The organism is Acinetobacter endophylla, from assembly GCF_053543775.1.
Map to the genome: position 1 here is coordinate 66851 of NZ_JBLVOM010000259.1, position 57671 is coordinate 124521.

Consider the following 57671-nt stretch of genomic DNA (forward strand, 5'->3'; position numbering starts at 1 on the left):
CAGGCCGGTATTCTAACCAACTGAACTACCGCTGCAACTATAAGGTCTCAACATGAAAGAGCTTGGTGGGCGCTGACGGGATCGAACCGCCGACATTCTGCTTGTAAGGCAGACGCTCTACCAACTGAGCTAAGCGCCCTTTCTAAACGTCTATCATCGTTTGATGGGTGCATTATAGAGAATCTGCACAGCCTGTCAAACGCTTTTCGGAATGTTTTCCACTTTTTAGGTGTGAGTGATTAAAAAATAGGTTGTTTGTTAAAAAAAACAACACTTTTTGTTTATTTTTTAAGTCTCTACCGAAATTTTTTAATTTTCAAAATGAAAATTGAAGCGAAATTTTGTGTTTTACCCTGCGAAGTTTCAGTCTAACCACACGACATATTGCAATTCTGATTAAGGATTATACAAAGCTTTAAAATACTCGACGTTGTGTTCATGTAATCTTTCAACTGTCATTTATTTTTATTCAGAAAATGCCAGTAAATCTAAGCTTCAAATAATCATTTAACCCATTCCATGCGATAAAAATACCATCTGGATCAGATTAATCAATCTTTTATGCTGTCTCCACCAAGCAGATTCAGTCCATAAAAACAAAACCATTTTCACATAATCTTAAAATCTAACTTTTATTCGCTTTTCGAAACATTCAGCCTGCCCAGATCTAATGCCTGTTCTGAAATATAGACCAGTGCATCTTCACTGATCAGGTCAAATAATTCAGCGACCTCCGGATTACGCATACGGATACAGCCGTGCGACAGCGGCTCTCCCATCTTTTCGGTTTCTGGGGTGCCATGAATATAGATATAACGCTGATAGGTATCGCAGCCCTCGCCTTGATTAAAACCCGCTTCAAGGCCACTCAGCCATAAAATGCGCGTCAGGATCCAGTCCCGCTGCGGGAATTCTGCCGCCAATTGAGGATTATAAATTTCACCCGTCGCCTGACGTGCGACAAATACACTATTTAAGGGAGCATTCTGACCAAACTTTTCAGCAATCTTGTGCCAGCCACGAGGAGTCTTGCCACTATTTTCAGTTTCACCAATGCCATTTTTGCCACTGGAAATCAGATATTGCTTGTTTAGACGGGGCAGATACAGTTTTTGTTGGGCAAGATCAATCAGGATAGCGGCTTGATCCAGATGCAAGGTATTCATGACTTGTTATTCTCAGACTTTATTTTATTTGGCTTTATAGGGTTTAACTGATTATCTTCAGATGGCGCTGTTGGTAGATCTGTCTTTTCTGGGTCAACTGTATTTTGCTGAATAATGATCTGATTCGGTTCAGGGCGTCGCCATAACCAGATCGCGACGATCAGCATCGTAATATTGGTAAAGGCTTTTACGGCCAAGGGTGCAGTAGTAAACAGCATGATGATCCCGCTGATCAGCATCATGATACTGGCCAGCCATTTGGCCTTACGCGGTACAGTACCGTGGGCACGCCAATCTCTTAAGGTCGGACCATATTTGGGATGATTCAATAACCACTCATCCATTTGTGGCCAGCCTTTGGATGAGGCCCAGGCGGCCAGAATCAAAAAGACCGTTGTTGGCATACCCGGCAGGATTGCACCGATAAAGCCCAGGATCACAAACAGCACCACCAGACTTCGCCAAAACAACACTTTCATACATCAACCCTAACCGCAGAATTCAGGTAGTATAAAGCGTTTTCCGATACTGTCCGTTGTATTTCTGCACTTTTCACAGGTTGTACTATGCCCTTTTCCAGTTTAAACCAAAATCTTGTAGAGGCATGGCAACGTTATCAACATCCTCTGGTGCGTCAACTGGCATTCGCTGTCGGCAGTCCGAATATCCTGTCCGGCATTCCGGATGAACTTGAGCTTATACATCACTTTGAACTGCATGAAAGCCAGGCCTGGCAGCACTATCTGAGCCGTTACCATCCACGTTTAGAGTTTCTTGATCAGCATCCAGAAGAATTAATCGAATTTGTGCAGCAACTGAAAAGTACGCGTTTAGGGCTGCGCTTTGAAATGCTGATCTGGTTCTGGTTACTCGATGATGCCTATCATCCGTATCAGCTGCTTGCTCATAGTCTGCAAAAGATTGAAGGCGCCAAAACCCTGGGGGAGCTAGATTTTCTGTTATTAAATACTGATACAGGACAGATTGAACATTGGGAAGTGGCATTGAAATATTATCTGGCCGAAGCAGATTTTAGCCTGCCGCATTGGTATGGCCTAAACCGCACCGATACTTTAATCAGAAAAATGAAACATTTCACACAAAAACAATTCCAGTTTGATGAGGCTTTGCAGCATCCCATTCAAAGACGGTTTTGCGTCCTCAAGGGACAGCTGTATTTGCCTACACATCATGCCGATCAGCCAATTCCCTCATGGATCAATACCGAGCGTCGTCTGGGCTTATGGGGACAGCATATTCCTGCTGCACAGCACGGTTTCTATCGTCTGCAACGACATGAATGGATTTATCCGCAAGCCCGGCCGAGCAGTTCAGCTGCGATCTGGTGGACGGATGGACTTTATAAAAAACTCGATAGTGATGACTTTTATATGTATCGCAATCCGGTGCTGATCCAGCATCCATCGCATAAGCCCCTATAAAGCATTACATTTATTAACCGAAGCACTATGAAAACCACATATTTTTTAGAGCGTATATTTTCTACTCTAAGTCCCACATCATAATAATTTTATTATTGATTATACGGAGATGATGATGAAAAAAATTCTTGCTGCTTCATTAATGATGGCTTTTGTATTGACTGGCTGTAACACCGTAAAAGGCATGGGCAAAGATGTGTCTAAGGCTGGCGATGCGGTAACCAATACTGCTGAAAAAACCTCTGACGAAATCCGTCAAAACTAGTTTTTTCCTAAACGCTCACAGAACCCTATCTCAGATAGGGTTTTTTTATATCAGTCGTTCACATTCACGTCTATATTCGCCTATTATAGAACCGAAAAAATTATCGACTGTTGAATACCGTATGAGCTCTTCCGCTACCCTCGATTTAAGCCTGCAACTATTACGTCAGCCTTCTGTCACACCGATTGATCATGACTGCCAGAACATCATGGCTGAACGTTTAAAGAAGATTGGTTTCAACATTGAATCCATGCGCTTTGAAGATGTAGATAATATCTGGGCACGCAAAGGCACAGAAGGTCCGGTCTTCTGTTTTGCTGGCCATACCGATGTCGTGCCAACCGGTAATCTGGATGCCTGGAACTCAGATCCTTTTTTACCTGAAATCCGTGAAGGCAAACTTTATGGTCGTGGCAGTGCCGACATGAAGACCGCTTTAGCAGCTATGGTAGTTGCCACAGAACGTTTTGTAGAAAAATATCCAGACCATAAAGGCTCGATTGCCTACCTGATCACTTCAGATGAAGAAGGCCCGTCGATTAATGGCACGGTGAAAGTGATTGAAACACTGGAAGCGCGTAATGAGAAAATCACCTGGTGTCTGGTCGGTGAACCGTCTAGTACCAATACATTGGGTGATATTGTCAAAAATGGCCGTCGTGGTTCAATAAATGCCAACCTGACTGTAAAAGGCAAACAGGGTCATGTGGCTTATCCGCATCTGGCCGTCAATCCGATTCATACCGCTTCCAAAGCCATTGCTGAACTGTGCGACACAGTCTGGGATCATGGCAACGAATATTTCCCGGCGACGACCTTCCAGATTTCCAATATCAATTCGGGTACAGGCGCAACTAACGTAGTTCCCGGCACCATGAACCTATTGTGCAACTGGCGTTATTCAACTGAAGTGACCGCTGAAGAACTTAAAGCACGTACTTTAGAAATTCTGGATCGTCATGGTGTGGATTATGACATTTCTTGGACTTTATCTGGCCTGCCTTTCCTGACGCCAGTTGGTGAACTAGTAAATGCAGCTAAAACCGCCATTCTGAATGTGACGGGGACTGAAACTGAACTATCGACTTCGGGCGGTACCTCAGATGGCCGCTTTATTGCCCCTACCGGCGCACAGGTACTGGAACTTGGCGTATTGAATGCCACGATTCATCAGATCAATGAACATGTCGATATTGCAGACTTAGAGCCATTGGCTGAAATCTATGAGCAGATTCTCGTGAATTTACTTGCCAATTAAGTAAATTCATAACGCAATAAAAAAGGAACTCCATGGAGTTCCTTTTTTATATTTTATAGCCTGGATTACAGCCCGATTGTAGCCTGAATATTGGTCATATTCGGAATATGGAACAGCTGTTCGTTCATGCGCACATATTGAAAGATGGCAGGATCATTCACCGGCTGATCGACATCGACCACTTCGGAAATACGAATCCGGATGGTTTTCGGCATTTCATTACACATCAGGGCAAAGCGCTGAGTAATTTCATCCCCCTCAATCACCAGTGCCACCCCATTTTGACGTGACGGATCATTCACTGCATAGACCGGTAACTGTGCCTCATGCCATTCTACAGTTTTGACCTGAGTATTGCTATCCAGTGCTGACAGGACAATGTTTTGTGGCAATAACATCGGATCTTTGCCATGACAGTCAATAATATAGGCATCAATAAATCCGGTCGATACCGTAATCAGATGCTGAAGTTCCTGCTGGCTAATCTGATCAGCCATTTTATTGCTTGAATTGGTCTGACTCATATATTACCTCTGTTTTTCAGCAATCAGTTGCTGGATATTGGCCAACAGTTCCGCTTCCTGGAACGGTTTACCCATATAGTGCGTTACGCCCAAGCTGAATGCACGTTCACGATGCTTCTCACCGGTACGTGAGGTAATCATAATAATCGGCAAGTCACGGTGAATATCATGGTGACGAACCAGATTGGTCACTTCGAAACCGTCCATGCGCGGCATTTCGATATCCAGCAACATCAGATCCGGTCTGACGTTTTCAAGCTGCTCGATCGCATCTACGCCATCTTTGGCAGTGACAATATCATAGCCTTGACGTTCAAGCAGACGCGACGTCACTTTACGTACAGTCACCGAGTCATCGACAATCATCACCAGACGACGTGCATTTGAATTACGCGAACCATCACGCTGATCATTCAGCTGTTTGACACGCTGTGTCGCCTGAATCTGGCGGGCAACATTCTGTCCATCGAGAATCAGACAGACCTGACCATCACCCAGAATCGTGGCACCGGCCACTACCCCGACGTTGGCAAACTGCTGTCCAATCGGTTTTACTACAATCTGCGCTCGTGAACCGACCAACTGATCGACCAGCAAGGCAATGGTTTGACCACTATTACCTTTAATCAACAGCACCGGCAATGAATGACCAACATTATTCAGACGTGGAATCGGCTGGTTGCCAACAAACTCAGACAGATAACGCAGCTTATAGTTTGCGCCATCGATCTTGAAATAGTCATCTTTACTGTTGAAATAGCTTTCCAATGTGGTCGGTGCAATACGCACAATTCGGTCAATCTGCGCCAGAGAAATCGCATATTGCTGATCGCCCACTTTCACCATCAAGGCATCGCTGACCGCTACGGTCGTCGGTACGCGAATCGTAAAGACCGTACCCTTGCCCAGTTCCGAGCTCACTGACACATGGCCGCCCAGTGATTTGATCTCGCTTTGTACCACATCCAGACCGACACCACGACCAGAAATCTGGGTCACTGCTTTCGCGGTACTGAAACCAGGATGGAAGATAAATTGCAGGATTTCTTCCTGATCAATGACTTGATCCGCTTTGATTAGATCCAGACTCAGCGCTTTTTCACGAATCTTCTCCGCATCGATCCCCTTACCATCATCACTAAAGGACACGATTACATCGGTTCCCTGACGGCTGATGTTCAAGACAATAGAACCGACTTCCGGCTTGTTCAGTGCGATACGATCTGCAGTATCTTCCAGACCATGGTCAATCGCGTTACGCAGCATATGCTCAAATGGGGTGACCAGTCGCTCGAGAATGTTACGATCCAGTTCACCTTCGGTATTCTGTACGATCAGTTCTGCAGGACGGTTCAAGGTGGTCGAGGTTTGACGCACGATACGCTGTAAACGCGGCAACATCCGATCAAATGGAACCAGACGGGTACGCATCAGGCTTTCCTGAATCTCGGCCTGAATACGGGATTGTTGCAATAACAGACCTTCAGTTTCGCGAATCTTGTCGGCCAGTGTACTCTTGAAGTCGACCAAATCCGATGCAGATTCTGCCAGTGATTTGGACAGCTGGTTTAGAGAGGAATATTGGTCCATTTCTAGCGGGTCAAAGTCGGCATAACGCGAATTCTCTGAACCATGTTTGGCAATAATCTGTGATTCCAGCTCGCCTTCCATTCGACGTAACTGATCGGCAAGACGCTTGATCGCCAGTTCCATCTCGTTCAAGGTATTGCCCAACTGACCCAGGTCCATCTCGATACGCGAACGGTTAATCGAGTTCTCACCGGACAGGTCAATCATCTTCTCGACCAGATCAGCAGAGATACGGATCATCTCGTTATTACTATCGCTGGTACCGCTATTCGCCCATTCACCCATCATCTGTGGCGGTTCAGTACCATCACCTTCAACAAAGCCGAAGTCGGTGCTGACTACAAGATTATCTGTTTTCGCCAGACGCTCAGGCAACTGTGCAGTAACGTCCACATAAGCAATCTTTTTCAGACTACTGTGCAGCGGCTCAAAACCGCTATAGTCGCGTTGGAAAATCGCCTGTCTTAACCAGACCAGCGTTTTCTGCAGTAAGCCATCATAGGCATTTGAGTTAAATTGATAGACCGCAAACTGTTCGAAAGTCGTTTCCAGCTCATAGGCAATACTGGCCACTTCTTCAACATCTACCATACGTGCGCCACCCTTGATACTGTGGGCAGCACGCTGTAATTGCAGCAATAAACTACGGTCACTACGCTGGTCAAACCATTGACTGAGGAGCTTCTCGGCATTCGCCAGAATCTCTTCGGATTCTTCGAGGAAAGATTCTTCAACAATCGATTTCAGCTCGTCTTCTTCAGAACGTTCTACTGGTGTGTCTTCAATAGGCTTAGGAGATTCCAAGATTTCCAGTAATTCTTCAGCTTCAGCCAGATCAGTCGCAGGCTGTTGAGTCGCTGTGGATTCTTCAAGTTGCGGCTCAGAAATTGATGTCGCTTCGACCTCTGCAACTTCAACTACAGCGCCCATGCTTTGAACAGCAGCAACAGCTTGTCCAAACACCAGCGCCTGAATATTTTGCAAAATCGCAATCGCTTCTGGTGCAGGATAATCAATACCGTCTTCCCGAATCGATTGAATACGATCGGAAATGTTGTCCTGTACCAGACGGACAATCTGGATTAAAGCAGGTGTCACGGCAATTTGCTGACGGATCACACGCTCATAAATACTTTCCAGTTCATGCGCAATCAAACCGATATGCGAAGCTGCAATCATGTTTGCACCACCTTTTAAGGTATGCAAATGACGCATCAGATTGTTCAGTGAAGTCGTATCATCCTGTTTTTTGCTCCAGGTATTCAGATCTTCATCAATGCCTGCGAGCAATTCATCCGCTTCTTCCAGGAAGATACTTAATAATTCTTCATCAAAATCACGGTTGGTTTCAGTACTTTGCTGCTGCTGACGATCCGCAGCGATGCGTTGGCTCAAGCCAGCAAAATCGACACTGCCAGTCGCAACAGTTTCAGCCACCTGTGTGGCCTCTGAGCTTAGCTCAACATTCTGATTGGTATTATCTTCAGCAAATATTTCCAGATCCTGCTGCACAAATGCAGACAGTTCACTGAGTATTTTTTGAATTTCATCATTCAGAATGACGCGCTGTCCTGCGGCCAAGGTATCAAATAAATGAATAAATTCCTGGTGCGCCTGTGCGAACAATTCATAGGCATAATCGCTATTTAGCAGTACTGGCTTTTCAAGCAGCGCATCATAAGCCGATTTCAGATCGGCAGTGAATTCATGAATTCCCTGCGCTGCCCGGCTTTCTGTATGTGCTAGCAATTCTGCAGCCTGCTGGCTAAGTGCCTGAATATATTCCGGATAATCGACTTGGGCGCGTTTATCAAATTCAAACTCGGCATCCAATAACAGATCAATATCCAGCTCAACCAGTTTGGACACCAAGCCTTGCGTCTGAATGCTATTGGTTTCAGTAACTGCAAAGCCATAATCATGCCAGACACGCTCAAAGGTGGCGTATACCGCATCCAGTTTTGCAGTATTGCCCTGACGTAGCAGGTGCAGATAGTCACTCACGAACTCCGCATACTGAATCAGCAAAGCAGTTTCTTTTGAAGTAGAAGCAATTTCATCCTGTAGCAAAGTTTTGAACAGATGTTCCACCTTGGAACTGGCTTCAAAAATCTGGTCAATCTGCGCCATGGATGAACTGCCGCGCAAAGTATGAATCGCACGAATCAGCGCATTATAATCTTGTGATTTTTCATCTTCAGTGCGAAGGAAGGTAGCAATCGTATCCAGATGCTCTTCTGCTTCTTCAATAAAGATCGCCACAGTTTCTTCGATATCACTGCGAACCGGTACTTCTACTGGCGCTATTGTTAGCTCAACTTCACTTGGCTCATTGTCTGCAAGCTCAAGACCTGTCATCTGACCTTCAGCGGTCAAATGATCTGCCAATGCCAGTAATTCTTCCAATGCAGGTTCAGGCGAAATTTGTTGTTGTAATTGTTGTCCCAACAGCACCATTGGACGCAGATCGAGATCCAATTGCTGTACATGTTTGAATTTTGGATATAAAGCATATTGATAGACATTCAGTACCGCTTGGGCAAATTTCTGTACCGTCGGTGTTAGCTGAATCGAACCGGACAAAACCCGGTTTAAGGTATCTTCAACCGCCCAGGCCATTTCCCCTGCCGATTTTGCCCCGACCATGCGGCCTGAACCTTTCAGGGTGTGAAAATGGCGGCGAATGGTCTTCAGATTTTCTTGATGATCTGGATTGCTCAACCATTCTGGAAATAAAGCATTTAACTCAACGAAGATCTCTTCGATTTCCTCAACAAAAATTTCAAGAATTTCTGCATCTTGGTCAAGATAACTATCTTCAGGAAGCGTTGTCGTTTCAACTAAATTTTTTAATATTTCTTTCATAGCTCATGCTTCTTACGTTATGCCGCCAAGAAGGGCGCTCAAACTTAATTGTGACCGTCACGCGATACCTAACGTATGAAGTTAAGTACATCTTGTCGAGGCTTTATCTGTATTTTCTGAATGTGTCTCAACCGCGGTCAAGACACATTTCCCCATCATGTCTGACTTTATTCTGGTAGTTTAAAGTCAGATACAGATTCACGTAATGCATCGGCCATGTTTGCCAGTTCAGATACTGAACGTGCTGTATCGAAGGTTGCACTGGTGGTTTGCGAGGTAATTTCCTGTACGACATTCATCGTGGTCGCAATATGACCTGCAGATGCTGACTGCAGTTTCGCAGCATCAGAAATGTTCGCAATCAGTTTCGCAAGGTTGTTCGATACTGTTTGAATCTCATCTAGTGCTACACCGGCATCTTTAGACAAGTTCGCACCACGTACAACTTCCGATGTAGTTTGTTCCATCGAAATAACGGCTTCGTTCGTATCCGTTTGAATGGTTTTTACCAGGCCTTCAATCTGCTTGGTTGCAGAAGCTGAACGTTCCGCAAGACGCTGTACTTCATCGGCTACGACCGCGAAACCACGACCTGCTTCACCGGCCATCGACGCCTGAATCGCTGCGTTTAATGCCAGAATGTTCGTCTGGTCAGCAATATCGTTAATCAAGGCTACGATGTTACCAATTTCCTGAGAAGATTCACCCAAACGTTTAATACGTTTTGAAGTTTCCTGAATCTGTTCACGAATCGTGTCCATACCCTCAATCGAGCGATGTACGACATCCGCACCGTTTGCAGCAATTTGTACTGAACGCTCTGCTACCACCGCTGATTCATCGGCGTTGGCAGATACCTGGTCAATCGACAGTGCCATTTCGTTAATCGCTGCAGAAGCACCAGCAATTTCTTGTGCCTGATGCTCAGATGCTTCAGCTAACTGGTTGGTAATGCTTTGTGTAGTTGCAGTATATTGCGCAACTTCTTGTGAAGTTTCAGTAATACGCGATACCAGGTCACGTAACTGGTCAATCGCAAAGTTAATCGAGTCGGCAATCGCACCGGTAAAGTCTTCAGATACTGTTGCATATGAACGCAAGTCACCATCTGCAAGATCGGCGATCTCATCCAGTAAACGTAAAATCGCATTCTGGTTACGGTCATATTCTTCTTGTAAACGGCCTACACGCTGCTTATCCGACAAGCCACGCAGAGAAAGCAACTTGAATACACACAGCAAGAAACCGACTAATAATGCGATTAGCAGGACTGCCGGAACAACCGTTTTAAGACCTGAGTTACCCGATAATTTATTCAGGTTATCCAAAAGCACATCAGATTGAGAAAAAATAGATGCGGCTGCCTGACGAACTTTTACGATCTGTGTAGAGTTTTTCAGAATAATCGCTGATGCAGACTCGAGTACGTCATCATATTCAGCCTTGATACCTTCCAGAGATTCACGCAGAGTTGGATCATCAATACGCTGTACACCCAGTTCAGCAGAACCATTTAACTGTGCATTCAGATAAGAACCAAAAGTTTCGGTATCGGCACTGAAGTCATCCGCAGATTCACGTGAACCATCATTACCTGTCAGTACCAAACTGATTGAACGTAAGATACGTTCTGCAATGAATACCTGGTTTTTGGCAATAACCACCTGGTTCGATGGCATATCTTGACGTGCCATCTGGTCGACCATCAAGTTATATTCCGCCTGAATCCCTGGAATCGCTTCACCAATCGCGATGTTGGTGTCGTATAACTGGTTAATAATTTTTTGTTGCGAGGTAATCAGATCAATACTGCTGGATACTTCTGTCCACTGTTTATCAACAGCTTGCAAAGCATCATTGTTAGAGTGAATACTTTTAACTGTCTCAAGGTTTTCAGCAAAAGCTTTTTGCGAGTCAGTCAGGTTCTTCATGGCCTCAGGGGTACCCGAAGCTGTCGCTTCAGTCGCTTGGCGCGAAATCGTTTGCGAGAGGAGACGCAAATCACCCAGACTTTGAGTGAGCTCGTTGGTACGTGGAACACTATAAAAAAGATACAATAAAGTGATCAGTGCGGCTAAAAGACAGCCTGCTGCCCCATAAATCAGCGGTTTTGATTTTTCACTATCACCAAATACACGTGATAACTGATCTACCTGCGTTTGAATCTTAGCTAAAAAAGCATTACCGCCTTTGCGGCCAGTGCTCTCACCTGTATTTTTCTTTTTAAGTTTAAAGCCCATGCAGCCTCTCCCCGGTTGACGCCTTGCTTAGTTTCGAGCGCGACATTTAATTTATAAATTTTATAGATGCGTTCATAAATTTTGGATTTTGCAACAGACGACTGAATAAAAACACATGCCACTGCTGGTTGTGCTGATGGAAAAACCCCTGACAATATTCTTGTAAGTTTTTATCCAATTCAGATTTCTTCGAAAAGAAACTTTTCTTATTGAAATGTTGTATACCCAAAACTTGATCTACGACCAAACCCACATACTGGTCATTATGGTTGATGCATAATACTTTTTGAGTCGGTGAAAATTGACTGCTCTGCCCTGATACGTACTGCGTTAAATCAGAAACCGATAACAGTCTTCCCCGGATATTCGCCAGACCCAACACCCATGCTTGCGTCTTGGGTACCGGCGTATATTCTGGGGGATAAATCACTTCTGACACTTCCCCCAGTGGGGCAACAAAATATTGCCCCATCATCTCAAAAGCAATGCCCGACCATCGGTTAACTTCATTGCCATTGGAAACGTAGTTTTTATTCCCCCGTTTCGCAATGCGAAGCAATTCGATAAATCCATTTGCTGCCATAGAGCTTATCCTGCATTGAGGTGCTGCTTAATTACATCTATTAATTGTTTTTCATCGACTGGTTTTGTTAGATAATCCGCTGCGCCTTGACGCTTGCCCCATACACGGTCAGTGGCCTGATCCTTAGTACTCACAATCACGATTGGAATATGTTTGGTCGTTGCACCACGTGCAATCTGGCGGGTCGCCTGAAAACCATTCACGCCCGGCATAACCACATCCATCAGGACTAGGTCCGGCAATTCTGCCTGTGCCATGGTGACGCCATCTGCGCCATTGGCTGCTTCAATCACCTCAAAGCCGTGTTTAGAAAGAATCTCTCTAAAGCGAAAAGTTTCTGTCGGTGAGTCATCCACAATTAGGATACGTGCCATGCCAATTCCCCAAAAAAATCAAATATTAAGCACTAATATGGTTACGGATTGCATTGAGCAATTCATCTTTACTAAAAGGTTTAGTCAGGTATTCATCTGAACCCACGACACGACCTTTGGCCTGATCAAATAAGCCATCTTTACTCGATAGCATAATCACAGGAATATTCTGGTAATTCTGAGAGTTTTTGATTAAGGCGCAGGTTTGATAACCATCCAGGCGCGGCATCATAATATCTACAAAAACGATATCTGGATTTGCTTCGGCAATTTTTGACAAAGCCTCAAAACCGTCTACTGCAGTAATGACCTCATAACCTTCGCGTTGAAGAAGAGTTTCCGCAGTACGACGAATGGTCTTTGAGTCATCAATAACCATAATTTTTAGATTTTGGAATTTATCGTCCATTTGTTTAACCCTTCCCATTTTAGAAACTATATGCCATAAGGCTCATAGGATTATTTTATTACGATCGATAAACATTTTTAACATAAAGTCACTTGTATTATCAATGAACATTTTCTACACAAGTAGACAAAATCATTTATTTTTAATAACAGCTTCACATTTTCTTATCGTTATTGGTTTTTTTTTGACTAACGGTAGTTTTTTATTGATAAATTTAAGTCTAATATAACAAGATTATTACTTTAAAATAAGTAATTTAGTCAACTTTAAATTCGGGGAGCCAATGATGAGTCAGTTTTTAAGAAAACTTGCTGTCATTGATAAAAATAAAATGACTGGTCAATTCATTGTTGTTGTGCTGCTACTGTTACAGGTGAGCTTAACGTGTGCGAGTAGTAACCAACTCCCGCAAAAAGCCACTTGGTATCGTTATTATGACAGCAAGGGTGTGGCCAATATCAGTACTAATGTCACGCCAAATCATATCCGTTATGGTTATGAAGCACTTGACCAGAATATGCAGGTGATTAAGCGTGCCCGTCCTTATAATGCCGAAGCGGATATCAGGCAAGCGCCACAACGTGCCCAACAGGCGCAGCGAATTGCCGAAGATCATAAACTCAAGCGTGCTTATAACAATAGCCAGACCGCTTTACAGAAAAAGAATGACAGCCTGGTCCAGTTAAAAAAACAGATTGATTTTCAGCAAGAACAAATGAAGCAACTGCAAAAAGATCGGGTCATGTTTGTGCGTCAGGAACGTGAATATTTACGTAAAGGTAAAACCCCACCGGCACAGCTGAAAACAACATTAGACAATAACCAGAAAAATCTCGCTTCCCAGAAAGAAAATATTCAATCTTTACAAAGTCGCTATCGAAATCTGGAAGCAGAATACGACAAAATTATCGCCCGTTTAAAAGCACTTGAATAAATACAAATAGCTAGCCGTGGTTTTGATCCATAGCCAGCTAAAAGGACTCATATGCAAACTGCACCGCATTCTCATGATTTAAATATGCCTTCCCCGCGCTCTATCCTGATCATGAGTGCACTTTGCTTAAATATGTTTTTAGTGGCTTGTGATAAAAATGAACCCGTACAGCAAACCGAAACAGCCAAATCCATTGAAGTCATTCCTCAAGATCTAGTTGCAGTTCAATCTGGCAATTCAGTTCAAAAAACCGCATTCACCGGCACCATTCGTGCAGTCAATCAAAGCAGCATACAGTCACAGGTCTCTGCTACTGCCACCAGCGTAAACGCACAGGTAGGTCAAACAGTTGCCAAGGGACAAGTGCTGGTACGCCTGAATAATCAGGACAATGCAGCTCGTCTGGCACAGGCGCGTGCGAATCTGGCCTCAACTCAAGCGCAAGCCAATCAGGCGCACAACATGATGCAGCGTAAAAAGCGTCTGCTCGATCAGGGGTTTATTTCAAAAGTAGAATATGAACAAAGTCAGGTCGATTATCAGGCCCAGCTTGAAAATGTCCGCGCCCAGCAAGCCAATGTCGATATTGCCCAGAAAGCCGATCGTGATGGCACCATGACCAGTCCGATCAGTGGCGTGATTACGCAACGTCAGGTTGAACCGGGTCAAACCGTTGCCATTGGACAAACCCTGTTTGAAATTGTCGATCCGAAACGGCTGGAAATTCAAGCACGCGTACCTAGTGATCTGCAATCAGGTTTAAGACTGGGCAGTCAGGTCGAATACAACATTCAAGGTAATCCAAATCGGCTCACTGCCGTAATTAGTCGGATTTCCCCCATTGCAGATCAGGCCAGTCGCCAGATCGAATTCTTTGCCACGCCGAATGAAACCATTCCTTCGCTAAGTATCGGCTCCTTCGTTGAAGGCAACATTCTGAGTTCACAACAGATTTCTGGCCAGCTGATTCCATTAGATACTATTCAAGACATTCAGAATAAACCTTATGTCTGGATAATACGCCAGAATAAAATTATCAAAGTCAATGTTCAGGTACTAGAACAGCGTTATAGCGACAACATTGCCGTGGTTCAAGGACTGGAGAGCAGCGATCAGGTCAGCCGGGTTAAGTTTAGCGAAGCCGATCTGCAAAAAACTGTCACCCTTCGCGCCAACTAAAACCATTCATACAGGATCATTGACATGTGGTTTACCCGAATTAGTGTGAAGTATCCGGTTTTCACCATCATGATGATGTTCTGTTTGATGGTACTGGGACTGGCTTCCTGGCAGCGGATGGGCGTTGAAGAATTTCCTGATGTCGATTTCCCTTTTGTGGTGATCTATACCAACTATCCGGGCGCTTCTCCGGAAACGGTTGAATCGGAAATCACCAAGAAACTCGAAGATCAGATCAATACCATTTCCGGTTTGAAACAGGTGATTTCCCAGTCCAGTGAAGGCCTGTCCATCATCACCACTGAATTTAATCTGGATGTGACATCTACCACAGCAGCTCAGGACGTGCGGGATAAAATCGCTTCTGTAACTGCTGAATTTCGTGATGAGATTCAGGAGCCGATTGTAGAACGTTATGACCCGACGGCGAATGCGGTAATGTCGATCGTATTTGAATCCGACAATATGGATGTGAAAGCGCTCAGTTCTTATCTGGATCAGCGGATTGTGCCACAACTGCGCACAGTCCCTGGGGTGGGAACGGTCAATCTGCTTGGTGATGCGCAGCGCCAGATTCGGATTCAGGTGGAACCGCAAAAACTGCAAGCCTTTGGCATTGGTGTAGATAGCGTGATCAATACCTTAAAGGCCGAAAATATTGAAGTCCCGGGGGGGACGCTTAAATCGGGTAATTCGGAACTGGTCATTGAAATCAATTCCAAAGTGCTGCATCCCCTTGCTTTTGGCGATCTGGTCATTGCCAATAAAAACGGCATACCAATTTTCCTCAGACAAGTGGCTAATATTCAAGACAGTCAGGCAGAGCTGGAATCCGCAGCTTTTCTGAATGGCAAAACTGCAGTAGCGATTGATATTTTGCGTAGTTCAGATGCAAACGTCATCGAAGTAGTAGACAAGAGCTACGCAACTTTAGAAAGTATTGAGGCGCAGCTTCCACAAGGCACTACTTTACAAGTAGTGGTAGATTCCTCCAAAAGTATCCGCGGCACCATTGGCGATGTAGCCCGCACCATTATTGAAGGTGCGGTACTGGCCGTGCTGATAGTCCTACTTTTTCTGGGTTCTTTCCGTTCAACTGTGATTACCGGTTTGACTCTGCCCATTGCACTCTTGGGCACGCTGACCTTTATCTGGGCCTTTGGCTTTAGCATCAATATGATGACTTTGCTGGCGCTGTCCTTGAGTATTGGTCTGTTGATCGATGATGCGATTGTGGTGCGTGAAAATATTGTCCGGCATGCCGATATGGGCAAAGATCATGTCACTGCCGCGCTCGATGGCACCAAAGAAATTGGCTTAGCCGTACTGGCCACGACATTGACCATTGTTGCCGTATTCCTGCCTGTTGCCTTTATGGGCGGAATTATTGGCCGTTTCTTCTACCAGTTCGGGGTCACGGTGAGTATGGCCGTTCTGATCTCGATGTTTGTCAGCTTTACCCTGGACCCTATGCTCTCTGCACACTGGGCAGAAAAGAAAAAAGATCCAAACAAAAAACCAGGTCGGGTGAAACGTTTCTTTAGCTGGATCTCTGGCAAGCTGGATAACCTAAGCCATGTCTATGAAAAAGTGCTAAAACTGGCATTGCGCTTCAGATTGATTACCTTAATGATTGCTGTGGCTTCATTAGTTGGTGCTTTGGGTTTATCTAAGCTGATTGGTACCGAATTTGTACCGGTTCCGGATAAAGGCGAAATCCGGATCAAGTTTGAAACACCGGTCGATTCATCGCTTGAATATTCACAAGCCAAACTGCAGCAGGTGGATCAGATTATTCGTCAGCATCCGGATGTCAAAGCCACCTATGGCGTGATTAATGGCGCAACCGACCGCGGTAAAAACCATGTCAGTTTACGGGTAACCGTGACGCCGCGTACCGAACGTGAAAAAACCCTGAATGACCTGAATAATGAGTTCCGCCAGCGTCTGCAATCGGTGGCCGGAATCAGCATTACCTCGGTGGCATCCGCTGATGAAACCGTGTCAGGCGGTCAGAAGCCGATCATGATCTCGATCAAAGGTCCAGATCTGGATGAACTGCAAAAAATTTCTGATCGCTTTATGACGGAAATGGCGAAAATTAATGGCATTGTCGATCTGGAAACTTCATTAAAAGAACCCAAGCCAACTCTTGATGTACAGATTAATCGCGTCTTGGCCAGTGATTTAGGTTTATCAGTCAATCAGATTGCCAATGTAGTGCGTCCGCTGATTGCCGGTGATGATGTCACGACCTGGCAGGATGAAAAAGGTGAAACCTATGATGTGAATCTGCGCCTGACCGAAGACCAGCGCAGCTTGCCTAGCGATTTACAGAATATGTATATCACCTCAAATAAAACCGATGCCAATAATCAACCAATTCTGGTTCCGCTTTCGAGCGTGGCCAAATTTGAAGAAAAACTCGGTGCCTCGCAGATTAATCGACGTGATCTGGCACGTGAAGTGCTAGTCGAGGCCAATACCTCAGGACGTCCTGCAGGCGACATTGGTACGGATATCAGCCGCTTGCAAGAAAATTTTGATATGCCACCGGGTTATAGTTTCGATACTCAAGGCTCCAATGCCGACATGGCAGAATCCGCAGGTTATGCCCTGACTGCGATTACCCTGTCGATTGTCTTTATCTATATTGTGCTCGGTTCGCAGTTCAACAGTTTTATCCATCCTGCGGCAATTATGGCCTCACTACCATTGTCGCTGATTGGCGTATTTCTGGCCTTGTTCCTGTTTAACTCAACCATGAACCTGTTCTCGATTATCGGCATTATCATGCTGATGGGACTGGTGACCAAGAATGCGATTCTGCTGATCGACTTCATCAAGAAGGCCATGGACCGCGGCGAAGACCGTTATGATGCGATTATTGCCGCTGGTAAAACCCGTTTGCGTCCTATTCTGATGACTACCAGCGCGATGGTCATGGGCATGGTGCCACTTTCCCTAGGGCTAGGTGAAGGTGGTGAACAAAGTGCACCGATGGCGCATGCGGTGATTGGTGGGGTAATTACCTCTACCCTGCTGACCCTGGTGGTGGTGCCGGTGATCTTTACTTACCTGGATGACTTTAAGAATTTTATGCTGCGTCAGGCACGTAAAATCATGGCATAATTTAATGCAACACAATGAGGTGACATTCCCAAAAGCTCACCTCATTTTTTATTGTATAATCCCTGCTTTAACGCTTAATTTTTTAGGACAGTTTCCATGCGCGCGAGTCGCTTTTTATTTGCAACGTTAAGAGAAACCCCGAACGATGCTGAGGTTATTTCACATCAGCTCATGCTTCGTGCCGGTATGATTCGTAAGTTGGCTTCAGGTCTATACACCTGGTTGCCGATGGGCGTTCGCGTATTAAATAAAGTTGAAGCGATCGTTCGCGAAGAAATGGACAAAGTCGGTTCACTTCAAGTCTATATGCCGGTGACTCAACCTGCATCTTTATGGGAAGAATCAGGTCGTTATGTACAATACGGTCCTGAGCTTTTACGCTTCAACGACCGCCATGGCAACCCATTTGTTCTCGGTCCGACGCATGAAGAAGTGATCACTGACCTTGCACGTAACGAATTAAAAAGCTACAAGCAATTGCCTGCAAACTTTTACCAAGTACAAACCAAATTCCGTGACGAAATTCGGCCACGTTTTGGCGTAATGCGTTCACGTGAATTCATTATGAAAGATGCCTACTCTTTCCATGCCAACCAGGAATCACTGCAACAAACCTACGACGACATGTATGCAGCCTACTGCAAAATCTTCACCCGTCTTGGTTTAGATTTCCGTCCAGTACAAGCAGATACTGGCTCAATCGGTGGTTCAGGTTCTCACGAATTCCACGTGCTGGCTTCAAGCGGTGAAGATGATATCGCTTTCTCGACTGAATCTGACTATGCAGCCAATATTGAAATGGCAGAAGCAGTACTTGTCGGTGAACGTGCGGCACCTACACAAGAACTCAAACTGGTAGATACACCAAATCAAAAAACCATTGCAGATGTATCAGCATTCTTGGGTACGAACCCTGCTCATTCAGTAAAAGCCTTATTGGTTCAAGGTGTTGTAGCGGAAGAAGGTCAAGATGCACCTGTGGTTGCTTTATTCCTTCGTGGTGATCACGAACTGAATGAAATTAAAGCTGAAAAACATCCTTTAATTGCTGCACCTTTGACATTTGCTACTGAAGAACAACTTCAAGCACTTGGCTTAACTGCTGGCTTTGTCGGCCCTCAAGGTCTGGTCGAAAAAGGTGTCACCGTCATTGTTGATCGTGCAGCATCGGTATTGTCTGATTTTGTTGCGGGTGCAAATGCAGCAGATCAACACGCAACAGGTGTAAACTGGGAACGTGATGCGCAGTTCACTGAAGTTTATGACCTACGTAACGTGGTTGAAGGCGATCCATCTCCAGATGGTAAAGGTACGCTTCAAATCAAACGTGGTATCGAAGTGGGGCATATCTTCCAGTTGGGTCAAAAATACTCTGAAGCTTTAGGTTGTAAAGTCTTGGGTGAAGATGGCAAGCCATTCACTGTAACAATGGGTTGTTATGGTATTGGTGTAACGCGTGTAGTAGCTTCTGCAATCGAGCAGAACTTTGATGAGAAAGGCATTATCTGGCCAACTGCCATTGCACCGTTTGAAGTTGCCATTGTGCCGATGAATGCGCACAAATCTCCAAGAACTATGGAAGCTGCGGAAGCACTCTATGCTGAATTGCAAGCTGCAGGTTTTGACGTGTTACTCGATGACCGTAATGAACGTCCGGGCGTGAAATTCTCTGATCTTGAGCTTACAGGTATTCCACATCGTATTGTGATTGGTGAAAAAGGCTTGGATGCAGGTACTTTTGAATATAAAGGCCGCCGCGATGCTGAATCAGTAAATATTTCGAAAGAAGAATTATTGGAGAAGATTGCTAAATAATTCCGCTTTCTTATAAAAAATCCCGCGTAATGCGGGATTTTTTATGGCTATAAACTAGCAGAACTTATGCCCACCAAAGCAGTTTGAAGTCACATTCTGGTTTTGTAGCAACTTATCCATTAAGGTTAAGGTTGCGGGAGTTCCACCATTGTAGTTAGTAAATTGACCGACATCAATATTTAATTTACGTACGACTGGCACATTTGCAAGCGAACCTACAGCTTCACCTACATTTACATTAATCAAATTTTCAGGACGTAACAGGAATTCTGAAATAGCTGTGGCAACTTGAGGTAATACAAATGAAATATCCACTTCATCTGTGGTTTTTAATACCCCTAGTTGGATCGGATCTTTAAAAGACATCCACCAACCTGGTTTGGCAATATCAGCTGCATCTGCTCCTTGCCAATGTACATTTTGACTTTGTAAAGATAAATAGCCGCCTGTACCATTTAAAGGAATATTATGAATCATGTTCAAAGCCTGGACAAAGGTAATGTCCATATTCAGATTATCCAGACTTGAACCGGCCCCCATTTGAAAGAAAGAATGAGTTCCCAAATTAAGAAAGTCAATTAATGGGTCAAACTCCACGTATAGTTTATCATTTGAGAAATTTGGTGTACCAATTACATCGTTTGGCAAAGTTGCGCCAGATATAGGCGCTGCCAAAGGAATCGAGGTAATACTGGAACGAATATTCGTCACAGTTGCCGACTTTAGTCGTTGTCCGGTTACAATAGTCTCAGGCATGGTAAAGTCCACCCGCATGGAAGGCACAGTAATTCCAGTATGGCCCTCAGCACCAGGCTTACTAATAAATTCACGTGTTTGCCCCAAGGCCTTTAAATTCCCTTGAATTTTTTGATCACTTGCATTACCGAAAGTTCCGGCCTTTGTTACAGACTCGCCCGTAGTCTGCGCCATTTTCATATAGCCACTAAAACTTTTGAGACCATCATTCGGATTCTCAACGTTATCAGTTCCCATGGTCAAAAGCCCGACAATTTTATCTGCACCTAAGCGAAAACCCACTACTTCTCGGGTAGAGGCACTTCCGCCATTTTTAATCGCAAATTCAATAAAAGGATTATTTATACTGGCACTAGTATTAGCCCGATCACCGGAAAAGACAGGATTCCCTTCAGCATCAAAGCTGGGATTCAATCCACTTAATGCTAAGTTGGAAATATCAATATCACAGCCTGTTCCACCGTTACTTCCACCACAACCGAGCTGTAAAGTTTTAATATTAACGTTCAACTCCATCAAAGCCTCAACGCTCAGCTTATGAAAGTTAATCCCTTGAGATGAATCATAAGCATTTTCTAGATTTAATAATGCTTGTGCATCAACTGCAGATAAAGCGTCATCATCTAAAGCTGTCATTGCAAAACTTTGCTGTGTAATCACACACATTGCCAAAGCCAGACTATTCAAAAATATTTTTTTCATTTTAACGTCCTTATATTCTTATTAACGTGGTGTGATTCCCATCGTGCTACGAATGGTTCCACCAGTCAGTGCAATACTTGCCATATTTTGCATATTGCCATTGGTCGCCATGGCAAAATTGGTTTTAAATGGTGTCGCAATATTATTTTCGTAATTGAGTTTGACTTGATTATCCAAAGTCACTGTATCGGCACTGACACGAACTTTTCCTTTAACGCCCAAATGACCTTCCATCCGGTTAAAGTTAATCGAAGAAGTTTTTAATACCCCGGTTGAATCAATATCTTCATTGGCAATACTGAAATAGCTACCTAAATTATCTTTATCTGTATTTTCTTCTGATGTGAGTGGCCTAAATTTAAAGTTTGCCTCAAGTGACAAGAAGTTGGTATCTGGAGAACTGGCGGTTGGATCTACCCCAGGAATAATCACCAGTTCACCATTTCCATCAAGTTTAAAAGCGATATTGGTTAAAACATCGTCACGTTTGGAAAAATTATCGTGAGGCACATAGGCCCCGCATTTAGTGACCGATGCACTGGTACAGTTATATTTAGACCCTGGTAACTGACCAATCGCAAGCTCAGCTTTGGCTCCAATCAGTAGTTTATCAGCACGAATATAAATACCTTCATCTTCATAGCCAATAATACCTTCCGACTTGATCAGAGCATCGATATTCCTAAAGCCGGCATAATAATTAACTGCCTCACCATGATCGCCATTCTTGCCATCAATCAATATTATTGAGGTAGTGCTTGGCAAACCGGTTTTTTTGTCAATTCCGTAACCTTCAGTCGATGCCATGATGTTATAGGCAATGGCCTGTTTATTGTCTAGCCCATAGGTCGTCCCAGATAATGCAACATTGGCATTTAAATTATAGATAGGAATACCAATCCCCCATGAGCCCCCATCCCCACCCAGCTCGTTGAGCGAATTATCTGAAATAAACCGTGCCTTCGCAGCAATGGCCTGAAAGTCCATGCCTCGTATAGCAATAAGTGCAAAGTCATCCCCAGCCGCTGAAGTGCTGAGCGTCTGTTTAAGCACCTCACTCCCACCTAAAGTCTTTCGCATATTTTCATTAATGATAAAATCAAGACTTTTTGCAGTAATAGTATTTATATATATATTCCCAAAATCGATATAAGCATTTTTCCCATGTAAGGAACCGTCAGCATTACGTGTAGTCAATGGTCTGAGATTGGAAAATTGCACCGCATGGCTTCCCTTACCAGTATGACCAATCTCAAGTGTTGTCGGTGCCATAGTTGCTGGACGTCCAGTACTATTAGCACCTGTGAAATCTGCAGACAAGCCCAGATTCAACCCGCCTTCTCCGACCAGGCCACTGTAACCTGTTGCAGTTTTGTCTTGACGTTCTAGTACACCATTCACCTTGTTACTAACATCAAAAGTACCTATCTGGGTTTGATCTGCACTCATGGATAATCTTGCGTTAGTGACTGCACCCGAAGCCCCTAAACGCATAATATTTTTGCGTTCGTTATTTGGCGTATTATACCGTAAATCAATGTTAACCCCCGGATTGGTCGGATTAACCCGGCCAGCCGCGATATCAGTCAGATCTACAGCACGCTTTAAATCTACATACTGCTCTCGTGTTGTCAAAACCATGCCTTCGTTCGGGTCAATATACAGATAGCCCGATCCTGCAAAATTAAAGTTAAAGTCATTCAAAATCAGACTATTTTCGCCTAATTTATGACTAATCGTGGCATTTTTAAGCTGAAAATCGATACTGGCAATTGAATCTTTATTAAATAGACCTGCACTGGTTTGTAATAGCACACTAAGCGGTGTAGAGGTACTAATTCCTAATGCACCTAAGCTTTGATTAGATTGTGTACCCGCAGTCCGAATACTATTTGCAGACTGACTACATGGATTGGTCGTACAAGCAATTTTTACCAAGTTTAAATCTGCAGTGGCTTGAAATGGTGAAACACTTGCCGCAAGCCGCAGTCCTGCCCCTTCCGAAGTTGCACCGACATCTATTTCCAGTTGACTAAGGATTGGATTATTATCTTTTCCATTAATTTCAACATCATGCAAACCTAAACCCATTTTTGTATTAGTCGTTGGATTTGGATCATACCAATTAACTTGAGCAATACTGGCTTTAGAAATTTCATGAGTAATCACCATACCATCTTGTCCAGTGACTTCACTCAATTCCTGCTCTTCAATACTTTCAAGTGCATAACCTTGTTGGATAAGACACATGCATACTGTTAGCAATTTCAACTTTATTGTTGTTTTTTTCATTTATATATCCTTATGCTGTACTTGACGTTGTTACTAACAACGACTTTGTGCCCCACCTGTACAGTTATAACCAAATATTTTCAAATTGCCTGACATATGTAAATTGCCATGAACATTCAACCCCATAAATCCTTTCTCAGCACCTTTATCAAACGAAGGAACATCTTGGGGTGAGGTTGTATAAGTTCCATCGGCATTATAGGTACGGCCGGTATAGGCACTATAAGCACCTGTATTGGCATAACCTTCTAATGCACCAGCACCTGTGCCCGTTTCGATAGAAACTGTATTAAAACCTAAGTTACGGATCTTCAAAGGTTGGTCATCATAGAATCTGATGTCCATGGCCGTTTGTGGCTCATTACGATGATTAATAATGGTTGTTCCATCAATTGAGAACTTATCAATCTGAATTGTGCCCTGAATACCTTTAAACACTAACCACTTTTTATTTCCATTGGCATCCATATGATTATTCGGTGCAATTGCTAATCGGCAAAACTGTCTACTTTCCCCACAAGTGTCCGGATCGAGCACATAAAATACGTCTAAAGGATTGCCATCGCTTCCCAGTTTGGAAATGGTATCTTTAGACAGATCGGTAGCATAAATATGGTTTAAGGATAAGGTCCAGTTCAGGTCCGCTCCACCCTGTCCTACGGTATCAGTTAATGCTTGCTGATCCAGAACCTCTAATCCGGCATAGCTAAACATCGCAGTACATAACAGTGTACAAAGAGTCAATAATTTGGACATGTTCGTACTCCTTTATAGACCTGTGGTTTTTATTTTTAAATGTTGAATCAGCACACCATCAATGACTGCCGAACCAAAGTTTTTACTTGAGCCATCAATGCTTTTAAATACAATGCCGGTTGAATCAACACCATCCTTAGCTCGCAGCATATTTGTTCCTGGAATCCGTTCTGTGGTGCCTATGGCAATACTACTGTGAGTTGCATTACGCCCTTGATAAAGTGCAGTAGTATCTAAAACATTATTTTTAATTGGTGTGCCACAACTATAGTCATTACAGGTAGAACCCTTTAAATCGGTTGTTCCGAGTCCACCACCGTAATTTTGATAGATTTGATTATAAATAGAAGGAATATTGGGAATACGTGTCACTTCTAAAATAATGTTATTGCCTTCTGAACCCACCACGAAAGGCTGGTACATATTACCGAGCACCAAGTTAATATTTGGACTATAGAGATATAAACCATCAAAATCATGAAAGACTGGAGCAATACTTCCATTCAAGGCTGGGGTTGGGCCATCACCATCAAGCCCATCTGTTTTTGCTGCAGTACTTAAACGGATGCCTTTACTATTTAGATTAGAGTCCGTGATGCTTAAATTTTCTGGTTGATCATTAGTATTTAGACGAACAATACTCGCCATACCTAATGTTTGGCTGTAATTCTTATTGTCAGATTCTAAGGTTTGGAATAACCGAACTTGTGAGCCATTAAGACTAAGACCATTAGCAACAAATTGGGTTCTCAAACGGTATTCTTTATCAAGCCCCGAAGTCGGCCCACCTGTTATAGGATCTACCACATTAGAAGAATTAAGCTCACGCGCAAAAATATCACTCCAAAAACCCAACTTGATATTATTATCACTTTCCACACCTGCAATCGGGCTTAATGGAGCTTCTAAAGCAATATAGCCTACATCTTTAGCAGCGTCCTTGAACTGTTTAACATTTTCAGTTCCTGCACGAAACAACCAGGGATTTTCGGCTGATCCCCAACTAAAGCCTTGGTTACTGTATCTTGTGCTTAGAGAGCCATCACTTTTTGATAATGCCAAACCATAAATAAAGACATCGGCTTTAGTACGGAGCGTACTGACTGAAGAATTCATTGCCGCCTCCTTGGCAGCAATGGTTGCGCTTACCTTCACCGCCTGCTCCATAGCTATGACTGCATTTTTAGCCTGAATCAATGCATATTTATCAGCTTCAATTGCTAATTTTTCTTGAGTCCTTTCCTCAACAATAATGGGTACTCTTGGATCAATCACATTGTTCCGCGCACCTACTGCTTGAGTCCACTCATTATTAAGCGAAGTCCCTATTCGATTGCCCCACAGTAATTCGATCATTTCATAGGTATTTGCCAATGCGAATTCAGCAGATTTTTCTTGATTCAATAAAGTAGCCTCTAAAGTATTTGGTCTAACAGTTGTACCATCATTAACAAGACTAATTTTCCCATCGTAATAATCATCATAGCGCTGGTTATAATAGCGTTGCATCAGATCAGAGCTGCGCTTTTCCTCGACAAGACCAGTACGAACACTCGTTTTAAAAGCCGTAGTATTAAAACCATTATAAACTGATGTGTAATTATCTGTTTTATATTGAATATATTTAGATGTATAGGTATTTACATACAGGTTAGCATTGGCACTAATACCATTTAAATAATTACTAGCATAAACCCGATCATATACTTTATTATAGGCACGCTCACCTAACTGATTATAGTTCTCTCCTGTTGGAATAATACGAATAAATCCTGTATCTGCTTGTCCGGGATTTTCAATGCCTCTGGCATAACTGGAACCAGCAGAAAGATCTTTAGGACCTTGAAACACCATTTTGAAGTCGTCAAGAACAAGCGCAACACCTTCACCTGTGGTGTTAGAAAGAGAAGAATCTGATAATTCCTGCATCGCATGTGCAGAAGGCAACAGGCTGAAACCGATTGTCATCGCCAAATAACTTTTGCGAAATTTAAATATATCTTTTATCTGAGTCATCTCACTCTTTCCTTTTTATTCGATGCTCCGCACCTTATGCTTCAGCTTCCCAGCCGCCAATCTTTGCTTTTTTATAATGCATTGCATCTTTTTTATGGTTATGCGGAATCCATTATGCTGATTTTTGATACAGATGCCAAAGCCAATTAGGCGAAAAATAGCAGTTTCCGATGAATGAAAATCTCAAAAAAATAAACGGGACATAAAGTCCCGTCATTCAATATTTTAAAACAATTAGGTCTTCGGCAAAGTAACGCCTGTCTGACCTTGATATTTACCACCACGATCTTTATATGAGGTTTCACAGACTTCATCAGATTCAAAAAACAGCATCTGCGCCACACCCTCGCCTGCATAAATACGCGCAGGAAGATTGGTCGTATTTGAAAACTCTAAAGTGACGTGTCCTTCCCACTCTGGCTCAAGCGGCGTCACGTTAACAATGATGCCACAACGCGCATAAGTCGATTTACCTAAGCACACGGTCAAGACATTACGTGGAATGCGGAAATATTCGATGGTACGCGCCAAAGCAAACGAGTTCGGCGGAATGATACAAACATCCGACTCGATATCAATAAAGCTGCGTTCATCAAAGTTCTTTGGATCAACAATTGCAGAATGCACATTGGTGAATACTTTAAATTCACGTGCACAACGCACGTCATAACCATAGCTGGATACGCCATACGAAATCAGCTTTTGACCATTTTCATCCAAACGTACCTGGTTTTCTGCATACGGTTCAATCATGCCGTGTTTTTCGCTCATTTCGCGAATCCAACGATCAGACTTAATTGCCATTGATATAATCCAAAAATCTTAAAAACAAGTTATTGCGACGTACTTTAACTGAAATTGACACTAATGAAAATAAGTGAAAGGCTTAGAGCTCAAGTTACCAAAAAACTGCTGATCGAGATCAGCTTATAAACTTAAAAGTGCAGAATAGCTTAAAGGAATGGAAAAGCTCATTAATACCAGCGAAGCCGTTTTCTGCAGGTTTTTCTGATTGAGCCAGCGACTGTTTTTTCTGGCCAGGATTGAACCCAGAAAAGTCCAGAAGAATGCAATCGGGATCAACAGAAGCAAGAAAACCAGCATATGAGTCACATAATGTTGGCCGCTTTTCCAGACAATGACAGGAAAGATCGCTGAGGCAAATAAAAGTGCTTTAGGATTAAGCAAGGTTGCCAAAAATAATTCTCGTGCGCGAATCGAGACATTTTCAAGATTTTCGCTTATTTCTGCAGTCCGCCATAATTTCACAGCGAGAAATAGAATATAGCCAGCACTAAAAAGTTTGAGAATGGTCGGTAAAAGCGGAAGATGAAAGGAAATTTTTCCGATCAGAATGCCCCATAAGCTAATGGCAATCAGATAACCAAAGGCTTCCGCAGGAATTAAACGAAATGTTTTTTTAAATCCGACCTGAATGCCTGAAGATGCCAATAAGGTATTGGTTGGGCCTGGTGTTAAAAGAATGGTTGCCACTAAACCAATAAAAAACCATGAAATCATAGTTTGACCTCGCTCTAATCCGAGTAGCATAGAAGAATTCGGTCAGTGCTGCAAAAAAATAATTGTAAGAGAACATATGATCTAAAATTTAAATTTATTTATTTTAATTAATTCAAATGTTTATATAAGCTTTCAGGATAAACACCCGATAGTCATTTCAGTCAATTTCGATCATTTAAATCGAGCTAATTTTAAAAATAAGAAATAAGAAGCCCTAGCTTTTAGCTAAGGCTTAAATATCTGAATTGTCTGTAGAATTAAAAAATTCGACTATGGTCTTTCTCTGCTTTAGGTAACTGCGCTGCAATTTTCTCTGCAATCAGCATATAGCTTTCTGCAGCAGCATCTCCCGCGATCACTGACGGCGTTCCAGCATCGGCATTTTCACGAATTTTAGCATCCAAAGGTAAATGACCCAATAATGGGACTTGATATTGCTCAGACAGTTTATCGCCACCGCCTGTACCAAAAATCTGTTCCTCAAAACCACAATTTGAGCAGATATGGGTCGACATGTTTTCAATCACGCCCATGATCGGAATCTGCACGCGGTTAAACAATTCAATGCCTTTGGTCGCATCCAGCAAGGCCACGTTTTGTGGTGTCGTCACAATCACTGCACCCGTCACCGGAATACGCTGCGCGAGAGTTAACTGGATATCACCTGTGCCAGGTGGCATATCAATCATCAGCACATCAAGGTCTGGCCATAGGGTCTGATTGAATAACTGCATTAATGCACCCGTGGCTTTTGGACCACGCCAGGCGACTGGAGTATTGTGATCTCCAGTTAAATGGCCAATTGATAATACCGCCATCCCATAGGCTTCGATAGGGACAAACTGCTCTGCTTCGATCATTGGCGTTTTGCCGGCATTGCCGAGCATAGTCGGAATACTTGGGCCGTAAATATCGGCATCTAGTACGCCTACGCGCAGGCCTAATTTCTGTAGAGCCAAAGCCAGATTTACAGTCGTGGTCGATTTACCTACGCCACCTTTACCAGATGACACCAGAATCACATTTTGAATCCTTGGGTGTTTTGGAACATCACGCTGTTGCGGCGCAGCTTTTTGAATAGGTGGATTATTTGGATCAGCTTCTTCTGTTTTTGCAGGCTGTGCCGACGCATCAACCACAGGGGGAAGATTGGGTTTTGCTTCCGCTTTAGGCTCGCTTGAACAGTTTTCACCTTCAGCATGGTTATGCCCGCAACCCCCTTCTTTCTTATGTCCAGTTTTCTGCTGAATCACATGCATATTCAGTTCTTGAATACCACATTTTTGCAAAGCTTCCGCCAGTTCATCATGAATCTGTTGCAGCTGCGCTTTTTCTTCTGGATAGGTATTCAAAGTGATTTGCAGAATCTCACCCTGTACATTGACCTGCGTAATACGATCTTTCAAGGCATTGCTGGAATTTGGCAAGATATAGTTTTGCAGTACGTTTTGCACAGCTTCTTCGTTCACCTCCTTGGAAGGCGAAAAAACCGATTTAAGCGAAGAAAGCCAAGACATAGGTTACTCCAAAAATGTAGATCGACATCTGAATCGCTTAGTTTAACGGGGTTTTAGGCGAAGGTTAAGCACTGTATTGGAGAAGATGAAACAGATATCTTCAATTTCCAACCATTTTACTCGGTTTTGTGAAATATTTTATGGAATCTTGGTGAATAGAAATAATGAAAGAAAAGAGAGATGGACTATTTTGATGTAATAAATTTTTTTTATTTATCTCGAGCGTGTTAAGCCACTTTAACCTTCTGTGATTAAAGTGGCTTAACGATCACAGACTATTTATGATTTTTATTGTTTTCAGATTTGTCCTGTTGATCCTTGGTATTTTTATCCTGATCTTGTTTCGATTCATCCTTTTTAGACTGAGAGTTGCTTTCTGAATCTGTATCTTTGGCATCTTGCTGCTGATCAGCATCACCTTCCTTTGATTGATTATCCTTCATTTTGTTCATCGTATCAGTTGCCATCTGTTTCAGTTCAGCGAACTTAACCGAGGCTTCACTGAATAAGTCTGTGATTTTCTGTCTGGTATCTTCAAACTTATGCATGGCTTCATCTTTTAAATTTGCCATACCTGCCTGCTGATCGGTCTGACCATCTTTAGCATTCTGTTTATCTGACTTGTTAGATGATTTATCTTGAGATGTATGATCCGCTTTGGTCTTTTTCGCATCATCCGAACCTTGCTCATCATTTTGCTGGTTGTCAGATTTTCCATGTTTCAGCTCATTCAGAAGCTTTTCACCTTTTTGCAATAGCTCTTCCCCAATCGCTATCGCTTTGGCTTTTAAGTCATCCATCTTAAAGCTTTCAGTTTTTTTATCGGACTGATTCTCTTGAGAACTGTCTTTTTGCGTTGATTGCTCAGCATTTTCATCTTTACCGTTATGCTGGGTATCAGACTTCTGATTAGCATGGGTCTGGGCACTTTGCCCGTTCTTATGTTCCTGATTATGCTGTTTATCTATCTCGTTTTGCTTTTGCTCTTTAGCAAGCTGATCATTCAATTCGCGTGCATGTTGTTCTTTATCTTGATTTTGCTTCGACATATTGTTTTGGTTCTGCTGAGTCATGAGGTACCCTCCTTAGGCATATCATATAAACAATCAGCCATTTTTTAGCACAAAGCATCACGCGAATCGGGCGAAGTAAGCAAACTGCAACAAAGCCTGTACATGTTGTTGCTATTGTTTGCAGGATGTAGCATGAGATGAGTCAAATCCGTATTGAAAAGCTCTATGCTAAAGATAATGCGGGCTTTTGTATTCGGGCTGTCCAAGTCCATCTATTCGCAGGGTTTCAGCAAAGTATTTCTTTGCAATTCTGTCAGCACACTTCTACCCTGCTAATTCAAATTCCGTCATGGCGTAATTTTCAAAGCTAAAGGGCGCATGTTGCCAATCCACATCAGCTGTTTATAGAATGCAAATTTATCATGAGACATTGCTTCACGTTAGGCACGCAAAGTACTCATAAAGCTGACCGCAGAGAACAACCATATAAACAGAATGAAGCTGCGTGCTTGATTGAAATTGTCTACATCTGTGCCATGTAGCATGTTGTGACGGGTCATGGTCACATTCGAGCTTGAATCCATTTTATAGGCAGCAAGTTCAGCAAAATACGGATTCAGTTCAATCGCGATTTTGGACTTATGCCACAGGCTTTTAATTTCATTGCCTTTTAAACCCGGTACGATTTTATAAACATCGACAAACTTGGTGCTATTTTGCTTTAAAAAACCTGTTTTGATCAGAATATCCGTCAAAATGCCTTCAAGCTGTGCATAGACATTGGGAATACAACCGCTGTAAAAACCAAGCTTGTACATTTTCAAGCTTTCAAGCAGCACCAAACGGCGCTTGGCTTTAATATTTTCTTCAATCTCTAGCGCATCAAAGGCTTTGAGCATTTCAGTTTGGAAATATTCGCTATTGATCATATCGAGTAAATTAAATTGCTCAACATCTTCAAACTGGTGAATGGTTGGCCAAAAATGCATGAGGTTTAAAGCATCATTGGCAAACTTTGCCCCAATCGGTTGATCCAGCTGATCTACAAGCACTTGGAAGTAAGCATCTTGCTCTGCCAAGCCCGATAAGGTTTTAATTAAAAGTGTATGTTCATCTGCCGAGATGCCTTCAAGATAAGCTTTTGCATCTTTTAAAATCTGACTGCCCAATTGTTTTTGACTCGCAGCATTTTGCTTAATGCGTGTCACTGGTTGGTCATCTTCATAGTCGTCGTATTCGATCATGGACGGCTTACTCTTTTAATAAATGCAATAGCGCACTATTATCCACGATTCTTGCTTGGCTCGTAGTGCTAAGTCGGATGTTTTAACGATTTAACTAAACTCAATCATTCCTGATTTTAATAAAAACCATTTACGCTCAACAATAACTTTTGTTTTTCAGCGATTGCCCAATAATTATTATAGTAAGGTTTGGCTTTCTCAATCTTTTTAAACATGGGTTCCTGACATGCCTGTTCAACGGTTTTAATCTGTTTTTCTAAACCAAAAACAATGAATGAATCTCGAACTCTTTCTTGTCTAGGCAACTTAAACCACGGATCCGAAACAACATAATGAATATTAGAATGCCATGTTTTCCAACGTTTCTTTACCGTCGATTGAATACATTCAATATGCTCAACGGTCTTGGCTTCACCATACTTCCATTGCTTTAGAAATGCTTGTTTGGTTTTATCATTGAGTAGATAAACCCTTACCCACACACCCCAATCACCACCATGATGGCGACTAAAATAAAAAATGGGATCAGGTAAATTCGGAAATTGTTCACGATCCGCTAAAACAGAATCATCTAACCTTTTTTGATGTTGCTGATCATCTACGATTTTTAAATTGATAATGAAACAAATCGCAAATAAAGTGCATGGCAAAAGTACAAGATACAGAAAAATTTTTAACGCATTTTTAAAAAAATTAATCATTCTTTAATCTGTTATTATTTTTCATTGAAATATAAAAAGATTATCTGATTAAACCGAGTTAATGACAACGCTATCAGCAATTTTGAATAATTCACTAAAAGCCTTATGCAACTTTTGCTTATCTCAGGTAAAATCATCCACCTTGCATAATATACGAATGAGAGAGTCATATCCGTGCGTAATATCTTAGTCACTAACGCCCTTCCATACGCCAACGGCCCGATTCATATGGGTCACCTACTCGGTTATATCCAAGCTGATATTTGGGTACGTGCGATGCGTGCGATGGGTCATGATGTGACTTATGTCTGTGCGGATGATGCTCACGGAACTGCGATCATGCTGCGTGCCGAAGCGAATGGCATTTCACCTGAAGCGCAAATTGCCAATGTGCAAAAAGAACACATTCGTGACTTTGACGGTTTCGGTGTGCATTTCGATCATTATGATTCTACGCATAGCGATACCAACCGTGCCCGTGCGTCTGAAATCTATGTGAAAAACCGCGATGCTGGCAATATTGCTGTTCGCCCGGTGACCCAGCTTTTTGATCCTGAAAAAGGCATGTTCCTGTCAGACCGTTTCATTAAAGGCACCTGCCCGAAATGTAAGGCGGAAGATCAGTACGGCGACTCATGTGAAGTCTGCGGTGCAACTTATAATGCGACAGAATTGTTGAATCCGCATTCAACTCTAAGTGGTGCAACTCCAGTCGAAAAATCATCTGATCATTATTTCTTTAAATTACCAAATTTTGGTGAATACCTGCAAAAATGGACCCGTGATGAAGGTCGCCTGCCGGTATCCATTGCCAACAAACTGGACGAATGGTTTGAAAATGGCTTGAACGATTGGGACATCTCACGTGATGCGCCATACTTCGGTTTTGAAATTCCGGATGCCCCAAACAAATATTTCTATGTTTGGGTTGATGCACCGATTGGTTATATGTCGAGTTTTGAAAACTACATCAAAACCAAACGTCCTGAATTGAATTTTGACGATTTCTGGAAAAAAGACTCTGAAAATGAGGTCTATCACTTCATTGGTAAAGACATTGTCTATTTCCATGCCTTGTTCTGGCCGGCAATGCTTGAAGGTGCAAATTACCGTACGCCATCAGGTTTATTCGTAAATGGGTTCTTGACTGTAAATGGTCAGAAAATGTCGAAATCTCGTGGTACCTTCATTAAAGCTGAAACCTATTTAGAGCATTTAAACCCAGAATATTTACGTTATTACTTTGCTTCTAAACTTTCTGACAAAGTTGAAGATTCTGACTTGAACCTGGATGACTTTGTACAAAAAGTGAATTCAGACCTAGTCGGTAAAGTCGTGAATATTGCCAGCCGTTGTGCAAAATTCATCAACACCAAATTTGATAACAAGTTAAGCACTACATGTGCTGAACCTGAATTGGTACAAAGCTTTATTGATGCCGGGAGCTCAATTGCTCAGGCTTATGAAGCACGTGAATTCTCTGCGGCAATTCGTGAAATCATGGCGCTGGCAGACAAAGCCAACCAGTACATCGATGAGAAAAAGCCTTGGGCACTTGCGAAACAGGAAGGTCAGGAACAACAGGTTCATGATGTATGTTCTGTGGGAATCAACCTGTTCCGTCAATTGGCAGTGTATTTAGCGCCTGTATTGCCAACTTTGGCTCAACAGGTTCAAGATTTCTTGCAACTTGAAAGCTTCGATTTTGCTTCTCGCGAAACCATTCTAGTGGGTCATGAAATTGCATTGTTCCAACCCTTAATGCAACGTGTAGATCCAAAAGCGGTTGCTGCCATGGTCGATGCATCTAAAGATTCTTTAGCTGCTCCTGCTGTTGAACCAGCTAAAGCTGAAAAGAAAAAAGAGAAGAAGGTCGAGAAGAAAGCTGAACCTAAAGTCGGTGAAGCTGAAATTATTGGCATCGAAGACTTTATGAAAGTTGACCTACGTGTTGCTGAAGTTCTTGAAGCAGCTACAGTTGAAGGTTCTGACAAACTGCTTCAACTCACTTTAAACGTTGGTGAAGCTGAGCCACGTAATGTATTTAGCGGTATTCGTGAGTTTTACCAACCTGAAGACTTAACAGGCAAATTGGTGGTGATGGTGGCGAACCTTGCGCCACGTAAGATGCGTTTTGGTATTTCGAACGGTATGGTGTTAGCTGCTGGTAATGGCGACGGCGTTTGGGTGATTTCACCTGAATCTGGTGCTAAACCGGGTGATAAAGTGTCTTAAGATTTCCATTTTAAGCAAAGAAAGCCTCTACTGATGTAGGGGCTTTTTTATATCATAAGTTAAATTTAATTTCTTGATTTTTAATATTTTCAATATAAAATCAATGCGCTTTTTTATTCTTTTATAATTATTCGGGGTAAGCATGAAAAAATTACTAGTTTCAGTTCTAGCGATGTCTACAATTGCATTTACAGGTTGTTCAGTACGTATGGCTGACATGACAGTTGCATCTACTAAAAACTACAACCTAAACTCAAACCAGTTTGTGAAAGGTGAACGCGTTAAAGGCGAAGATAAAGTTCCTGTGATTTTATTCCCACTTGGTATTCCTAACTTCAAAACAGCAGTAGATCGCGCAATTGAAAAAGACCGTTGTGCTGTTGCACTTTCTGATGTGGTAATTACTCAACTTAATCAAGCATTTATTATTGGTCAGATTGGCTATCGTGTAGAAGGCACTCAAGTGATTGACCGTTCTCAGCCTGAATGTGCTAAATAAGTTATAAATATAAAAAAACCTCTATCTCTAGAGGCTTTTTTATTGCTGGGTCACTTAGCCTTGCAACACAAATTCCCAAATCACATAGCCCAGTCCAAAACCAAGTAGTGAATATAAGGTAATAATGAAAAATACAAAGCTGGCATTGTTTTTTCTTTTCCAAAAACTCATCGCGACACCCAAAGCTTGTTCGTAATACCCCATGTTAACGAGCTTTTCATAAAAAGTGAAATATATCTAAGCATTTTATTTATAATAATATTTTAATGAAAAACAGGTTCTTAACTTTCAAAAAATCAATATACAGATTCAGACTGAATTTTTAGTACAGATGCCAAATCATCACTTCTATTTTTAAAAATGGTAAATATATTCATATTCTTTTTTTGCTAACATCCGTGCTAATACATGGAATTGACTTTAATTACATAAGAATAGCCATGAAATACTTCACCTCTTCTCTCATCATTTCACTGCTTGCTATAGGTTCAATGGCGGGTATCTTTCAAACACATGCACAAACCGTTTCTAGCACCCAACAACAAAAACAGGTTCCCGGTTATTATCAACATAACTTCGGGGATTACCAGATTACTGCCCTACTGGATGGTAGCAATTATCTGTCCAAAGCCTTATTTAAAGATATTCCAGCAGCCCAAGCCGATCAGATCTTGAAAAAATACTACGTTGATCAGGCCAAAGGCATCCAGACATCTGTGAATGCCTTTCTGGTCAATACAGCCAAAGAACTGGTTCTGGTCGATAGCGGAACTTCAAGCTGTAATGGTCCACACCTAGGTTCAGTGTATTCCAATTTACAGGCTTCAGGGCATAAACCTGAACAGGTGAATGCCATCCTGCTCACGCATTTACATCCTGACCATGTATGCGGTATCAGTAATAACGGTATTGCCAATTTCCCTAATGCCAACATTTATGTATCTCAAGCTGAACTGGATTTCTGGATGAATCCCAAAACGGTAGAAAAATTATCAAAAGCCAAGCAGGCAGGTTTTTTGGGCACAGTCGATAAAATCAAGAAAGCCATTGCACCCTATCAGGCCAAGAATCAGCTCAAAACCTTTAAAACTGGCAATAAAATCCATGCTTTCGATGTCATCAGTTCGGCTGGACATACACCGGGGCATTTTGGTTTTAGCTTAAAATCACAAGGTCAGCAGATGGTATTTATTGGGGATATTGTGCATTCACATACGCTGCAGTTTGATCGCCCACAGACCGGCGTTGACTTTGATGTCGATCCGAAAAAGGCGATCGAAACCCGCTTAAAATATTTTGCTGAATATGCGAAAAATGGTCAGACGGTAGCAGCACCACATTTGCCATTTCCGGGGATTGGACATATTTATTCTAAAGACAATAAAAGCTATCAATGGATTCCGGTACATTTTAAAGATTAATTGAATACTTCAATAATTTTATCTAAGCATGAAACCCTAATTTTTTAGGGTTTCATTTATTTTAAATATCCTTCAGCCAGATTCCCTATGACTTGGTAAATTTAAAACTTGAATGACGCTTTGAAATTTAAAAGCAATAGTTTCGTTTATTTTTAAATTTTTTCTTAAAAATCTTTTACTTTTTACGTGCACCTTTAGCATGCTTTTTTAGCACCGTTTTTCTTACGATAAATATAAACACCTAAAAATATAATATAAATCTGAATTTTATGAACTCTCGCCATGTCTTAGTTTGGTGCAAAAAAATAGTAACGTGCTTTATATCGAGTCTTATCAATTTCAAGAAATTCTTCATCAAAATTTCCCTTGCTTAGCCCTCTTCTACAATCAATTTGCCTCTATATACTGATTTTCTTTTGTGATCCCGCGCACTAAATTGGAACGCACCATGCAAAATATAGACTTATTATTTCTTCTTCTCGGTGCAGTTCTAGTGCTTGCCATGCATGCTGGATTTGCTTTTTTAGAGCTTGGAACAGTTCGACATAAAAACCAGGTCAATGCCCTAAGTAAAATTCTAACCGACTTTGCCATCTCCGCCATCGCCTATTTTTTAGTGGGCTACTATATTGCCTACGGTCAGCACTTTTTCCATGATGCTGCAACCTTGTCTGCCGATCATGGCTACAATCTGATGCGCTGTTTTTTCCTGTTGACTTTTGCTGCAGCAATTCCAGCGATTATCTCTGGAGGAATTGCGGAACGTGCCAAAATGCGTTCACAGGCTTTAGCCACCCTATTCTTGGTTGCGCTGATCTATCCTTTTTTTGAAGGTATGATCTGGAATGGCAACCTTGGTTTTCAGGATTGGCTGACCCATGCATTTGGTGCAAGTTTTCATGATTTTGCCGGCTCAGTTGTCGTTCATGCAATGGGCGGCTGGATCGCACTGGCTGCAGTAATACTGCTTGGTGCGCGTCATGGCCGTTACAAAAAAGATGGCCGGATCACCGCGCATCCTCCTTCATCGATTCCTTTTTTGGCTTTAGGCTCCTGGATTCTGATTGTTGGATGGTTCGGTTTCAATGTCATGAGCGCGCAGCGGCTGGATGCCATTTCTGGGCTGATCGCTATTAACTCTTTGATGGCCATGGTCGGTGGAACAATAGCAGCCAAAGTTGCGGGGAAAGATGACCCGGGCTTCCTGCATAATGGTCCTTTAGCAGGTCTGGTGGCGATTTGTGCCGGATCAGATGTCGTTCATCCCTTGGGTGCTTTTTTTATCGGGATCAGCGCCGGTATTATTTTTGTGAAATTCTTTACCTATACCCAAAATAAACTCAAAGTGGATGACGTATTGGGAGTCTGGCCTTTACATGGCGTTTGTGGTGCTTTTGGTGGATTAGCTGTGGGTATTTTCGGTCAGCAATGGCTCGGAGGAATGGGAGGAGTGTCTTTAATTTCACAACTCACAGGTACGGTGCTGGCGATTGTCATTGCTTTGGCGGGTGGTTTTTTGGTGTATGGCCTGCTTAAGGTTTTGATGGGTATTCGCCTGACTGAGGAAGAAGAGTTCAACGGTGCAGACCTGTCGATTCATCGTATTTCTGCTAATTCGGAAGAAAATACTTTTTAATGGATATAAAAAAAGCCTCTAGGGCTAGCGGCTTTTTTTATTTATAAGCAGCACGTCTATACGAGATAATTACTTCATACCAAAGATCAGTTTTAAACCAAGTACCGTCATAACTGCGCCTGCGGCGCGGTCAAACAAAGCTTTAAACTTCAAATAAACACGACGTGGCTTTTCCGCAGATAATGCAACTGCGACCAGTGAACACCAGCCCGCATCAATAAAGAAACATAAGACAGGTAAAACAAAATAAAAATACGTTGGAATTTCTTTGGGCAATAACGCGGTAAAAATACTGGCAAGCACAATCGCAATTTTAGGATTGGACAACTGTGTAATTAAACCTGTGGTAAAGGCACGGCGTAAAGACATCTGTTTGGCAATGGCGACATCCGCTTCGATCGGATCTTTGGCATGTTTAATAATTTTAAACGCCAGCCAAAGCAAATATAAACCACCACAAATTTTTAAGGCCAGATAAGCCGAAGGTACAGCCAGCAAAAATGCCTGCAAACCCAGTACTGCCAGCAGACCAAAAATCGCTGCACCGAGACCAGTACCCAATGCAGTAAATAAACCATGTTTACGTGAAATGGCAATTGAATTTTTTGCCACATAAATAGAAGTCGGCCCGGGACTCATTGCACCTAACATCAGGGCAAAAGCAATCGAACCTAAAATCCAGAATGATTCCACGAGATAACCTGACTTAAAAATTGAAGGGCTATTTTAAGCACAAACCTGACAATTTGCTGTAAAAATTTCTGGATTTGTCATGAATTTTAACTATTGCAATTACTTAAGGTTTCAACTGATCCTGAGCACTCAAATGCTTGTCTAGCAGTTGATAATCCTGCTCATGTACAGGTACACCGCCAATAATCATGGTGCGGGTTTCTGTTTTAGGTTTGTTCATCGCATCATCACAGCCCGACACACTGATTAGCATGCCGACCAACACAGCATAGGATAATATTTTCATTATTCTACCCTCCTCAGGGTTTCCTCTGTTTAGATTAGCATTATTGTTTAAATAATCAGCGGAATATTTGTGACAATCTACAACCAACTCCATAGCTCTCAGCGAATAATGGCTTATTGAAAAGCTCTGATTTTTAGCACTTCCGCTATAATGTTTTAATAACCTACTATCTTAATATCTATGTTTGAAACCATTGCTCAAAATATTCCAGATCAACAAATTAATTTTCACGATATTACTTTAACAATACGTCGTCTGGATCTGGTGCATCCGCAAATTTCGGGCAACAAGTTTTTTAAACTGAAATACAATTTTCTTGAGGCCAAAAGACAAGGTTATCAGCATATTCTGAGTTTTGGAGGCGCTTACTCCAATCATATTGCCGCCACTGCATTTGCCGCACAACAGTTTGGTTTTCAGAGTGTTGGAGTGATTCGGGGTGAGGAGCTGGCTGATCGACCATTGAATCTAACATTAGCCACCGCCCAGCAATTCGGGATGCAGTTGCATTTCGTCAGTCGTGATGAATATCGGCGCAAGCAACAGCCTGAGTATTTGGCCGAACTCGCTCGACAATTTCCTGAACATTATGTGATTCCTGAAGGTGGAACCAATGCTTTAGCGATTCGAGGTTGTCAGGAAATATTAAAAGATAGCGATGCGCAATTTGATGTCATTTGTTGTGCAGTAGGCACTGGCGGCACCATCAGCGGATTGATCGAAGCTAGTCACACGCATCAACAGCTTTTGGGATTTTCTGCGCTGAAAGGTTCATTTTTAAAAGATGAAGTCGCCCAACTCACCAGCAAAACCAACTGGAACATTCTCGATGATTACTGCTGTGGTGGCTATGCCAAAACCAGTGCAGCCCTGATGCAGTTTATCCGGGATTTTGAAGCCGAATTTGCAATTCCACTGGAGCAGATCTACACGGCTAAAATGCTGATGGGGATTTTTGATCTGATCGAGAAAAATTATTTTCCGGTTGGATCAAAACTGTTGGTGATTCATAGTGGTGGTCTGCAAGGCCGTAATATTCCCTTTGGTTTTACAGCAACCTAAGCTTGAATCGGTTGATTGTTATTTAAGGCAATTAACCCTTTAACCAAGCGGTAGATATGCCAGATAAAGACCAGAAACACGATCAGGAAGCCAATCAAGATGACGGTCAATAAGCCACCGACGATATAGCCCAGCAAACTGATCCAGAAGGTTTTAATTTGCCAGTCGACATGACTTTCCAGCCAGGTACCGCGCATTTCATCACGCTTGATATAATTCATCACAATCGCAATAAATGGGGTAAGACCAAGAAAAAATCCTAAAATATAAAGAATATATGTAATCAGATTATATTGTTTTAAATCCTCCGCGCTTGCCATTCGCTTTTCCTTGTTATTATCTTTTTAGTTTGTACAAAAACTATGCATGAGTTTTAGATAGCTTTCAAATATTTTATGTTTAAAATACGCTGTAAATTTGCAATCACGGAACTGATTTTTCTGGAATAGAGAAAGCTGAAATAAAATTGTCTATAATGCTTCCCTTTTCTTCTCCCTTGAGTGTGTGATGTCTTCCAAGCAATACGATGTTCTAGTCATAGGTGCCGGTGCGTCAGGTTTAATGACGGCGTATATGGCTGCGCAACGTGGGCGTAAAGTCGTGGTGGTGGAAAAAGCCAACAAAGTTGGCAAAAAAATCCTGATGTCTGGCGGTGGTAAATGTAATTTCACCAATCTGGAAGTCGAACCGAGCAATTATATTTCACACAATCCACATTTTGTGATTTCAGCTTTAACGCGTTATACCAACTGGGACTTTATCGGCTTGGTATGTGAATATGGCATTGCCTATGAAGAGCGCAAACATGGGCAGCTATTTACCTTAAATGGTGCAAAAGATATCTTGTCGATGCTGCTGGCAGAATGTGACAAAACTGGGCTGGTTGATATTAAAACCAGCTGCGAAGTGAAAGCAGTGAATCCAGTCGATGATCAAGGCTTTCAGGTGGCGACCTCACTGAGATATTTTGAAGTTGAATCTGTAGTCGTGGCATCCGGTGGTTTATCGATTCCTACGCTTGGCGGTTCAGGCATTGGCTATGAGATTGCAAAACAGTTTGGACATCACGTCTATCCAACCCGTGCCGGACTGGTTCCATTTACCTTCTCTGACGGATTTAAAGAAGTCACCACGCGCTTAAGCGGTAATGCCGTAGAAGCAACTCTCTCGAATGAGCTTAATAGCTTTACCGAAGCACTATTGTTTACCCATCGCGGTTTGAGTGGGCCAAGTTCCCTGCAACTTTCCAACTACTGGAATGTCGGTCAGAGCTTTAAGGTCGATTTCTTACCGAGTGTAGACTTACTGGATTTCTTTAAAGCAAAAAAACAAAGCCAGCCCAAAGTCTTATTACGTACACTACTCAATGAATATTTACCGAAAAGTGTGGTGGCTGAATTACAAAGTCTGATTTGGACTGAAAGCGCTGAAACTGCCATTGGTAATATCAGCGATGATAAGCTGGAACAGATTGCGGCACGTCTGCATGGCTTTGAAGTGAAACCTTCAGGAACTGAAGGCTACCGTACAGCGGAGGTGACTTTGGGTGGTGTAGACACCACGGAAGTATCCTCAAAAACCATGGAAAGTAAAAAGCAGAAAGGCTTGTATTTTATTGGTGAAGTACTGGATGTTACCGGACATTTGGGCGGCTATAATTTCCAATGGGCATGGTCATCGGCACATGCCGCATCGGAATATATTTAATCAATAGATAATCTGGATTGCTACTTAACTCATTCCAGATAATCTGTTTTAAACAGGTTAAGATTGGCCGTATTTGTTAGACGGTCAATCGCCAGCTGCATTTTTTTAGCTTCTCGCAGACATAGCGGTAAGTCATCTGCTGAAGATGCCATGAATTTATGTTGCAGTGCTTTCCACATCGTGTTGATCTCCTTTTCTTTATATTTTTAATGCAAGAAAAATACCAAAATCATTTTAGTATTCATTTGAATATTCTATATTTTTTAAAAAGAAAATTCTATTTTTCGTACTCAGAAAAATTTTATTCTCAGTTAAATTCGTCTGTCTCTGGTATTTTCTTATCCAGCTCTCGCTCAGACTGCTCTTCATGTGTGCTCTTCACAAAAATAAATCGATAGGCAGCGGTAAAAAAGCCAATCGTAATTCCTGCAATGACTAAAGGAGCCAGAACTTTGTTAGGTTTCTTGGTATTCATTCATTTTTCCTTATGACTGAACAAAATCGACCACATGAGCGTGGTCGATTTTGCTTAAAGATAACAGGTTATTTCAGGTCATCTTTTTTCTGAGTAGAACGATCAATATCGACATCCGGCTCTTTTTCTCCAGTTGAACCAAATGGATTATTGACTGGCGGATGGGTCGGATCGACTTTTAGTGAATCCGGTACGGCTTGATCCGCATCCGGATTGACCGGATCAATACCCAATGATTCATCATCCTGCGGTGCAGTTGTTAGGATTGCCGGGGTAGTATGGGATAAATCCGTACCCATAGGCGTACTCTTGTCTGAATCCTGATTTGGCACGATGCCTGCTCCTGGAGTTGTGATTGAGGAATCGCTAGTACCCGTAGCAGTTTGCGAACCACCAGAGGACTGACTCATTGAGCTATCTGTAGAACTCATACCCATCGCCGCACCTGTAGTACCTGACATGTCGGTTGCACTTGTACCTGTGGTCTTGCCACCTAATCCAGAAAATATGCTGTTCTCAGCTTTTTCTCTGACTGGATTGGGTTCTTTGGCCTCTCGTTTGGCTTTATCAATCAAATCTGTGAGTACACGCTCCGCAGGTTGACGACCACCCAGACCAAATGCCAAGGCGAATGCCACTGCTACAGCACCCAAAGTTAGACCAAATGCCAGGTTAACAATCGAATCGGCAATACCCATGGCACGCAGACCCATTGCGACAACCAGACCCATGATCAGGACACGAACCAGATTCGCTAACCAGCGTGAGCTGTTATATTCACCACGTTGTACGATATTCGCAACGATATTTGCCAGCCAGAAACCGATTACCAGAATCACCGCACCAAGCAGAATGTTGGCACCGAAGTAGATGAACATTGCAATCAGACCACTGATCTGTTCAAAGCCAAGACGGTTCGCTGCTTCAGATACCGCAAATAACATGGTAAATAAAACGATCAGGAAACCGACTACACTGGAAAGTTTAGTCGTGCCTAAAAAGCGCTGGATATCCAGTTTGGCAGGAATTTCATCAACACCTGTACCGGCAACTACTTCAACCACCAGACGTGCCACCAGTTTAGACACCACATACGCCAGAATCAGAATCAACGCAGCAGCGATGATATTCGGAATGGCGTTCATGATTTCATACAGCATGGCTGTAGCAGGCTGAGAAATAGCCTCAATACCCAATGCTTCAAATGCAATGATCAGTGCAGTAATGATCACCACGGCGAAGATGAATGAACCAATCACCTGAGAAACATTCGAGTTTTTGAAGATCCCTACTTTTTCAGCATGTTGCTGTACGTTCAGACTGTTTAATAGTCCTTCGACAATACCGCGCACAATTTTTGCCAGAATATAACCGACAAAAATGATCACTGCAGCAATGAAGATGTTTGGTAAGTAGCTTACGACATCGGTCAGCATATTCTGAACTGGTAACAACAGACCGTTGAGACCCAGAATAGACAGCACGATTGGCAAGAACAGTAATAAAATTAACCAGTAAGCAATTTCACTGATATTTTTACTAATCGGACTGACACCGACTTCCGCACTGAGTTTTTCATCCAGTTGCGTTCGGTCCAGCAGCTTTTGTAGCCCTATTTTGACCAGATTGGCCACAATCCAACCTATGAATCCGACTGCAATTGCACCTAGTAACTGCGGGATAAATAACAGGAACTGCTGGATCATATTACTGAATGGACCGCTGACACTGGTCAGATTAAGTACGTTCAGCGCACCAATCACGGCAATAATCAGAATAATCCAGAACACGACGCGGGCGATAATGCTCTCCACATTGGAGTGATGACCTGTCGCCGTATTTAAATGTGTATTGGTGCCCAGTTTTTGCAAGAGCTTTTTAACGCCTGCCGAGACCAGTAACGCAATGATCCAGCCAATTACTAATATGGCAATTGCACTAAGAATGGGATGAAACTGATCCCAGTAGTACATGGCATCGAAGCCTCCACGTGGGCTTCTCATATAATCATTCATGTTGTTCTACCCTCTTTGTTATTAAGCTATTTATCTGAAATCGGGGCATCTCCCTGAAACAATCAGCCCCTTCTTCTTCCGAATTCATATTAGATTTGATGTTTTCAGACTCAAGCCAGGTAGATGGCACTACCTTAAAACATCACCATCCATTGCAAAAAAGCCCCAGTGGTTCACTAGAGCTTTTCAGGTATTTTCAGTTATTGAGTCGCCTGTCCATCAGTCGCAGTTGCTGTTGCTTCTGTGCTATCACCTACGGTTGCTGTGGCTTCCGTTCCATCATTCATGGTGGCGGTGCCTTGTGTAGGCTCACCGACTGGAGTTGAATTATTTGGGGTAGCAGGCTGTACATTCGGATTTGGATGTCCTGCAGGAGCATCATTCGCATCTGGATTCATGTCAGCAAACATATAGAACAGTAGTGCGAGTAAAAAAATACCGACCAAAATCAAGATATAAACAGGGATACGCTTTTTTTGCGTCACGTCTGCTTGATGATTTAAAGGTGGCTTTTTATTGAAATCATCGACCATAACCATCCTCACTCTTTGTTATTCATAAGTAGATTTTTAGAATAACAAGCTGTGAATAGGGCTTCTGTGACAAAACATGGTGAGATGGTGACGGGATGTAAGTCACTAATCCATCAGAATTCTCTGCTGGTTACTGCTTTAAAATAGCCGTTTGGCCGGGCTATGTTGTATGTCGACTGGGGTTTGGTGTTCATCTTTCAACTGTACTCCTGAAAGCTGTAACTCACAGGATTTACGCATCAATGCCACCAGTCGCTGGATGGCAAGTGGATAGGTCAAGCCGGCAGGACGGACATTGGAAATACAGTTACGCAAGGCATCATGACAACCTTTAAAAGCATTATAAGTGTAGTAAATTCCCATACTGTCCGGTGAGCTCAAACCCGGCCGTTCGCCAATCAGCATGACCAGCATTTTCGCCTGTAAAATTTCTGCCACTTCATCGCCAAGTGCCACACGACTGCCACGGGCTATCACCAAGGGGGCAATCTGCCAGCCTTGTTCTTTACAAGCCTCCAGCAACGCCGAAATAAAATGCGGGCTATTTTCCTCAATGGCACGTGCCGAGAGCCCATCTCCTAAAATGATGACCACATCCCAATGTTCCTGATGTTCAGTCCGATATTGTCGCAACATGTTTTTGGACTGCTCTGAAAACACCCGCCCCAGATCAGGACGCTTCAGATAAAGATCCTTTTCCACCGCTTGGCTTTCAATTTCCAGGATGGGCAGTCCGGTTTTAGCTAAGTCATCTTTTAAGGATTCAACATTGAGTGGCTTCAGTACCGCATCTTTGGCCTGGGCATGCGCCAGTTGAAATTCCAGACTTGGTCGAGTCGGCAAGCTGCCCCCAGTTCGGCCTAAGGCAATCCGTGCATCAGTAAAGGCTTTTAACTTCTGCCAGGGATTATCCTGCAATTGCGACTCAAATTTCACATCAGCAATTAGTTTCATAGTACTTCCTCAAGACAAGATTAGACGTGAAAATTGCTTCGGTAGCTCGGTCGGCCAGTGCAACTGATTAGACTGTTGCGCCAAAATTCCCTGCTGCTCCAGCCAGTGGTCAAATTCAGGAGCCGGTTTCAGTCCTAATAACTGTCGAATATAAAGAGCATCATGAAAGGAGGTCGTCTGATAATTCAGCATCACATCATCTGAACCGGGAATACCCATGATAAAATTCAATCCGGCATTGGCAAGCAAGGTCAGCAGTACATCCATATCATCCTGATCGGCATCCGCATGATTGGTGTAGCAAATATCACAGCCCATTGGCACACCGAGCAGCTTGCCACAGAAATGATCTTCCAGCCCGGCTCGGATAATCTGCTTGCCGTTATACAGATATTCCGGTCCGATAAAGCCGACCACGGTATTGACCAGCAAGGGATTAAACTTACGCGCCACGGCGTAAGCACGCGCTTCCAAAGTTTGCTGGTCTACGCCATGATGGCCATTGCTAGACAAGGCACTGCCCTGTCCGGTTTCAAAATACATGACATTTTGGCCCACGGTGCCGCGTTGCAGGCTTAAGGCAGATTCATAGCCTTCTTGCAACAGCGCCAGATTGATCCCGAAACCGCTATTGGCTTTTTCGGTTCCCACAATGGACTGGAACATCAGATCAATCGGAACATTTTTATTTGCCAGCTGAATGCCAGAAGTAATATGGGTCAAAACACAAGATTGAGTCGGAATCTCATATTCCTGAATAACGTGATCGAGCAGTTTGAGCAGCTCAGTCAAATTCTGCAGATTATCTGTGGCCGGATTAATCCCGATGACCGCATCTCCATTACCGTACATCAGCCCATCCAGAATAGATGCAGAAATTCCCATCAAATCATCAGTCGGATGGTTCGGCTGCAAACGTGTCGACAGATGACCTTCCAGACCAATGGTATTTCTAAAACGTGTGATTACACGACATTTTTTTGCCACCAGAATCAGATCCTGATTGCGCATAATTTTGCTCACTGCTGCGACCATTTCCGGAATCAAGCCCATTTTTAAAGTAGCAAGTTTTTCTGTGGTGGCATCTGCACTCAGCAGCCAGTTACGAAAATCCCCCACAGTAAAATGCGAGATCGAATAAAAAGCATCGGCATCATGTTCATCCATAATCAGGCGGGTGATTTCATCCGCCTCATAAGGAATCACAGCTTCATGCAAAAACTGCTGTAACGGTACTTCTGCCAGACACATTTGTGCAGCGATACGCTCGGTTGCATCCACGGCCGCAATCCCTGCCAGCTGATCACCAGAACGTTCAGGGGTGGCCTTGGCCAATAAGGTTTTTAAATCCTCAAAGACATAATGCTGACTGGCCACATTGATCTGATACAGCATAAGCGTGTTCTCCCTGCTAGATAATTTATTTCAATTCCTTTTCTGCTGCCTCGATACGGGCAAATTCTTCTTCCGGTGTCCCGGCCACCAGATGATGACGGCTATATAGCAGGAAATAGAGAATTAATGCTACATAAATGGCTGCTGCCATTAACCAGACTTTTGGATCGACCAGAAAGCCTGCAACCACTGCAATCGCAGCAAGTACCAGCGCAATGGACGCAGTCACAATACCGCCCGGTGCTTTATACGGACGTGCCAGATTTGGTCGAGACAGTTTAAGCTTGATGTAGGACATCATCATCAAGACATAGGAAATAGTGGCACCAAAGACCGCCATCAGAATCAGCAAATCACCTTCACCCGAAAGGGATAACAGGAAGCCAATAATCCTTGGAATAATGATGGCCAAATAAGGTGCATGATTGCTGTTGGTTAAGGACAATTTTTTCGGTAAATAACCGGCACGTGAGAGCGCAAAAATTTGACGGGAATAGGCATAGATAATCGAGAAGAAACTGGCAATCAGACCAGCGAGACCGACAAAATTCACGAAACTTGCCATCCAGGTATTGGCACCATAGACCGCCACCAAGGCATCCACCAGCGGTGCACCGGAATTTTTCAGCGTATCTGCACCTGCTGCGCCAGGACCGAGTAACAAAATACTTAGCGCAAAGAATGCCAGAATCAGCATGGAACCAATCAGGCCACGCGGCAAGGATTTAGCTGGCTCTTTGGCCTCCTCTGCTGCCAGCGGGACACCTTCAACTGCCAGAAAAAACCAGATCGCATAAGGCACTGCTGCCTAGATGCCCAGATAGCCCAATGGCAGGAAACTGCTTGCACCCGCCGCTTCCGTACTGACCGCAATATCAAACAGGTTTGCACTATTAAAATGAGGCAACATGCCAAAGATAAACACCATCAAGGCAACCGCAGCAATTGCGGTAATCACAAACATGATCTTGAGTGCTTCACCTGCACCTTTCAGATGCAAGCCCATAAAAACCAGATAGCTCACCAGATAAATGATCCAGCCGCCAATACCAAACAAGGCTTCGCAATAGGCACCAATGAAATAGGCAATTGCTGCCGGAGCAATGGCATATTCAATCAGGATGGCACTCCCGGTCAGATAGCCGCCAAAGGGACCAAAAGCAGTACGAGCAAAACTGTAACCCCCACCTGCAGTCGGCAGCATGGTCGACATTTCGGACATGGCCAGGCACATACACAGATACATGAATGCCACCACAATGGTCGCAATAAACATGCCTCCCCAACCCCCCTGTGCCAAACCAAAATTCCAGCCAGCGAAGTCACCGGAAATCACATACGCGACCCCCAGACCGACGAGAAGCAGCCAACCTACGGCGCCTTTCTTGAGCTGACGTAAGGCAAAATAATCTTCTTGTACTGCTGTTTCAGTCACACTGGTATCAATCACACTTTTTGATTCTGACATAGCAACCTCGTTGTTTTTATCGTTGTTCCCTGGAGATATGCATAAGCCATACCAGTTCCGCAGGCTTTAGTGAAGACAGTTGAGACGCTGCCTTTCAGCGATGAAATGCGTTATAATTATCCACCTTCTCATTTATACACCCGAGTTATATGGCGTATCGTCAACAAAGTGTATCGCTTGATCTTGATACTGACGTCACACATCAATGTACGCTGCACTACAGCCGTGATCAGCATCTGATTGGAATTATTGAATTTAGTAAGCCAAGCTTCCTGCTTCGCTGGCAAGATCTGGAATATTTCCGTCGTCGTACCGAAGAATTTTCCGTGATGCCTTTTCCGGACTGTGTCAATGCGATGATTATCGATATTCGAGATGTAACGGCATGGCTGGATAATGAAGTGCCGATTATTCCATGGCGACTGTTGGAAGAAGACTGTCCTGTACGTCTGGTGGTGCCTGCAGACCGTATTGAACACTATGCCGGATTCTTTGAACCGACCTGGCTCAGCCCCGATGTCGAAACCGCCATTCAGGAAATCCGTGAATCCATGGATATGTTTGTGCATTAAGCTTGAATCGAAAAAACCTCCGCGATAGGCAATGCTTTTCACTTAATTATTTGAATCATCGTGGAATTTATTAGAGAATCCGATGTCAGGTTTGGCATCGGATTTTTTATGGTATTTCAGCAGGATATTCTAGATCTTAATAATCTGTTTAACCTCTCGAATCTGAGTACTTTTATTCACAATATCCCCGTTGAGTGGATCGAGTCCACACTTAGGTTCCGTGACTATTCGCAGGCGGCGTTCGCCTGCAGATCAGGTACTTTGGCTGGTTCTTGGAATGGCAATTTTTCGTGCTGTCCTCATCTATGAAGCAGCAAGAAGACTCAATATTTGCGATCAGTGGTTAGCGTCTTATGGCTTGCTGACGCGCATTGGTCTAACCGAAGCACTTAAACATCTTGGTGTAGATCCTGTGGAGTGGCTATTTCACCAGACCGGTCAGCACTGTGGACACCAGCGTTATCCGGTTGGGCTATCGGAACTTAGACAGGGATAGGTAGTTTGGTTTTTTGGAGAAGCGTTCGAAGCCTACAAGGCCTCGAACAGTTAAGATGTCAAAAAACCGTTATCCCCTAGATATCACAATCTCGCTCCTGTTAAGGGAACCGCATTGCCTTCAAGCAGGAGCTTTTGCCGATGGACAATTCAGCCTTACCAGTAATTCTCGACCGCAATATTTCCTTCACCACGACGGTTCATGGTCAGGCCACGAGCTTTTAAGGCTTCTTTGGTATCATCGACCATATCCGGGTTACCACAAAGCATGACATGCGTCGTTTCCGGATTAAACGCGATACCTGCTGCCTTTTCCAGCTCACCATTGGCAATCAAAATCGGTAAACGGTCGTGCAAAGGTGCATCAGGCTCACGGGTAATAATCGGGATAAACTTAAAACCGGTATGTCCTTCACCAAAGGTCTCGGCGATTTCCTGAATCCGATCTACATAAGCGAGTTCTGCCCGGGTGCGCACACTATAAACCAGATTGATTTTTTCGTATTTTCTCCAGGTTTCAAAGTCTTGCAACATACAAATAAACGGTGCCAGCCCCGTGCCGGTACCCAGTAACCACAAGTCTTTAGGCAAAGGCAATTGATAACGTGCCAGAGTCAGATAACCATAAGGAATTTTTTCCAGATGCAGCACATCCCCGACTTTGAGGTGCTGTAAATTGGAAGTAAATTTACCTTCTGGAACGACAATCGAGAAAAACTCCAGAGTTTCATCAAAAGGAGATGACACTACCGAATAGGCACGAACCACCAGTTCATCCCCCACTTGCAAACCAATACGCGCAAACTGCCCTGCGGTAAACTTAAAATGTGCCGGGCGTGTCATCGTAAAACTAAATAATGTATTGGTCCAACGGTGTACAGATAAAACTTTTTCTCGGGTAAATTTTTCAATTGACATGATTTCAACGTGGCATGAAAGACTGTGCTCATGGTAGCATGACAACATAATTTATTAATATTTTTTAAATGTTAAGGCTCTACTCATGCGCATGACTTTACGCCAATTGGCTGTTTTTGTAGCAGTGGCACAAGAGGGTACCGTAACGAAGGCTAGCGATGCCGTCAAGCTTACACAAAGTGCGGCTAGTATGGCTTTAGCAGATCTGGAAGATGGTCTGGGTGCTCCACTATTTGACCGTCTAGGCAAACGTTTACAGCTGAATGACCTGGGGCGCTTTCTTCTCCCTCAAGCCCTGGAAATTTTAGGTCGTTGTGAATCTTTTGAACAAGTCGCTAAAGGTGAGCTTCAAAGTATCGATTTACGTTTAGGTGCAACCCTGACGATTTCAGATTACCTGATTCCTGACCTAATGGCCGATTTCTTGAAAATCAAGCCGCAAGCACATTTACAGCTTCAAGTCGGTAATACCCGTCAAATGATTGAAGCGGTGAATCAGTTCCAGCTGGATCTTGCCTTAATTGAAGGTTCATGTCATTTGCCACAGCTCCAATGTATCCATTGGCGTGATGATGAGCTGGCTGTGTGCTGTGCACCAGACCACCCCCTTGCGCAATTAAACCGTGAACTAACCGCTGAAGATTTCAAATCTGTAGAATGGATTTTGCGTGAAGAAGGTTCAGGTACCCGTGAGGTGTTTGACAATGCCATCTTAAAAGATGTGCCGGATGCCAATATCCGTCTAACACTCGGTCATAATGAGGCGATTTTAAAAATCGTAGCGGGTGGAATCGGTATGTCCTGTATTTCCAAACTTGCGATTGAGCCTTTACGTGAAAAAGGTCAACTGGTAATTCTGGATACCCCGTTTTGGTCGCTGACTCGTCCTCTGTTTATGCTGGTACATCGCCAGAAATATCAGGGTCCAGGTCTGAGAGCCTTTATGAATTTTTGTGAAAGCTAAAATATGAAAAGCACCTTAAGGTGCTTTTTTATTTATCGACGATATCCAAATTGATCCTCACATGGAATACCATCACCATCACCATCCATTTTCGTACCTGAACAATTTCTAATAAAGAACACCGCTTCTTCATAGGAATTCATTTGAGGACAACGTGTACGACCATCACATTTAAATTGAGATACAGATGGCGAAGCCGTTGCTGAAGTTTTTATATTAACGGGGTTACTTTGGATTCTTAACTCAGCACCACGATTTTCCAGGTTCTTCCTGCCCTGCTCAGATAATCCTTGCATAGGTAGATCACCTTGCGCTGCTCGCTGCTCAGCGACAATTCGTTGCTGCTCTACCATCAGTCCTTCAAGCTTTTGCTGTTTTTGAACTTGGTAGCTTTGGTATTTGTTATAAACAAGAGCAGCAAGAATCACAAGAATCACCAGTCCTGATATTGTGATTATTTTTGATGTAGTTGATGATTTTTTCTTTTCATAACGTGGAGAAGCTCTGGTTTCAATATCTCTATGTAGATCATTATTCTGCGAAACAGGCATCGTTGCTTTAACATCCAAGCGAACAATATGGTCCGCCTTAAACTTTCCATTCTCTTCTACAATTAAAAACTTTAATTTTTCCCCAATTCTTGGCGGAATATTTTTATTGGGAAAGTCTTTGACGTGAAAAAATAAATCTTTAGATTGTCCTTCGATCTGAATAAAACCAAAACCACGATCTTCGTTATAGGTTTTGATTTTCCCCTCTTGAAACATAATTCGCTCTTATCTTTAATATTTTTTATCATTGTAATCAAAAAGAGAATGAAAATCTTTTGTAAAATTCTCTAAAGCAGAAACACAAAAACTAGATGTGCATCTTATAGCGGAAGAATAGATCCCTAGTTAAAAGTAAAAAATTAAAATTTCTTTTTTATTTATACTTCACCAAAAATCATAAACCCAACAGCTGATGCCATTGCCAACCAAAGGGTCGGACTAAAGAAAAGTGAATTACGTACAGGAACAGCGACTGTGGGTGCCAAGGATTGCAAGGCGACGACTTCTGGCACAAATTCATCCTGCACTTTAATATCTAGACGTACCATGTTGTCTAATGTCATGCTGCCTTGTTGGGGAATGATTCTAAATTTAAGCCGCTCTCCAATTTGTGGCTCAATTTCAGGCGAAGGTAAATCCTGTAACTTGAAACTTAACTCTTGAGCTTCCCCTACCAACTCCAAAGTACCCATACCACGTTCGGAATCGTAAGTTTTAATTTTTCCATCCCTAAACATGACACTTTTCTCTATAGACTTCATTTAATTTGTATTCTAAGCCCAAGGAAATGTTCAGCATTGTTGCTGTTCGGTGGATTTTTTATGTGTTATCTGTCTCTTTAAATATGTAAGCGGTGGTGCTATAAAAAAAGAGGCTCGAAAGCCTCTTTTTAAATGTGATTAAAAAAGATTAAGTATGAGAATAATCCATTAACCACGGAAGTTATTTAACAATGCCGATGTAATTGATTTATTGTGTGTTGCCACTTTGGTTTTTTTAGCTTTCTTTGAGTTGTCTTCGACACGTTCAATCTTGATCGCTTTGTACTTATCGCCATTTTCAACAACATTAAATTTCACGCGTTCATTGCGTTTTGGCTCGCCTTCTGCCGCAGGGAAGTCTGAAATATGGAAGAAGACATCTCCCTCAGCGCAGCCAATGAAACCGAAACCTTTGGCAGGGTCATACTGTTTGATTTTGCCCTGATACAATTCATCTTTCATGCTATTGTCCTATCCTGAAAATGCCCTGTCTACATTATATAAAAAAGAGGCTGTAGTAGCCCCTTTTTTCATCATATTCAAAAATTAGTCTTTTTGAACTGAACCAAAGATTTTATCGCCAGCATCGCCAAGACCTGGAACGATATAACCATTTTCATTTAAACCATTATCGATAGAAGCCGTAAAAATCACGACATCCGGATGCGTAGCTTCGACACGCTTAATGCCCTCTGGTGCAGCAACCAGAACCATTACACGAATGTCTTTACAGCCGCTGGCTTTCAGTACATCAATTGCAGCTACTAAAGAAGAACCTGTCGCTAACATTGGATCAATGATCATCGCGATACGGTTTTGTACGTCTGGAACCAGTTTTTTATAATAGGTACGTGCTTCCAGAGTTTCTTCATCACGCTCTAAACCAAGTACCGATACTTTTGCACTTGGAATCAGGTTCAGGAAACCGTCGAGCATGCCAATACCGGCACGTAGAATTGGCACAACGGTGATTTTTTTACCCGCAATACGATCAACTGTAACAGCACCATTCCAGCCATCAATGTCATGTTCAACCATTGGCAGGTCTTTTGTTGCTTCATAAGTTAGAAGCATGGTCACTTCTTGAGCTAACTCACGGAAATTCTTGGTACTGATATCTGCACGACGGAGTAAACCAAGCTTATGTCGAATGAGTGGATGACGGATTTCATGGATTGCCACGGGAGAACACCTAAAAGGTTAAAGATAAATTTCCGCTATTATAAAGGCTTTTATTGATTTGTATAAATAAAAAAGCCCCCAATCATGGAGGCTTTTTTGTAATAACGTCAATCTTTGCAGATATTAGTTAAAACCACTTTGAACCAAAGTGAAAATGAACTGTTGCAACTCAGGTGACATGGCAAAGAAGGCATATTTAGATACTGCAATCACCGGATCTGGGTAGACACCGATCACAAGTACCGCAAGCGCAGCAAGAAGCACCATGATACCACCGACTTTTTGACCCCAATGATTCACCGCATCTAGACGTGGTGTTTCAGGTGGCGTCATGTAAAGCACAACCATTACGCGCAGGTAGTAATACAAACCGATACCAGAACCCAAGATAACCATCGCAGTCAGGAACCAGGCTTCGCCTGCAACCGCAGTTTTAATTACCAGGAACTTACCGATAAAGCCGGCAGTTAAAGGAATACCTGCAAGAGACAGCATCATCACCGTCAATACAGCAGTCAATACTGGACGGCGCCAGAACAGACCACGGTATTCAGCCAGACTACCCGCTTCATCCGTATTGTTATACGGACTAGACATCAGCGTAACAACACCGAACGCACCGATCGTGGTTAATACATAGGTAATCACGTAGACGTTTACACTTTCAAAAGTCGCGAAACCTTGAACCTGTAAGAAATCCGTATTACGTGAACTAACGATGGCAACCAGCAAATAACCAAAGTGTGCAATTGAAGAGTATGCCAAGATACGTTTCAAGTTCACCTGGCGAACCGCCAGCAAGTTACCAGCAAGGATAGACAGAACCGCAATAATCGAAATGATTGTTACAAAGCTGTCTGCCAGAATTAAACCTGAAGACAACGCATAACGCACAAACAGACCAATCATGGCTACTTTCGCAACAGTCGCAAGGAAAGTCGCGATTGGCGCTGGTGCACCAGCGTATACGTCTGGTGTCCATTTATGGAATGGTGCAAGCGATAATTTAAATGCGACCGCAAATACAATTAATGCCAGACCAATCACGACAGCCGGTTGACTGAATACAGTAAACAGTTTGCCTGGTTCTGCAACGAAACTTAAAGTACCTGTATATGCATAAATATATGCCATACCCATCAACAACATTGCAGATGCAGTTGCTGAAAGCACCAGATATTTCACACCCGCTTCAAGCGATTGAGAACGTTGATGTGTATATGCCAACAAGCCATATACAGGAATCGACATTAACTCAAGGCTAATAAAGAATGATGCATAGTGTGAGCTAGCCACCATTAGCATGGCACCCGCAACGGATGTCAGCATCAGGATATACAGCTCTTCACGGTTATCTTTATAGGTTTCGATATACGCGTGAGATAGCGTTGCACATGCAAGTGCAGCAATCAGGATCACAAACTGATACAGCATCGTAAATGGATCTACGATGAACAGATTCATCACGTTGGCAGGTGCAAATACGCCCGCCAACAAAACGAAAATGATATAGAACGCAGCAAGGTTTAAACCAATCACTGTGGTGGTAGCCACCAGGTTATGGTTACGCTTGATTGCGGTCAGCAACATCACGACGATCGCAGTTAACGACACGATCATCACAGGTGCTAGAGGCATAAGCTCAGAAAAAGACATTGTGAAGTTCATGGCTTATTGGATCTCCACATTTTCAAGTTGAGTCGTTACTTGATCAGCAACTTCAACCACTTCTTGAACTGGAATGTAGCTATTCGCTAACCACGCCATGCTTGAGTTAGAAACATCAAGGAAGCTTTGTGGATATAGACCAAGCCAAAGTAGACCAAACGCACAGATCAACAATAATGCGATTTCACGTGCATTTAGATCTTTTAACGGATTTGTATAGTGCTGCTGTTGCGCTTCATTTGGTACACCAAACAGGGCTTTGTGAATCAGGATCAAACCGTACAGACCTGCAAATACCAAGCTGATTGCCGCAATAATGGTAAACGCCGGGAATTGCGCATAAGCACCCATCAGGATCAGGAACTCACCAATAAAGTTACCTAGACCTGGAATACCCACCAATGCCGCAACGAAGAACATCAGGAAGAATGCAAGATATGGGAACTGACCACGCATACCACCCATCAAACGCATATCACGTGTATGCACACGCTCATATACCTGACCACACATAATGAACAGCGCAGCAGATGAAATACCATGTGCCAACATCATGATCATCAGACCCTGGAAGGTCAGGATGTTACCTGCGTAGATCGCAAGTAAAACGAAGCCCATGTGTGAAATAGAGGTATAAGCCAACAGGCGTTTCATGTCGGTTTGCCGGAAAGCACACCAAGCACCGTAGAAAATACCGATTAAACCAAGAATGATTGCGAAGTCTGCAAACTGTGCAGATGCTGCCGGGAAGAACGGAATCACGAAACGTAATAAACCGTACGCCGCAGTCTTAATCAAGATACCTGCAAGATCGACAGAACCCGCTGTTGGTGCTTGCGCATGCGCATCTGGTAACCAGCCGTGTAATGGGAAAACTGGAAGTTTTACCGCAAAACCGATGAATAAACAGATCATGAATGCATAAGCCACCGCTGGAGCCTGAGCATCAAGCGTATTCGCCACACCTAATAAATAGTTGTAGTCGAAACGGATTTCGCCAGTCATGGTATAGCCTACAGTCACCAGACCCAGGATACCAATCAGCATCACCAAACCGGCAACCTGCGTGTAAATGAAGAACTTGTTAGCTGCATAAACACGTGACTTGCCTTCTGCCCCTTTATGACCCCAAAGGGCAATCAGGAAGTAGATAGGTACCAGCATCATCTCCCAGAAGAAGAAGAACAGGAACAGGTCAATCGCAAGGAAGACACCGATGACGCCACCCAACGACCATAAAAGGTTCAAGTGGAAGAAACCAACGTTCTTTTGAATCTCGCCCCATGAACAGCCTACTGCCAGCACACCCAGGAGTGCAGTCAAGCCAACCATAAGAAGTGATAAACCATCCACTGCCAAGTGAATGTTAATGCCCAGAGTTTGAATCCAAGGCAATTTGAATTCGGCAGCCCACGAAGGTGCAGCACCGCCTAATTCATAGTTATAAGTACCAGTCTGCCAAAGGACGATGGTCAAAACCAAGGTCACCAGCATACCGATCAGCGCGATATAACGCGGCAAGTGCTGGTCGAGTTTATCGACCAACCAGCATATGAAACCTGCAATGAACGGAATGAGGATCAGAGCCGGCAAAATAATATTGTTTGGAGCTTCCATTTTATTTCCCCACAACCTGAATCACGATCAAGATCATCAGTAGGACAACTACACCGAGCCCCATACTAGATGCATATTCACGCAGTGAACCGGTTTGACGTGAACTTGTAAAGCTGTGACCACCTTTAACAAGTGCAGGAAGTACCAGCCATAGGCCATCAATTGGATCACGACCAAAGATCTTCGCGAACAATAAATATGGCTTCACGAAAATGATGTCATACAGCGTATCGAAACCTAATGCATTACGGCAGATGTTGACCAGGCCAG

General features: G+C 43.0%; 50 protein-coding genes, 1 tRNA gene and 3 pseudogenes (1 of these 54 cut by a window edge). 16 read left to right on the forward strand and 38 right to left on the reverse strand.

From position 1 onward, the window contains the following. Positions 1-63: 63 nt before the first annotated feature. The 3 genes and pseudogenes from ACNPNW_RS14840 to ACNPNW_RS14850 all read right to left on the reverse strand — a co-directional run. Positions 64-139 (reverse strand) — tRNA-Val (locus ACNPNW_RS14840). Positions 140-632: 493 nt separating this feature from the next. Next, the gene (gene elsL / locus ACNPNW_RS14845) at positions 633-1166 is read right to left on the reverse strand and encodes a cell wall-recycling L,D-carboxypeptidase ElsL (RefSeq protein WP_448767098.1); all 534 of its coding nucleotides are present in this window, start codon (positions 1164-1166) and stop codon (positions 633-635) included. A gap of 125 nt (positions 1167-1291) precedes the next feature. Further along, positions 1292-1645, reverse strand: a pseudogene (locus ACNPNW_RS14850) (YbaN family protein); the annotation flags it as partial. Between the two features lie 87 nt (positions 1646-1732). Between ACNPNW_RS14850 and ACNPNW_RS14855 the strand changes: the two are divergent. From ACNPNW_RS14855 to dapE, 3 genes are all read left to right on the forward strand, one after another. Continuing rightward, complete coding sequence (locus tag ACNPNW_RS14855; protein WP_044111493.1) at positions 1733-2608, forward strand: DUF1853 family protein; 876 nt, start codon at positions 1733-1735, stop codon at positions 2606-2608. Between the two features lie 112 nt (positions 2609-2720). Beyond that, positions 2721-2873, forward strand: coding sequence for an entericidin A/B family lipoprotein (locus ACNPNW_RS14860; protein ID WP_004280704.1), 153 nt, complete (start codon positions 2721-2723; stop codon positions 2871-2873). 121 nt (positions 2874-2994) lie between these two features. Next, positions 2995-4131 (forward strand): succinyl-diaminopimelate desuccinylase, encoded by a 1137-nt coding sequence (dapE, locus tag ACNPNW_RS14865; protein ID WP_044111491.1) that lies wholly within the window; start codon positions 2995-2997, stop codon positions 4129-4131. A 65-nt stretch (positions 4132-4196) separates the two neighbouring features. On the opposite strand, the gene ACNPNW_RS14870 is transcribed toward dapE, so the two are convergent. From ACNPNW_RS14870 to pilG, 6 genes are all read right to left on the reverse strand, one after another. Beyond that, entirely contained in the window at positions 4197-4655 is a 459-nt protein-coding gene (locus ACNPNW_RS14870; protein ID WP_044111490.1) for a hypothetical protein, read from the reverse strand. A gap of 3 nt (positions 4656-4658) precedes the next feature. After that, positions 4659-9110: a hybrid sensor histidine kinase/response regulator gene (locus tag ACNPNW_RS14875; RefSeq protein WP_448767099.1), complete on the reverse strand. Its 4452-nt coding sequence runs from the start codon at positions 9108-9110 to the stop codon at positions 4659-4661. 167 nt (positions 9111-9277) lie between these two features. Then, positions 9278-11350, reverse strand: coding sequence for a methyl-accepting chemotaxis protein (locus ACNPNW_RS14880; protein ID WP_004645841.1), 2073 nt, complete (start codon positions 11348-11350; stop codon positions 9278-9280). Positions 11351-11396: 46 nt separating this feature from the next. Continuing rightward, a complete protein-coding gene (locus ACNPNW_RS14885; RefSeq protein WP_004280709.1) occupies positions 11397-11933 on the reverse strand; it encodes a chemotaxis protein CheW in 537 nt (178 codons plus the stop codon). Between the two features lie 5 nt (positions 11934-11938). After that, positions 11939-12307 (reverse strand): response regulator, encoded by a 369-nt coding sequence (locus ACNPNW_RS14890; protein WP_004280710.1) that lies wholly within the window; start codon positions 12305-12307, stop codon positions 11939-11941. A 25-nt stretch (positions 12308-12332) separates the two neighbouring features. Further along, positions 12333-12716 carry a twitching motility response regulator PilG gene (gene pilG, locus ACNPNW_RS14895; protein ID WP_004280711.1) on the reverse strand — a complete coding sequence of 128 codons (384 nt, stop codon included), beginning with the start codon at positions 12714-12716 and terminating at the stop codon, positions 12333-12335. A 286-nt stretch (positions 12717-13002) separates the two neighbouring features. On the opposite strand from pilG, the gene ACNPNW_RS14900 reads away from it, so the two are divergent. The 4 genes from ACNPNW_RS14900 to ACNPNW_RS14915 all read left to right on the forward strand — a co-directional run bounded on the left by ACNPNW_RS14900 (position 13003) and on the right by ACNPNW_RS14915 (position 19776). After that, on the forward strand, positions 13003-13650 hold the full coding sequence (locus ACNPNW_RS14900) for a hypothetical protein (RefSeq protein WP_004645843.1): 648 nt from the start codon (positions 13003-13005) through the stop codon (positions 13648-13650). A gap of 51 nt (positions 13651-13701) precedes the next feature. Next, on the forward strand, positions 13702-14829 hold the full coding sequence (locus tag ACNPNW_RS14905) for an efflux RND transporter periplasmic adaptor subunit (protein WP_448767100.1): 1128 nt from the start codon (positions 13702-13704) through the stop codon (positions 14827-14829). A 24-nt stretch (positions 14830-14853) separates the two neighbouring features. Beyond that, entirely contained in the window at positions 14854-17961 is a 3108-nt protein-coding gene (locus ACNPNW_RS14910) for an efflux RND transporter permease subunit (RefSeq protein WP_448767101.1), read from the forward strand. A gap of 96 nt (positions 17962-18057) precedes the next feature. Continuing rightward, a complete protein-coding gene (locus tag ACNPNW_RS14915; RefSeq protein WP_423090177.1) occupies positions 18058-19776 on the forward strand; it encodes a proline--tRNA ligase in 1719 nt (572 codons plus the stop codon). Positions 19777-19830: 54 nt separating this feature from the next. Here the strand turns inward: ACNPNW_RS14915 and ACNPNW_RS14920 are convergent, their stop codons facing one another. The 10 genes from ACNPNW_RS14920 to ACNPNW_RS14965 form a co-directional block, all read right to left on the reverse strand. Then, on the reverse strand, positions 19831-21234 hold the full coding sequence (locus ACNPNW_RS14920; RefSeq protein WP_004645847.1) for a hypothetical protein: 1404 nt from the start codon (positions 21232-21234) through the stop codon (positions 19831-19833). A gap of 21 nt (positions 21235-21255) precedes the next feature. Further along, on the reverse strand, positions 21256-23526 hold the full coding sequence (locus ACNPNW_RS14925; RefSeq protein ID WP_448767102.1) for a DUF6160 family protein: 2271 nt from the start codon (positions 23524-23526) through the stop codon (positions 21256-21258). A gap of 33 nt (positions 23527-23559) precedes the next feature. Next, positions 23560-24282: a hypothetical protein gene (locus tag ACNPNW_RS14930; RefSeq protein ID WP_448767103.1), complete on the reverse strand. Its 723-nt coding sequence runs from the start codon at positions 24280-24282 to the stop codon at positions 23560-23562. 12 nt (positions 24283-24294) lie between these two features. After that, positions 24295-26298: a hypothetical protein gene (locus tag ACNPNW_RS14935; protein WP_448767104.1), complete on the reverse strand. Its 2004-nt coding sequence runs from the start codon at positions 26296-26298 to the stop codon at positions 24295-24297. Between the two features lie 234 nt (positions 26299-26532). Further along, a complete protein-coding gene (dcd, locus tag ACNPNW_RS14940) occupies positions 26533-27102 on the reverse strand; it encodes a dCTP deaminase (RefSeq protein WP_004280726.1) in 570 nt (189 codons plus the stop codon). Between the two features lie 123 nt (positions 27103-27225). Further along, positions 27226-27819 carry a LysE family translocator gene (locus ACNPNW_RS14945; protein ID WP_374952503.1) on the reverse strand — a complete coding sequence of 198 codons (594 nt, stop codon included), beginning with the start codon at positions 27817-27819 and terminating at the stop codon, positions 27226-27228. A 257-nt stretch (positions 27820-28076) separates the two neighbouring features. Further along, a complete protein-coding gene (apbC, locus tag ACNPNW_RS14950; RefSeq protein WP_420937334.1) occupies positions 28077-29336 on the reverse strand; it encodes an iron-sulfur cluster carrier protein ApbC in 1260 nt (419 codons plus the stop codon). Positions 29337-29611: 275 nt separating this feature from the next. Beyond that, positions 29612-30409, reverse strand: a complete 798-nt coding sequence (locus ACNPNW_RS14955) for a putative sodium/potassium/calcium exchanger (RefSeq protein ID WP_420937335.1) — start codon at positions 30407-30409, stop codon at positions 29612-29614. 380 nt (positions 30410-30789) lie between these two features. After that, on the reverse strand, positions 30790-31593 hold the full coding sequence (locus ACNPNW_RS14960; RefSeq protein ID WP_253174368.1) for a hypothetical protein: 804 nt from the start codon (positions 31591-31593) through the stop codon (positions 30790-30792). Positions 31594-31709: 116 nt separating this feature from the next. After that, positions 31710-32294, reverse strand: a complete 585-nt coding sequence (locus ACNPNW_RS14965; RefSeq protein WP_253174367.1) for a hypothetical protein — start codon at positions 32292-32294, stop codon at positions 31710-31712. A gap of 174 nt (positions 32295-32468) precedes the next feature. Between ACNPNW_RS14965 and metG the strand changes: the two genes are divergently transcribed. Beyond that, positions 32469-34529 carry a methionine--tRNA ligase gene (gene metG / locus ACNPNW_RS14970; protein ID WP_448767105.1) on the forward strand — a complete coding sequence of 687 codons (2061 nt, stop codon included), beginning with the start codon at positions 32469-32471 and terminating at the stop codon, positions 34527-34529. Between the two features lie 142 nt (positions 34530-34671). Further along, on the forward strand, positions 34672-35028 hold the full coding sequence (locus tag ACNPNW_RS14975) for a hypothetical protein (RefSeq protein WP_004280734.1): 357 nt from the start codon (positions 34672-34674) through the stop codon (positions 35026-35028). A gap of 54 nt (positions 35029-35082) precedes the next feature. On the opposite strand, the gene ACNPNW_RS14980 is transcribed toward ACNPNW_RS14975, so the two are convergent. After that, on the reverse strand, positions 35083-35199 hold the full coding sequence (locus ACNPNW_RS14980; RefSeq protein ID WP_086044934.1) for a hypothetical protein: 117 nt from the start codon (positions 35197-35199) through the stop codon (positions 35083-35085). A gap of 269 nt (positions 35200-35468) precedes the next feature. Here ACNPNW_RS14980 and ACNPNW_RS14985 point away from each other — a divergent pair, with 269 nt between their 5' ends. Beyond that, positions 35469-36449, forward strand: coding sequence for an MBL fold metallo-hydrolase (locus ACNPNW_RS14985; protein WP_253172310.1), 981 nt, complete (start codon positions 35469-35471; stop codon positions 36447-36449). A 448-nt stretch (positions 36450-36897) separates the two neighbouring features. Further along, positions 36898-38085, forward strand: a complete 1188-nt coding sequence (locus ACNPNW_RS14990) for an ammonium transporter (protein ID WP_448767106.1) — start codon at positions 36898-36900, stop codon at positions 38083-38085. A 69-nt stretch (positions 38086-38154) separates the two neighbouring features. Here ACNPNW_RS14990 and ACNPNW_RS14995 read toward each other — a convergent pair whose 3' ends face one another. Then, entirely contained in the window at positions 38155-38778 is a 624-nt protein-coding gene (locus tag ACNPNW_RS14995) for a LysE family translocator (RefSeq protein WP_004645862.1), read from the reverse strand. A gap of 103 nt (positions 38779-38881) precedes the next feature. Further along, positions 38882-39064 (reverse strand): NF038215 family lipoprotein, encoded by a 183-nt coding sequence (locus ACNPNW_RS15000; protein ID WP_253174364.1) that lies wholly within the window; start codon positions 39062-39064, stop codon positions 38882-38884. A gap of 180 nt (positions 39065-39244) precedes the next feature. Between ACNPNW_RS15000 and ACNPNW_RS15005 the strand changes: the two genes are divergently transcribed. Continuing rightward, the gene (locus ACNPNW_RS15005) at positions 39245-40126 is read left to right on the forward strand and encodes a 1-aminocyclopropane-1-carboxylate deaminase/D-cysteine desulfhydrase (protein WP_253174363.1); all 882 of its coding nucleotides are present in this window, start codon (positions 39245-39247) and stop codon (positions 40124-40126) included. On the opposite strand, the gene ACNPNW_RS15010 is transcribed toward ACNPNW_RS15005, so the two are convergent. After that, entirely contained in the window at positions 40123-40446 is a 324-nt protein-coding gene (locus tag ACNPNW_RS15010) for a DUF4870 family protein (RefSeq protein WP_005106226.1), read from the reverse strand. The genes ACNPNW_RS15005 and ACNPNW_RS15010 overlap by 4 nt on opposite strands. Positions 40447-40633: 187 nt before the next feature. On the opposite strand from ACNPNW_RS15010, the gene ACNPNW_RS15015 reads away from it, so the two are divergent. Continuing rightward, entirely contained in the window at positions 40634-41833 is a 1200-nt protein-coding gene (locus tag ACNPNW_RS15015) for a BaiN/RdsA family NAD(P)/FAD-dependent oxidoreductase (RefSeq protein WP_448767107.1), read from the forward strand. 29 nt (positions 41834-41862) lie between these two features. On the opposite strand, the gene ACNPNW_RS15020 is transcribed toward ACNPNW_RS15015, so the two are convergent. From ACNPNW_RS15020 to eat, 7 genes and pseudogenes are all read right to left on the reverse strand, one after another. Beyond that, entirely contained in the window at positions 41863-42012 is a 150-nt protein-coding gene (locus tag ACNPNW_RS15020) for a hypothetical protein (protein WP_005263580.1), read from the reverse strand. A gap of 128 nt (positions 42013-42140) precedes the next feature. Beyond that, positions 42141-42308, reverse strand: a complete 168-nt coding sequence (locus ACNPNW_RS15025) for a hypothetical protein (RefSeq protein WP_448767108.1) — start codon at positions 42306-42308, stop codon at positions 42141-42143. Positions 42309-42376: 68 nt separating this feature from the next. Beyond that, positions 42377-44323, reverse strand: a complete 1947-nt coding sequence (locus ACNPNW_RS15030; RefSeq protein ID WP_253175579.1) for a mechanosensitive ion channel — start codon at positions 44321-44323, stop codon at positions 42377-42379. 200 nt (positions 44324-44523) lie between these two features. Beyond that, positions 44524-44856, reverse strand: a complete 333-nt coding sequence (locus ACNPNW_RS15035) for a hypothetical protein (RefSeq protein WP_005265958.1) — start codon at positions 44854-44856, stop codon at positions 44524-44526. A 138-nt stretch (positions 44857-44994) separates the two neighbouring features. Beyond that, positions 44995-45810 carry an ethanolamine ammonia-lyase subunit EutC gene (gene eutC, locus ACNPNW_RS15040; RefSeq protein ID WP_448767109.1) on the reverse strand — a complete coding sequence of 272 codons (816 nt, stop codon included), beginning with the start codon at positions 45808-45810 and terminating at the stop codon, positions 44995-44997. A gap of 9 nt (positions 45811-45819) precedes the next feature. After that, positions 45820-47205, reverse strand: coding sequence for an ethanolamine ammonia-lyase subunit EutB (locus ACNPNW_RS15045; RefSeq protein ID WP_448767110.1), 1386 nt, complete (start codon positions 47203-47205; stop codon positions 45820-45822). Positions 47206-47230: 25 nt separating this feature from the next. After that, positions 47231-48673 (reverse strand): annotated as a pseudogene (eat, locus tag ACNPNW_RS15050) (ethanolamine permease). Between the two features lie 149 nt (positions 48674-48822). On the opposite strand from eat, the gene ACNPNW_RS15055 reads away from it, so the two are divergent. Beyond that, positions 48823-49245: a hypothetical protein gene (locus tag ACNPNW_RS15055; protein WP_004280758.1), complete on the forward strand. Its 423-nt coding sequence runs from the start codon at positions 48823-48825 to the stop codon at positions 49243-49245. A gap of 108 nt (positions 49246-49353) precedes the next feature. Next, a pseudogene (locus ACNPNW_RS15060) lies at positions 49354-49708 on the forward strand (transposase domain-containing protein); the annotation flags it as partial. 188 nt (positions 49709-49896) lie between these two features. On the opposite strand, the gene ACNPNW_RS15065 reads toward ACNPNW_RS15060, so the two are convergent. Continuing rightward, a complete protein-coding gene (locus ACNPNW_RS15065) occupies positions 49897-50658 on the reverse strand; it encodes a ferredoxin--NADP reductase (RefSeq protein ID WP_004732056.1) in 762 nt (253 codons plus the stop codon). 85 nt (positions 50659-50743) lie between these two features. Between ACNPNW_RS15065 and gigC the strand changes: the two genes are divergently transcribed. Beyond that, entirely contained in the window at positions 50744-51622 is an 879-nt protein-coding gene (gene gigC, locus ACNPNW_RS15070) for a LysR family transcriptional regulator GigC (protein WP_004280761.1), read from the forward strand. 32 nt (positions 51623-51654) lie between these two features. On the opposite strand, the gene ACNPNW_RS15075 is transcribed toward gigC, so the two are convergent. The 7 genes from ACNPNW_RS15075 to nuoL form a co-directional block, all read right to left on the reverse strand. Further along, the gene (locus ACNPNW_RS15075; RefSeq protein WP_396469037.1) at positions 51655-52389 is read right to left on the reverse strand and encodes a cold shock domain-containing protein; all 735 of its coding nucleotides are present in this window, start codon (positions 52387-52389) and stop codon (positions 51655-51657) included. 161 nt (positions 52390-52550) lie between these two features. Next, on the reverse strand, positions 52551-52910 hold the full coding sequence (locus ACNPNW_RS15080; protein ID WP_191112556.1) for a hypothetical protein: 360 nt from the start codon (positions 52908-52910) through the stop codon (positions 52551-52553). A 192-nt stretch (positions 52911-53102) separates the two neighbouring features. Further along, on the reverse strand, positions 53103-53396 hold the full coding sequence (locus ACNPNW_RS15085; protein ID WP_004732065.1) for a cold shock domain-containing protein: 294 nt from the start codon (positions 53394-53396) through the stop codon (positions 53103-53105). An 84-nt stretch (positions 53397-53480) separates the two neighbouring features. Next, positions 53481-54116, reverse strand: a complete 636-nt coding sequence (gene upp / locus ACNPNW_RS15090) for a uracil phosphoribosyltransferase (protein ID WP_004280765.1) — start codon at positions 54114-54116, stop codon at positions 53481-53483. Positions 54117-54239: 123 nt separating this feature from the next. Beyond that, on the reverse strand, positions 54240-55784 hold the full coding sequence (gene nuoN, locus ACNPNW_RS15095; RefSeq protein WP_004645875.1) for an NADH-quinone oxidoreductase subunit NuoN: 1545 nt from the start codon (positions 55782-55784) through the stop codon (positions 54240-54242). A gap of 3 nt (positions 55785-55787) precedes the next feature. Next, the gene (nuoM, locus tag ACNPNW_RS15100; RefSeq protein WP_448767111.1) at positions 55788-57401 is read right to left on the reverse strand and encodes an NADH-quinone oxidoreductase subunit M; all 1614 of its coding nucleotides are present in this window, start codon (positions 57399-57401) and stop codon (positions 55788-55790) included. A gap of 1 nt (position 57402) precedes the next feature. Beyond that, a protein-coding gene (gene nuoL / locus ACNPNW_RS15105) for an NADH-quinone oxidoreductase subunit L (protein WP_448767112.1) crosses the window boundary here: on the reverse strand, positions 57403-57671 show its 3' portion. 1627 nt of this gene lie beyond the right edge of the window; 269 of the gene's 1896 nt are visible here — the last part of the coding sequence; its start codon lies off the right edge, out of view — the gene reads right to left on this strand; the stop codon is at positions 57403-57405.

Bases quoted from the DNA above. Each gene is read 5' to 3' on its own strand.
- elsL (WP_448767098.1), bottom strand. From the start codon at position 1,166: ATGAATACCTTGCATCTGGATCAAGCCGCTATCCTGATTGATCTTGCC.
- ACNPNW_RS14855 (WP_044111493.1), top strand. From the start codon at position 1,733: ATGCCCTTTTCCAGTTTAAACCAAAATCTTGTAGAGGCATGGCAACGT.
- ACNPNW_RS14860 (WP_004280704.1), top strand. From the start codon at position 2,721: ATGATGAAAAAAATTCTTGCTGCTTCATTAATGATGGCTTTTGTATTG.
- dapE (WP_044111491.1), top strand. From the start codon at position 2,995: ATGAGCTCTTCCGCTACCCTCGATTTAAGCCTGCAACTATTACGTCAG.
- ACNPNW_RS14870 (WP_044111490.1), bottom strand. From the start codon at position 4,655: ATGAGTCAGACCAATTCAAGCAATAAAATGGCTGATCAGATTAGCCAG.
- ACNPNW_RS14875 (WP_448767099.1), bottom strand. From the start codon at position 9,110: ATGAAAGAAATATTAAAAAATTTAGTTGAAACGACAACGCTTCCTGAA.
- ACNPNW_RS14880 (WP_004645841.1), bottom strand. From the start codon at position 11,350: ATGGGCTTTAAACTTAAAAAGAAAAATACAGGTGAGAGCACTGGCCGC.
- ACNPNW_RS14885 (WP_004280709.1), bottom strand. From the start codon at position 11,933: ATGGCAGCAAATGGATTTATCGAATTGCTTCGCATTGCGAAACGGGGG.
- ACNPNW_RS14890 (WP_004280710.1), bottom strand. From the start codon at position 12,307: ATGGCACGTATCCTAATTGTGGATGACTCACCGACAGAAACTTTTCGC.
- pilG (WP_004280711.1), bottom strand. From the start codon at position 12,716: ATGGACGATAAATTCCAAAATCTAAAAATTATGGTTATTGATGACTCA.
- ACNPNW_RS14900 (WP_004645843.1), top strand. From the start codon at position 13,003: ATGAGTCAGTTTTTAAGAAAACTTGCTGTCATTGATAAAAATAAAATG.
- ACNPNW_RS14905 (WP_448767100.1), top strand. From the start codon at position 13,702: ATGCAAACTGCACCGCATTCTCATGATTTAAATATGCCTTCCCCGCGC.
- ACNPNW_RS14910 (WP_448767101.1), top strand. From the start codon at position 14,854: ATGTGGTTTACCCGAATTAGTGTGAAGTATCCGGTTTTCACCATCATG.
- ACNPNW_RS14915 (WP_423090177.1), top strand. From the start codon at position 18,058: ATGCGCGCGAGTCGCTTTTTATTTGCAACGTTAAGAGAAACCCCGAAC.
- ACNPNW_RS14920 (WP_004645847.1), bottom strand. From the start codon at position 21,234: ATGAAAAAAATATTTTTGAATAGTCTGGCTTTGGCAATGTGTGTGATT.
- ACNPNW_RS14925 (WP_448767102.1), bottom strand. From the start codon at position 23,526: ATGAAAAAAACAACAATAAAGTTGAAATTGCTAACAGTATGCATGTGT.
- ACNPNW_RS14930 (WP_448767103.1), bottom strand. From the start codon at position 24,282: ATGTCCAAATTATTGACTCTTTGTACACTGTTATGTACTGCGATGTTT.
- ACNPNW_RS14935 (WP_448767104.1), bottom strand. From the start codon at position 26,298: ATGACTCAGATAAAAGATATATTTAAATTTCGCAAAAGTTATTTGGCG.
- dcd (WP_004280726.1), bottom strand. From the start codon at position 27,102: ATGGCAATTAAGTCTGATCGTTGGATTCGCGAAATGAGCGAAAAACAC.
- ACNPNW_RS14945 (WP_374952503.1), bottom strand. From the start codon at position 27,819: ATGATTTCATGGTTTTTTATTGGTTTAGTGGCAACCATTCTTTTAACA.
- apbC (WP_420937334.1), bottom strand. From the start codon at position 29,336: ATGTCTTGGCTTTCTTCGCTTAAATCGGTTTTTTCGCCTTCCAAGGAG.
- ACNPNW_RS14955 (WP_420937335.1), bottom strand. From the start codon at position 30,409: ATGACTCAGCAGAACCAAAACAATATGTCGAAGCAAAATCAAGATAAA.
- ACNPNW_RS14960 (WP_253174368.1), bottom strand. From the start codon at position 31,593: ATGATCGAATACGACGACTATGAAGATGACCAACCAGTGACACGCATT.
- ACNPNW_RS14965 (WP_253174367.1), bottom strand. From the start codon at position 32,294: ATGATTAATTTTTTTAAAAATGCGTTAAAAATTTTTCTGTATCTTGTA.
- ACNPNW_RS14975 (WP_004280734.1), top strand. From the start codon at position 34,672: ATGAAAAAATTACTAGTTTCAGTTCTAGCGATGTCTACAATTGCATTT.
- ACNPNW_RS14980 (WP_086044934.1), bottom strand. From the start codon at position 35,199: ATGAGTTTTTGGAAAAGAAAAAACAATGCCAGCTTTGTATTTTTCATT.
- ACNPNW_RS14985 (WP_253172310.1), top strand. From the start codon at position 35,469: ATGAAATACTTCACCTCTTCTCTCATCATTTCACTGCTTGCTATAGGT.
- ACNPNW_RS14990 (WP_448767106.1), top strand. From the start codon at position 36,898: ATGCAAAATATAGACTTATTATTTCTTCTTCTCGGTGCAGTTCTAGTG.
- ACNPNW_RS15000 (WP_253174364.1), bottom strand. From the start codon at position 39,064: ATGAAAATATTATCCTATGCTGTGTTGGTCGGCATGCTAATCAGTGTG.
- ACNPNW_RS15005 (WP_253174363.1), top strand. From the start codon at position 39,245: ATGTTTGAAACCATTGCTCAAAATATTCCAGATCAACAAATTAATTTT.
- ACNPNW_RS15010 (WP_005106226.1), bottom strand. From the start codon at position 40,446: ATGGCAAGCGCGGAGGATTTAAAACAATATAATCTGATTACATATATT.
- ACNPNW_RS15015 (WP_448767107.1), top strand. From the start codon at position 40,634: ATGTCTTCCAAGCAATACGATGTTCTAGTCATAGGTGCCGGTGCGTCA.
- ACNPNW_RS15020 (WP_005263580.1), bottom strand. From the start codon at position 42,012: ATGTGGAAAGCACTGCAACATAAATTCATGGCATCTTCAGCAGATGAC.
- ACNPNW_RS15025 (WP_448767108.1), bottom strand. From the start codon at position 42,308: ATGAATACCAAGAAACCTAACAAAGTTCTGGCTCCTTTAGTCATTGCA.
- ACNPNW_RS15030 (WP_253175579.1), bottom strand. From the start codon at position 44,323: ATGAATGATTATATGAGAAGCCCACGTGGAGGCTTCGATGCCATGTAC.
- ACNPNW_RS15035 (WP_005265958.1), bottom strand. From the start codon at position 44,856: ATGGTCGATGATTTCAATAAAAAGCCACCTTTAAATCATCAAGCAGAC.
- eutC (WP_448767109.1), bottom strand. From the start codon at position 45,810: ATGAAACTAATTGCTGATGTGAAATTTGAGTCGCAATTGCAGGATAAT.
- ACNPNW_RS15045 (WP_448767110.1), bottom strand. From the start codon at position 47,205: ATGCTGTATCAGATCAATGTGGCCAGTCAGCATTATGTCTTTGAGGAT.
- ACNPNW_RS15055 (WP_004280758.1), top strand. From the start codon at position 48,823: ATGGCGTATCGTCAACAAAGTGTATCGCTTGATCTTGATACTGACGTC.
- ACNPNW_RS15065 (WP_004732056.1), bottom strand. From the start codon at position 50,658: ATGTCAATTGAAAAATTTACCCGAGAAAAAGTTTTATCTGTACACCGT.
- gigC (WP_004280761.1), top strand. From the start codon at position 50,744: ATGCGCATGACTTTACGCCAATTGGCTGTTTTTGTAGCAGTGGCACAA.
- ACNPNW_RS15075 (WP_396469037.1), bottom strand. From the start codon at position 52,389: ATGTTTCAAGAGGGGAAAATCAAAACCTATAACGAAGATCGTGGTTTT.
- ACNPNW_RS15080 (WP_191112556.1), bottom strand. From the start codon at position 52,910: ATGTTTAGGGATGGAAAAATTAAAACTTACGATTCCGAACGTGGTATG.
- ACNPNW_RS15085 (WP_004732065.1), bottom strand. From the start codon at position 53,396: ATGAAAGATGAATTGTATCAGGGCAAAATCAAACAGTATGACCCTGCC.
- nuoN (WP_004645875.1), bottom strand. From the start codon at position 55,784: ATGAACTTCACAATGTCTTTTTCTGAGCTTATGCCTCTAGCACCTGTG.
- nuoM (WP_448767111.1), bottom strand. From the start codon at position 57,401: ATGGAAGCTCCAAACAATATTATTTTGCCGGCTCTGATCCTCATTCCG.